Below are 47,794 nucleotides of genomic sequence, written 5' to 3'. Positions count from 1 at the left end.
GCGTGCGGTATCCCCAATTTTCGGGATACCGCACGAAGCGCTTCGATCGAACTACTTCTTCGGCTTGACGAACTTCAGCGTCATCCGGTCGGACTCGCCGATCGCGATGTATTTTTCGCGATCGACGTCCTTGAGTGTGAGCACCGGCGGCAAGGTCCACACGCCCTTCGGGTAGTCCTTCGTGTCCTTAGGATTGGCGTTGATCTCACTCTGTGCCTCGAGCTTGAAGCCCGCGTCGGTGGCGAGCTTGACCACGGCGTCGACCGGAAGATAGCCCGATTCCTTGTCCTGTTCGAGTGTCGTACCCGCCTTGGCGCGATGGTCGACGACGCCCAGCGTGCCGCCCGGCTTGAGCACCGCGAACATCGCCTTGAAAATCGGTTCGGCGACTCCGTCGTCGGTCATGTTGTGGACGTTGCGGAACGTCAACACGACATCCGCGCTCCCGGGCGGGCCGAGCACCGCCGTCTTCGGCACGAACTCGACGACCTGAGCCGCGGAATAACGCGCCGGGTCCGCCGCCAGCTTGGCCTTGATCCCGGTTTTGTTGAGCGCTTCCTCGCCGCCCGGCTTGTCCGGCTTGATGATGGCGGCGACGTAGTGGCCGTGCTCCTTGAGGTACGGCGCGAGAATTTCGGTATACCAGCCGCCGCCGGGATACAGTTCAATCACGCTCTGGTTGGGCGCGACGCCGAAGAACGCGAGCGTCTCCTTCGGGTGGCGGTATTTGTCGCGCGCCTTGTTCTTGTCCGAGCGCCAGTCGCCGGCCAGAACGGTGTCGATCGACGTTGCCTGCGCGAGTGCGCCCGGCGTGACCGGTGCCTTCGGCTGATCGGCGAACGCGGAATTTGCGGCCAACGCGGCCGCGAGCGCCAGGGTCAATGTTGCGATATTGCGCATGAAACTGCTCCCTCTTGTGGTGATGACCGGCCCTACAGACCGGCGTTTTGCGAAAAAGATTCCACCCCGATTCGAACTTGCCTCGGATATGGCGGCAGGTCAGCGACAAGGCCGCGGGCGAGGCGCTCCTGCAGCTCGCGCCACCAGCGCACACTGAAGATGTCGCCGTGCGCTTCGAGCAGGGCCGCGCGCTGCGCCGCATCCATGCCGAGGAAGCGTGGGAACTGTTCGGGAAAGACGTCGAACGGGCCGACGTAGAACGACTCGCCACGGTCGTCGTCCTCGGGCAATTCGCGGAAGCGGCACTCGCTGACCAAGCACAGCTCGTCGTAGTCGTAGAAGATCGCGCGGCCGGTGCCGGTGACACCGAAGTTCTTGAACAGCAGGTCGCCCGGGAAGATGTTGCTCGAAGCGAGATCGCGGATCGCCTGGCCGTAATCGACCACGGCGCGGATTCCGGCGTCGGGCTCGGCCTCGCGCACGTAGAGGTTGAGCGGGCGGACGCGGCGCTCGACGTAGCAGTGCGCGACGACGAGATCGTCGCCGTCGATCTTCACGGTTTCACTGCAGCTGGTCAGCAGCTCGTCGAGCAAATCCAAAGCGAACTGGTTGCGCGGAAAGCGCAGGAAGCGGAATTCCTGCGCATCGACGAGACGCCCGCAACGGTCGTGGCGGAACACGAGCGTGTACTTCTGCATCACCTCTGCGCGCACGCTCTCCTTCGGGAACGCGAACTTGTCGCGGATCAGCTTGAACACGAGTGGATACGAAGGCAGCGTGAACACGGCCATGACCATGCCGCGCTCGCCGTCGGCGTGCACGAACTGTTCGTCACGGTGCGCGGCGAGGTGGCGGAAGAAGTGGCGATAGCGCTCGGTCTTGCCCTGCTTGGCGCGGCCGAGCGCGGTGTACAGCTCGTCGATCGGCTTGAACGGCAGCAGCGTGCGCAGGAACACGACCGCGTCGCCCACGGTCGGCAGATCGGCCTGAAAATAGCTGCGCGTGTAGCCGAACACCTGGGCGACGTGCGCGCGTTCAGTCAGCACCGCATCGACGCGCAGACCCGCGTCCTCGTTGACCAGCGCGATGACGAGCGGTGCAATGCGCTCGGCGCCGAAGATGCGCCCGACGAGATAGGCGCGGCGCTCACGGTAGAACACCGTGTCGAGCAATTCGATCGCGCGGATCGGATTGGCGTTCGCCGCGTCCGTGGCGCCCCATTCCAGCAGCCGCTCGGTCAGCGTTTCGGCGATGCGCAGTGCGCACAGGCTCTGGTGCGCGTAGGGCACGTAGAACGCATAGTCCTCGAGCATGCGCTGGCAGACGCGCGGCAGTTGCCCCCACACCGCATAGCTGTGGCGTTCAACCGGGTGGGTGATACGGTCGGTCGGTTCGATGTCAAGCGCAACGAATTCGATCTGCGCATCGACACCCGAGGTGCCGAAGAAACGCCGTGTCAGCGTGTTGTAGAAAGTCTTGTTGAGTTCCTGGTCGAGCAGCGGCGCGATCAGCTCGGCGAAGCTGTTGCGGATGTCGATCCACAGAACGTGATCGCGCACGCGCTCGCGCAACAGGCGTTCCAGCTGCGACGTGGTCGCGCGCACGCAGATGTCGTAGAGATCCATGCGCTCGACGTTGTCCATCTGCGCCGAGATGAAGTCGCGCGCCTCGAAACGCTGCTTGGCGCGGCGCGTGACCGCGCGGAAGCGGTCGTTGTAGTCGGCAAAGCCGTTGCGGATATCGACGGCCGCAGCCGCGGCCAGCGCCGTGCGTTCGTCAGTCGGCGCGCTCGATTCGAGGATGGCGGCGTCTTCGGAACTCATCGCGCCCTACCATACCGGAAATCAGCGTTGTTTTGCCGCCTTCTCCGGCGCCGGTTCGAACGGGTTGCGATCAAGGGCGGCCAACGCCGCCCAAGCCGTCGCAGCGAGATGCGGACGGCGATAGTAGTAGAAGTCCGCCGAAGTGCTGTCGCCGCCGACGGCGAGGCCGGTCGTGATGCGCGGCTCGCGCGTGGCGTAGAGGAATCCGCCCGTCGAAGCCTGTTGCGCGATCGTTGCGAACAGCTTCGCGGCTTCGTCCCCACGGCCAAGCCTGCGATACACGAGCGCCGCCTGCGCCGTGCCTTCGGTCCACAGTCCATCGCGGTCGTCGTTGAAATCGAAGCCGCCGGCCACGCCATGCTTGCGCTCGACCCAGGCCAGCGCCTGTTGCCATCGCTTGTCCGCATTCGGCAGCAATTGCGCCCAGAGTTGTACGTCGAGTCCGGAGGTAGTTCGGTTCGGCGTCACGCCGTCCAGCAGCGTGCCGATCCAGAAATGCGCGCTCGCCGCGTCCCACTGCGTATCGACGAAGCCGCGTGCCTGCCGCTCGTGTCGCTTCCACTCGCCTTTCGCATCGAGGCGATCGAGCCAGGCGAACAGCGCGACGAGATCGATGTTGTGTTCGGTCGATTTCCACGAAATTTTTCCCGGCGTCGCATCGAAGCCTTCGATGCCGTCGCCAAAACCTCCGCCACCACGCGTGTCCGCGGCGCTCGCGACGATCCAGTTCGCCAGCTTCACCGCCGCATCGCGCCAGCAGACCTCGCCGGTGGCATCATGCATGGCGAGCAGGGCCAGCGCGGCCCACGCGACATTGCCGGTCGCCGTGCCATCCTGATACGCATCTTCGACCCAGCGGCTTGCTTTCCGGTCCCACCAGCCGTTCGGCAACGGCTTGCCTTCGACCGCGCCGGCGCGATAAGTGTTGCGCAGGTGTGCGTCGCCCATCGCGGCCACACGCAATGCCTCGCCGATACGCGCAGCTTGTTCGCGCTTGTCACAGGCGAGCAGCGCGATCACCGCCAGCGCGTTGTCGTAGGTGAACGCTGCCGTGCGCAGCGCCGGCTCGTCCGACTCACCCGTACCGCGCTCATGGTCGTAACTGCGCAGAAAAACCGGGGCGTTGCCCTGGGTGGCGTCGACACGCGATGCGAGCACATTGCAACTCATCGACGCAATGCTTTTTGCATCATCTGCCGCGTGAGTTGCATTCACGAAGAACAGCAACGCAAGAGCGAAAATACCGGAACGCACGCAGGCGTGCCTCACGCCGCGGTGCCGCCCACTGTCATCGCGTCGATGCGCAGCGTCGGCTGGCCGACGCCGACCGGCACGCTCTGCCCTTCCTTGCCGCAGACGCCGACACCTTCGTCGAGTTTCAGGTCGTTGCCGATCATCGACACGCGCGTGAGCACCTCGGGCCCCGAGCCGATCAGCGTCGCGCCCTTGACCGGCCGCGTCACCCTGCCGTTCTCGATCAGGTAGGCCTCGCTCGCCGAGAAGGTGAACTTGCCATTGGTGATGTCGACCTGGCCACCGCCGAAGTTGACGGCGTACAAACCGCGCTCGACCGAGGCGATGATCTCGCCCGGATCGTGCTGGCCCGCAAGCATGTAGGTGTTGCGCATGCGTGGCATCGGCAGGTGCGCGAATGATTCGCGCCGGCCGTTGCCGGTCGAACGCTGGCCCATCAGCTGCGCATTGAACTTGTCCTGCATGTAACCCTTGAGGATGCCGTCTTCGACCAGCACGGTGCGCTCGGTCGGCGTGCCTTCGTCGTCGACGCTGAGCGAGCCGCGCCGATTCGCGAGCGTGCCGTCGTCGACGACGGTGACGCCTTTCGCCGCGATACGATCGCCGTAGCGCCCCGCGAACGCGCTCGTGCCCTTGCGGATGAAATCGCCCTCGAAGCCGTGGCCGATCGCCTCGTGCAGCAGCACGCCAGGCCAGCCGGGACCGAGCACGACGGTCATGCTGCCCGCGGGCGCCGGCACCGATTCGAGATTGACCAGCGCCTGCCGTACCGCTTCGCGCGCGAACTCATGCGCGCGGCCGTTCGCGAGCAGTTCGCGATAGCCGTGACGGCCGCCGCCGCCGGAACTGGCCGATTCGCGCCGACCATTCTGTTCTGCGATCACGTTGACATTCATGCGCACGAGCGGGCGCACGTCGGCGGCGAGCGTGCCGTCCATTGCCGCGACAAGCACGGTGTCCAGCGTTGCCGACAGGCTCACGATCACCTGCGTCACGCGCGGATCGAGCGCGCGCGTGAACTTGTCCACTTCGCGCAGCAGCGCGATCTTCTCCTCGTTGGCGATGCTCTCAACCGGATCGATCGCCGGGTACAGCGACTGCGCATTGCGCGCGGTGAGCGCATGCGCGGCGCGATCGTTGCCCGATTGCGCGATCGCGCGCGCGCTCTTCGCCGCGGTCAGCAGTTCCGGCAGCACGATCTCGTCCGAATAGGCGAAGCCGGTCTTCTCGCCGCTCATCGCGCGCACGCCGACGCCCTGCTCGATCGAATGGTTGCCTTCCTTGACGATGCCGTCCTCGAGCATCCATGACTCGCTGCGCGAATGCTGGAAATACAGGTCGGCCGCGTCGATCGACGGCCCGACGAGCTGAGCAAACACCCGATCGAGGTCGGCGGCGGCGAGACCACCCGGTGCGAGCAGGCGCTGTTCGGCGAGAACAAGTACAGACATGAATTTTCCTTTAACGATCCGCCACTGGATTCATGGCGAAAATTTCAAAGCAGATCAAAGACCAAAGAGGTTCTTCTTACATGGGATCGACGCAGCGGGCTTGCAAGCTCGCTGTCCGTTCAGGTCATTGTGATATAAAAAAACCGGCGAATCATGTATCGATGCCGATTCACTTCACCATCATTCGAAGGAGAAGGATCATGCAGATGCGCAAACTCGCAGTCATGCTCGGTGCGGCGATCGCCGCCTCCAGCTTCGGACTGACCGGCTGCACGACCACGCCGGACAAGCCCAACTCCGCCGCCACCAATGCCTCCAAACGCATGTCGCTCGATGCCGACGTCGACGCCACGCTGTCGCGTGCGCATTCGGTCGTCCCCGGCTCGCGTGAACTGATGGCCAAGGCCGCCGGCGTGCTCGTATTCCCGAAGGTGATCCAGGCGGGCCTGGTCGTCGGCGGCGAACACGGCAACGGCGCGCTCCACATCGGCGGCAAGACCACCGGCTATTACAACACCACGTCACTGTCGGTCGGTCTGCAGGCCGGCGCGCAATCCAAGGCGGTCGTATTCCTGTTCATGACCAAGGATGCCCTGGACGGCTTCCGCAGATCGTCCGGCTGGTCGGCCGGCGCCGACGCTTCAGTGGCGATCGTCAAGGTCGGAGCAAACGGCTCGGTCGATACGACCACAGCCACCGCACCGGTCGAGGTCATCGTCCTGACCAATGCCGGCTTGATGGGCGACCTGTCCGTCGACGGCACGAAGGTCTCGAAGATCGACCTGTAAACCCATGCATCAGTCCAGGCAAGTCCCGGCAAAAGGGGCTTGCCTGGTCGCGCCAGCGCGGCGTCCGCGGACAGGATTTGCTTGCCCGGGTGCGACGCGCAAAGCTTGTGCCGCAGCGCAATTCAGGGCATCGTAGCGGAATTCAAACGACCGTTCGATTCTCGATGATCGCCGCTGCCACACCGAATCCGCACTACCCGCACCTGCTCGCCCCACTCGACCTCGGCTTCACGACGCTGCCGAACCGCGTGCTCATGGGTTCGATGCACACGGGTCTTGAGGACCATGCGCGCGACTTCGACAAGCTCGCGGCCTATTTCGCCGAGCGCGCGCGCGGTGGTGTCGGCCTGATGGTTACCGGTGGCATCGCACCGAACATCGAAGGCTGGCTGACGCCGTTCGGCGGGCGGCTGTCGCTGCCGTGGCACGTAGCACGCCATCGCAAGGTCACGGCCGCGGCGCACGGTGAAGGCGCCAAGATCTGCCTGCAGATCCTGCACGCCGGCCGCTACGGCTATCAGCCGCTGTCGGTCGCGCCGTCGAGGATCAAGTCGCCGATCACGCCGTTCACGCCTCGCGCGCTGTCGGCACGCGGCGTCGAGCGAACGATCAACGACTTCGCCAATTGTGCTCGCCTCGCCCAGGACGCCGGCTACGACGGCGTCGAGATCATGGGCAGCGAGGGTTATCTGATCAACCAGTTCCTCGCCGCGCGCACGAACACGCGCACGGACGACTGGGGCGGCAGCGCCGAGAAGCGCCAGCGGTTTGCCGCCGAGATCGTGCGCCGCACGCGCGCCGCGGTCGGACGCGAATTCATCATCGTCTATCGCCTGTCGATGCTCGATCTCGTCGACGACGCGCAGAGTTGGGCCGAGATCGTGCAGCTTGCGAAAAAGATCGAAGCCGCCGGCGCGACGCTCATCAACACCGGCATCGGCTGGCACGAGGCGCGCGTGCCGACGATCGTCACCAGCGTCCCGCGCGCGTCGTTCGCCTGGGTGACGAAGAAGCTGAAGCCCGAAGTTTCGATTCCGCTGATCACGACCAACCGCATCAACATGCCCGAGCTCGCCGAGCAGATCCTCGCGGAGGGCGGCGCCGACATGGTGTCGATGGCGCGCCCGTTGCTCGCCGATCCGGACTGGGTGAACAAGGCGCGCGCCGGGCGCAGCTCGCGCATCAACACCTGCATCGCCTGCAACCAGGCCTGCCTCGACCACATCTTCGCGGAAAAGCGCGCCTCGTGCCTGCTCAATCCGCGCGCTTGCGCCGAGACCGAACTCGTCATCGCGAAAACGACGGCGCCAAAGAAGATCGCCGTGATCGGTGCAGGGCCGGCCGGCCTAGCCTGCGCGACGACGCTGGCCGAGCGTGGCCACGCGGCGACTCTGATCGATGCCGCGAGCGAGATCGGCGGCCAGTTCAACCTCGCCAAACGCATCCCGGGCAAGGAAGAGTTCTCCGAGACGCTGCGCTACTTCGGCCATCGCATCGAGGACACGGGCGTCGAACTGCGCCTCGGCACGACGGCAACGGTGGAATCGCTGCGCGGATTCGATGCGGTGATCCTCGCCACCGGCATCGTGCCGCGCGCGCTCGACATCACCGGTGCCGACCATCCGATGGTGCTGAGCTACATCGACGTGCTGCGCCAGCGCAAGCCCGTAGGCCAGCGTATCGCCATCGTCGGCGCGGGCGGCATCGGCTTCGATGTCGCCGAGTTCCTCACTCAAGCCGCGCCTTCGCCGACCACGGACGTCGCGCGCTGGTCGCAGGAATGGGGCGTCGACATCGCCTACACGCACCGCGGCGGCCTGGCGAAGCCCGAACCCGAAGCCGCCGAACGCGCCGTCTGGCTGCTCCAGCGCACGCCGGGCACGCCGGGCAAGCGCCTCAACAAGACGACCGGCTGGGTGCATCGCGCGGCGCTGAAGATGAAGAACGTGAAGATGCTCGGCGGCGTGAACTACGAGCGCATCGACGACGCCGGCCTGCACGTCAGCATCGACGGCGTGGCGCAATGTATACAAGTGGACAATGTCGTCGTCTGCGCCGGTCAGGAGCCGCGCCGCGACCTGCATGCCGGCCTCGCCGCGGCCGGCATTACCGTGCACCTGATCGGCGGCGCGGATGTCGCCGCCGAACTCGATGCCAAGCGCGCGATCGCGCAGGGAACCCTGCTGGCCGCCGAACTCTGAATCAGGCGGGCTCAGCCACAAGCACTGTCCTCACTCGTCGCTCGAATCGTCGTCGCTGCTAGTCGCGCTACTCGCCACGACATCGATGCGTCCGTAGGCACCGTGCGCCTCGTCGCCCGGTCCGGCGGCGAAAAACAGCGTGTCGACCGGCTGGCTGGCAAATCCGTTGCCGAATGCGATGCCCCAGAGTCCGTCGATCTGCAACGGCACGTGCTGCGCATCGCGCAGAGTGCCGAGCGGCGTGCCGGACTTGAGGTCATAGGCGTTGATGCGGCCATCACCGAAATTGCCGACGAGCAGGCTGCTGCTGAAGCGGCCGAAGCCGGCCGGTGCGAGCGCCATGCCCCACGGCGCGTTGAGCTGGCCGCGCGAAGCAACGCGATGCAACAGCTTGCCGTTCGGATCATAGACGTCCACGTAACCGAGGCCGCGGCCATGGACGTCGTCGTGCCGATCGGCATCCTGCATCGCGTAAGTGACGAATATGTCGCCATTGATTGCCTGGATGCCGAACGGCGCGAAGCCGGATGGAATTTTCGCATCGACGAACGCGCCCGCAGGCAGGCTGACCGGGGCGAACTTGCTGTCGAAAACGTCGACCTTGCCGTTGTGGAAATCGGTGGCGTAGAGCAACTGCCCGCTGCCGCCCGCACTGAGCGCGAGGCCCTTGTAGATCGCGCCGCCGGCCGAGCTGTCGACCGCGCGCAGCGCATGCGTCGTGTCCACGTTCGGCGCCCAACCGGCGATCACGCCATCCTCGGTGGCGAAGAGGAAGCGGCTCGCGCCCGTCACCGTGCCGTTGCTGACGGTGAAGCCACTCGATCCGTTGTAGACGATGCCGGTGGGACTGCCGCCGGTTGCGTTGGTCGGGCTCGGGATTGCAACGACGAGCGACTGCGGATTGCCCATGCCGTCGTACAAGGTCGACGTGCCGCTGTGATTGTTCGCGACCCAGACGACACCGAACGGATTGAAGGCAACGCCCCAGGCGTTGACGAGGTTGGGATCGGTATGGTCGGCCGCGATCGAACCGTCGGAGACGAGTACGTGCTGTTGATAATCGCCGCCGTCCTTTGCCAGCGCGGGCGACGAGATACCGGTGATCGCCGCTCCCGCCGCGAAAAACGCAACGACCAGGCGATTGGGGGATTTTGAACCATGCATGGCAATCTCCACTTGATTGCCCCCTGATTGTCATCGCGGCGCGATCGCCACGGTGACAACAGGTCCATTCCACTTCGCCCGCCACCGGTTCAATCGGCGCACAATCCCGCGTCGGGATCGAAAGTGGACAGAGCAAGAATCGCGCCGATGCATGATCCGTCGCGCGGTCTACACCTCGCGTACCGCACCTGGCCGCGCGAGCTCCGCCGTCACGCCGAAGCGTTCGTGCAATTCAGTCGCGAGCGCTTCACGCGCGTCGTCCTCGCCATGCACGAGCGCGACTGATGGATGCCCGGCGATGCCGCCGTACCATTCGAGCAGGCCGTTCTGATCGGTGTGCGCAGACAAGCCACCGATCGTGTGACACTGCGCGTTGACCTGATATTCCTCACCGAACATGCGCACCGTTTTCGCGCCGTTGACGAGGCGTCGACCGAGCGTGCCGTCTGCCTGGTAGCCGACGAACACGATATGCGCCTCGCGTCGGCCGATGTTGTGGCGCAGGTGGTGCACGATGCGTCCGCCGCTGGCCATGCCGTTGCCTGCGATAATGATCGCGCCGCTACGGATCTGGTTGATCGCCATCGAATCCTGGATCGAGTCGGTCGTGTGCAGGTTCGGCAAGCGGAACGGGTTGGGCGTGCCCTTCCACACCTCGAGCGCGTCGTCGTCGAACAACTCGTGGTGGCGGTCGTAGATCTGGATAACCTTCGCTGCCATCGGACTGTCGATGAAAATTTTCCAACGTGACAGATTCCATTCGTCCCAGAAGCGCGCGAACCAGTACAGGAGTTCCTGCGTGCGGCCGACGGCGAAGGCCGGTATCAAGACGTTGCCTTGATTCTTCCACGCGTCGTCGAGGATGCCACCGAGTTCACGCACGGTCTCGGCACGATCCTTGTGGTTGCGGTTGCCGTAGGTCGATTCCATCAGCACGAGATCGGCCGCAGGCGGCGTTTCCGGATCGCGCAGGATAGGCGTGCCCTTGGGGCCGAGATCGCCCGAAAACACGAGCGTGCGGCCGTCGGCGAACAGTTCGATGATGGATGAGCCGAGGATATGGCCCGCGTCGCGCAGGTCCACTTCGATGTCGGGAAACAGCGTGGTGCGTTGGTGGTACGGCAGAGGACGCAACTGCGGCAACATCTTCTGCACGTCATCGCGCGTGTACAGCGGCACGACTTCGGGCGTGCCTGCCACACGCTTGCGACTCTGGCGCGCCGCATCGCTCTCCTGCAGCGAAGCCGAATCCATCAGCATCACAGGGATCAGATCGCAGGTGGCTTCCTGCGCATAGATCGGCCCCTGATAGCCGCGCGCTGCGAGCAGCGGCAACCGCCCGGTATGGTCGATATGCGCATGACTGACAACGACTGCGTCGATCGCGTTGACGTCGAACGGAAACGCCTCGGTGTTGCGCGCCTCCTCCGCGTCGCTGCCCTGGATCATGCCGCAGTCGAGCAGGATGCGTTTGCCCGCCGCGTCAACGAGGTGCATCGAGCCGGTGACCGTACCTGCCGCGCCAAAGAAATTCACTTTCATGCCGTTCGCCTCCATTGCATACCCGACGCAATCTACGCGAGTCCTGCGACGCTGAAAAGTTCGTTGCGTGTACACTGCGCGCAACCCTGCGGCAGGATCGATCCGATGCTTCGCCCGATATCCACGTCGTTCATCGCACTCATACTCGCGGCATGCCAGTCTGCAAGCCCGCAGCTTGCAGCTACGCCAGATGCTCTGGCATTTTTCCATATCGATCCCGTGCGGCCGGTGGCGGAACTGCTGCCGAGCGCGCTGGCGGCAACGCCGCCGACCGAGCCGGGCGAATTCCGCAAGACTGATCTCGTCGAACTCGTCACCCTCGATCCGACGATCAAGCTCGACATCCGCTACGCGACGACGCGCAACTTCCTCGGCACGCCGTTGTACAGTCAGGCGCGCGCATTTTTGCAACGCCCCGCGGCAGAGGCAGTCGTGCGCGTGAATCGCGCGCTCGCGAAGGAAGGCTACGGGCTGATGATCCACGACGCGTACCGGCCGTGGTACGTGACGAAAATCTTCTGGGACGCGACGCCGGCCGACAAACACCAGTTCGTGGCCGATCCGGCCAAGGGCTCGCGCCACAACCGCGGCTGCGCCGTCGACCTTACGCTGTATGACTTGAGAACCGGCAAGGCCGTGGAGATGCCGAGCCTGTACGACGAGATGAGCGAGCGCGCCTACCCGGGCTACGCGGGCGGCAGCGACACCTCACGCACGAAACGCGATCTGCTGCGTCATTACATGGAAGCCGAAGGTTTCAGCGTCTACGAATACGAATGGTGGCACTTCGATTATCGCGACTGGAAATCGTACGCGATCGGCAACGTGCGCTTCGAGGACATCGCGCCGGTCCGCTCCGCAGGCTGATCGAATCGACCTCCTCAGCAGCCCGGGCCGTTGGCGGCACCCACCAGCTTGTGAAGATTCCAGCTGAGATTGCTCGGAACGAACGTGGAGCCGGTCAGCGTTGCCGTGGCCAACTTGCAATCGAAAAAGACAATCTTGAGTGAACCCTGAGGCTCGGCCTGAGCAGGACCGACCTGGGTCGTCGGCGGATTCGGCGGAGCGAACACGTTGACGCTGAACGCCGTGCCGGGAAGAACTGTCTGCGGACCCACATCGGAAATAAGCCAATAGGGACTGCCCAACGGCACTCCTACCGGTTTGCCGTCGAACGAGACCGCCCAGAAGGTCACGCCCATGTAAGTGACGTACAGCCCTTGGTCGGCGAAAAGAAAATTGAAACCGCCGTCGTGCATTCCCGGCTGGTACCAAAGGCCCGTGATCGCGGCAGGATCGATGGGGCTCAAGCCTGAAACGAATGTTGCGGTGAATGTGCCGGTAATCGGCGGCGAGGGGCCAAAGACACTTTTCCAGGTTCCTGACAGCGACTGGCCAGCGATGCTGGCGGAGTCCGTCGTCGCCATCCAGCCGCCGCCGAAACTGATCCCTGCATTCGCGCAGGTCAAAGCAAAATGCGACGAGCTCGAATTCACCATCCCGCCCACGGTGATCCGTTCGTCGTTGGTCGGAGTACTGTGAAAATTGCAGGCGGTGTTGCCCTGACCATCGACGATGATCGTGACCGCTCCGTAGTCACCGCCTGGAGCGTCGCTCGAGTACGAGCCCTTGTAGATGCCGGGCCCTGTGCCGCCGGCCGCCGCGACATGCGCGCTTTGCACGCTCGCTACAAACAGCATGATCAGAAGGTGCAGAAAGCTGGGGTGCGAACGAATCTTCATCCACGTCTCCCTCGACTCCCAAGAATGCCCTCTGCATCCGCATTGACGAACGTCGGAAACGGAACGTCGCAGCCCAGGCAATATTTTATGTGCGCTTTGTCAGCGGTACGAACTTGAGGTCTTCCGGACCCACATAGTTCGCGCTCGGGCGGATGATCTTGCCGTCGATGCGCTGCTCGATCACATGCGCGCTCCAGCCCGAGGTGCGCGAGATCACGAACAGCGGCGTGAACATCGCCGTCGGCACGCCCATCATGTGGTAGCTCACCGCGCTGAACCAGTCGAGATTCGGGAACATCTTCTTGATCTCCCACATCGTCGATTCCAGGCGCTCGGCGATGTCGAACATCTTCGTGTTCTCGGCCTCTTTGGACAGGTCGCGCGCGACCTCCTTGATCACCTTGTTGCGCGGGTCGCTGACCGTATAGACCGGATGGCCGAAACCGATGACGACTTCCTTGTTCTCCACGCGCTTGCGGATGTCGGCTTCCGCCTCGTCCGGCGTGTTGTAGCGCTTCTGGATCTCGAATGCGACTTCGTTCGCGCCGCCGTGCTTGGGACCGCGCAGCGCGCCGATCGCGCCGGCGATGCACGAATACATGTCGCTGCCGGTACCGGCGATCACCCGCGCGGTGAACGTCGAGGCGTTGAACTCGTGCTCGGCGTAGAGGATCAGCGAGGTGTGCATCGCGCGCACCCATTCCTCGCTCGGCGCCTTGCCATGCAGCAGGTGGAGGAAGTGCCCGCCGATCGAGTCGTCGTCGGTTTCCACGTCGATGCGCTTGCCGTTGTGACTGTATTGGTACCAGTACAGCAGCATCGAACCAAGCGAAGCCATCAGCTTGTCGGCGATGTCGCGCGCGCCGGGGTGATTGTGGTCATCCTTTTCGGGCGAGACGCAGCCGAGTGCGGAGACGGCCGTGCGCATCACGTCCATCGGATGCGCCGAGGGCGGCAGTTGTTCGAGCGTGGCTTTCACGGATGCAGGAATGCCACGCAGCGCCTTGAGCTTGGCCTTGTAGGTGGCGAGTTCCGCCACCGTCGGCAGCTTGCCGTGCACGAGAAGATGCGCGATTTCCTCGAACTCGCAGGTCTCGGCCACATCGAGGATGTCGTAGCCGCGGTAGTGCAGGTCGTTGCCGCTGCGGCCGACCGTGCACAGCGCGGTGTTGCCCGCGAGCGTGCCGCTCAGGGCGACGGATTTCTTCGGCTTGAAGGGGGTAGCTGGGGCGTTGTCGCTCACTTCTGTCTCCTTGTTGCGATTGCTGCCTGCGCGCAGCGGCGTCGGGCCGCGGCCGCATCAATCTTTGAATTGCTGATCCGCCGGCCACGCCGGGCAGGCGTCTACCTGTGTGGTGTTCTGGTCACGCACCTTGCGATCGCGAATCCAGCATTCGCCAAGCGTCGAGCAATAACAGATGCTGATCTTCAGGCGCTTCTGCGCGGCCAGGCGGAAGCGCTCGTAGCTTGCATCATCGAGCATCTGGACCATCGCAACTTTCTCCCCCGCCGACAGCACATTGCCGCTGATCGTCGACTTGCCAAGATTGTCGTTGTCGAGGCCGAGCGCCTTCACCACGTCGCTCCAGCTCTGCTGCGGCTTGTCGTCGACCAGCACCTGCACGGCGCGCACCTGCGCCGGGCCGACGCCTTTGTTCAGGACGACAATCGAGCGATCGGGGTCGGCGTAGCCGATAAGCAGATAAGGCCACACCTGCGCACTCACCTGCTGATGCTGGATAAGCGCGGTATAGCCGGACACGAGCAAAGCCATGAAGCCGATCAACGCGGCGACGACCGCGGCGACACCACTCCAATCGCGCGCCTCACGCCGTTCGTCCACGGTCTGGGGGGGAAGTTCGCTCATCCGTTCTTCGGCGAAGCAGCAAACAGGTTGTCGAGCTTGTTCTCGTAGTCGTGGTAACCGATGCGCTCGTACAGCTCCTCGCGCGTCTGCATCGTCTCGAGCACGTTCTTCTGGTGGCCGTCGCGGCGGATCGCGTTGTAGACGTTTTCCGCCGCCTTGTTCATTGCGCGGAACGCGCTCAGCGGATAGAGCACGATACCGACACCGGTTGTGCGCAACTCGTCCACCGTGAACAGCGGCGTCTTGCCGAACTCGGTGATGTTGGCGAGCACCGGCACTTTCACCGCGTCGACGAATTTCCTGTAGGTCGGCAGGTCGTAGGCGGCCTCGGCAAAGATGCCGTCGGCGCCGGCCTCGACGCAGGCGAGCGCGCGTTCGATCGCGGCATCGACGCCTTCTATCTGGATCGCATCGGTGCGTGCGATCAGGAAGAACTCCGGATCCGTCTTCGCATCGGTCGCAGCCTTGACTCGATCGGCCATTTCCTGGCGGCTGACGATCTCCTTGCCCGGGCGATGGCCGCAGCGCTTGGCGCCGACCTGGTCCTCGATGTGACAGGCGGCCGCGCCGAACTTGATCAGCGACTTCACCGTGCGCTCGATGTTGAACGCGGACGGACCGAAGCCCGTGTCGATGTCGACGAGCAGCGGCAGGTCACAGACGTCGGTGATGCGGCGCACGTCGGTGAGCACGTCATCGAGCGTGTTGATGCCGAGGTCGGGCAGGCCGAGCGAACCCGCCGCGACGCCACCGCCGGACAGATAGATCGCTCGATAGCCTGCACGCTTCGCCAGCAGCGCATGGTTGGCGTTGATCGCGCCAATGACCTGCAACGGCGATTCGGCGGCGAGCGCGGCGCGGAAGCGCTTTCCGGCAGACGAAATACTCATGCGGATCTCCATGCTGGGCGGGCATTTTAGCATCAACCCCCTCGAGCACTGACTGCGTCCCGCGGACCCGACACGTGCCAAGCATCGGCGCCGGCATTACTAATCCCGAAATCGAGCCTGACGGGGATGAATTAAGCTCGGACAGTAGGCAGAATACCGTCGCGGGGGAAATCGCTGACTATTGAATCTCAAATGGAGCAGCCGACATGAAGAAGAAGCATCTCTTCGCCGATTTCCGCTTTCTTGCATGGATGTTTATTGCCTTGATCGCGCTGGCTGGTCGCGGCGTGCACGCCGGCCCGATCGGAGAAGGCACGTACACCGGCATCTATACGGGCGGCGACTATGGCACGGTAACGATCGTGGTCGACGCGCAGGGCAATGTCAGCTGCGATTTTTTCAGCTCGCCCAGTTTCACCCACCATCAAGGTACCGGTACGGTGAACACCAACTCGTCGTGGTATCTGGTCAACTGCGTGACGCCAGGCACTGCAACGTATTACTGGTCTGCCAGCAGCAACCCGAACAGCGCCGCGGGCGCCGCCATCATTGGCTTTTGGGGTGGAGGCACCGGCAGCACCCAGATCAATGGCGATTTCACCGCCTACTATTCATCTATCCTCACCGACTACGCCGGCTCGATCGCCACGGGTTCGTTCGCCGGACTCTGGTACGACCATACGTTCACCGGAACCGGCTTCAACATCCTGCCCTCTTCCGCCGTCGGCCTTATCGTCACCTACTATGGCGTCAACGCGAGCGGCGGCCCTCTGTGGCTAATTTCCGATTTCGGCCCGAAGACGATCACGCTTGGCAGCCCAATCACGCTGAACATGAGCTATTCGAACTCGGGCACGTTCCAGGCCCCGCTGCGCGTTCCCGTCACTTGGGGTCAACTCACCATCACGTTCACCAGTTGCACCACCGCGACGGCAACACTAACCGGAACCGACGGTCACGTATCCGAAAATCTCACCATGCTGACCGGCGTGATCGGCATGCCGGGCTGTACCTGATAGATACCCGATGGTCCAGGACCTGGGCAATCGAGCTCAGACCCCGTCGGCGCTTCGGCAGACCTCAGTTGCCCACATCCGGCCCGCGCCGCAGCGCATTGCGCACTTCCTCCAGCGAGTTCGGATCGTCGAGCGTCGACAGATCGCCCGGATCGCGGTCCTCGGCCAGTGCCTGCAGCGAGCGGCGCAGCAGCTTGCCCGAGCGTGTCTTCGGCAATGCGTTGACGATGTAGACGCGCGCAGGCTTGGCCACGCCGCCGAGCATGTCGACGACGCGCTGTTGCATGCCGCTCGCCGCTTCCTGTTTGTTCGCCGCATCGGCGGCGGCCGATTTCAGCGTCGCGAACACGATCGGCACCTGCCCTTTCAACTCATCCTTGACGCCGATGACTGCGGCCTCGGCGACGCTCGCGTAGCTCGACACCGACTCCTCGATTTCGCGAGTGCCGAGGCGGTGCCCGGCGACGTTGATCACATCATCGGTGCGGCCGAGGATATAGGTGTAGCCGTCCTCGTCGCGGATCGCCCAGTCGAGCGAGGAGTACAGCAGCTCCTTGAAGTGCGAAAAATAGCTCTGCACGAAGCGCGCGTCGTCGTGCCAGATCGTCGTCATGCAGCCCGGCGGCAGTGGCGGCACGGCGACGAGAACCCCCTTTTCGTTCGGCGCGCAGTCCAGGCCCGTGGTCTCGTTGATCACGCGGTAGCGGTAGCCGAAGTTCGGCAGACCCGGCGAGCCGAACTTGATCGACTTCAGGTCAAGTCCCGGATGCAGGCACAGCGCGGGCCAACCGGTTTCGGTCTGCCAGTAGTTGTCGATGATCGGCTTGCCGAGACCTTCGGATATCCATTTCGCCGTCGGTTCATCGAGCGGCTCGCCGGCGAGAAACAGATACTTCAACGATGACAGGTCGTACTTCTTCAGGAGTGCCGCATCATGCTTCTTCAGCACGCGGATCGCAGTCGGTGAGGAGAACATGGTGCGCACGCGATACTTCTCGCACAGCTGCCACCAGATGCCCGCGTCGGGGCTGATCGGCAGGCCTTCGTAAAGCAGCGACGTTGCACCGGCGATCAGCGGGCCGTAGATGTTGTAGCTGTGACCGACTGCCCAGCCGACATCGGACGTGGAGAACATCGTTTGCCCTGGGCCGACGTCGAAGATCGCACGCATCGACAGCGCGAGCGCGACGAGATGGCCGCCGACATCGCGCTGCACGCCCTTGGGTTTGCCGGTCGTGCCCGAGGTGTAGAGGATGTAGCTCGGCTCGTTCGCCTCGCACCAGGTTACCGGCACTTCGGCGCCTTCGTGCTGCTTGCGCAGCTCGGCGTAGTCGAGGTCGCGGCCGGGGACGCGCGCCATGTCCTTGTCGATGCCGCGCGATACGATCAGCACATGCGGCGGCGGACTCTTCGCCTGTGCCAGTGCTGCGTCGACGAGCGGCTTGTAGGGAATCGCCTTGCCGCCACGCATGCCAGCATCGGCCATGATCAACAGCTTGGGCTCGGCATCGTCTATGCGCACGGCGAGATTGTGCGAGGCGAAGCCGCCGAACACGACCGAATGGATCGCACCGAGCCGCGCGCAGGCGAGCACGGCGAACACCGCCTCGGCGATGTTCGGCATGTAGATGACGACGCGCTCGCCCTTCTTCACGCCCAGCGAAGCGAGCACCGCGGTGAACGTGTTCACCTCGCGATACAGTTCGCGATAAGTGATCTCGCGCGTGATGCCGGTTTCAGTCGACACAGCGATCAGTGCAAGTTGATCGCCGCGTGCATCGAGATGACGATCGATCGCGTTGTAGCAGGCATTGGTCTCGCCGCCGACGAACCATTTGCGAAACGGCGGAGTCGTGTATTCGAGGATCTTCTGCGGCGGCTTGCGCCAATGGATCAGCTTGGCCTGTTCGGCCCAGAATTCCTCAGGTTGTTCGACGGAACGACGGTATTCGGATTCGTAGCTCATGCGCGTGCCTCCCATCCTTTGTTTGCAATGTAGCGGGCTTCGCGGGATCCAGCCATGCGACTTTAGCTGAATGTCTGCTGCATGTACTGCCGCCGACCGTAAACGCGCGTTGCCGTGGTTCGTTTTTATCAGTGAAGTCCACCACTTCGGGTATCGCCATGAAAACGATCCGCCGCTTTTGCCTCATCGCTCTCACGCTGATCGGCGCCGGTGTTGCCAGCGGCTGCGTCTACTATCCGACGCGGCCCTACTATCGCGCCGAGTTCTACCCCGACGGCTACACGCCCTACTACACCGACTACTACGCGCGCCCCTACGTCGGCGCGGTGTGGATCGGCGGCTACTACCATCACGACCATTGGGTGCGCCCACACTGGCGCTGAACGCAGAGTCTGATTCGAATCCGGCCGGACAAAATCCGGCCGGTTTTCTTTGTGCGGGAGGCACAAAAAAGATCATTCATTCTCGTGCTTGACATATTCAACCTTTTAGTTGAATATAAATCCATGTCCAGACTCGACCTCGCCTTCGCCGCCCTCGCCGATCCCACGCGCCGCCGCATCGTCGCGCGCCTTTCGCGCGGACGCACGCGCGTGACCGACCTCGCCCTGCCGTTCGAGATGTCACTCAACGCCGTGTCCAAGCACATCAAGGTGCTCGAGCGCTCCGGCATCGTGAAGCGCGAACGGCTCGGCCGCGAACACTACCTGCAGCTGCGCGGCTCGCCGCTGCGCGAAGTCGTGCAATGGGTGTCGCGCTACGAGCGCTTCTGGAACGAGAAGCTCGACGCACTCGAAGAATTTCTTGCCAATCAAACCGACGAGGAGCAGCCGTCATGAACACCGCAATGAAAAGTCCGCTGATGCAGGGCCGCAACGCCAAGGTGATGGGCCCGCACTCTGTCCGCCTCACGCGCACCTACGATGCCAAGCCGGAGAAAGTGTTCAAGGCATGGACCGATGCGGCCAGCATCGGCGCCTGGCTCGCCAAGGGCGAATACTTCAGCGCCGACGTGCGCATCGGCGGCCTGTTCTATATCGAGATGCGCGCGCTGGAGAAAATCAATCCGCACTACGGCCGCTACCTGCGCATCGATGGCCCGCGCGCGCTCGAATTCACCTGGGTCAGCGAATGGACGACGGGCAAGGAATCGGTCGTGCTGATCGAACTCGCCGAGCGCAACGGCAAGACCGAATTGACGCTGACCCACGACGGCCTGCCGAATGAAATCCTCGCCAATGCACATCAGGGCGGCTGGACCCAGTTCCTCGAAGAACTCGAGCCGCGCCTGTAGCGCCATCACGCCGGCAAACAGAGACGCCATCATGAAAATCGAATTGCTGTTGACCGCCGTCCTCGCCTCCGTGATCGGCTTCACCGCGACACCGGCCTGGTCAGCCGGATCGGCACTGGAACCGATGCCCGCAGAGCTCGAAACCCGGTATGCGCTGAGCGCGTTGCCGCCGGCCCTGCGCGCCGATGCCGCGGTCTATCTGCTCGACACGAAAAAGGGATATGTGTTGTCGAAGCCAGGCACGAGCGGTCTGGTTTGTCTGGTCGAGCGCACGCAATGGCAGGACGCCGAGTTCCGTGACGATGTCTTCGTTCCGCTGTGCTACGACGACGCCGGCTCGAAGACCCACTTCAAGGTCAGCATAGACGTGGCCGCCCTGCGCGCGCAGGGCACGAGCGCGACCGCGGTGAAGGCCGAAGTCGAGAAGCGCTATCGCGACAAGACCTACACGGCGCCGGTGCGGCCGGGGCTGTCCTACATGGTCATGCCGGTGTTCCGCGCGCCGGGGCCGCCCGACATGAAAGTGCGCACGCTGGCAATGCCGCACCTGATGTTCTACGCACCGGGCATGAGCAACGAAGACATCGGCGCGCGGCCCAACCTTGCCGACCACGCCAGCCTGCAATGGCCGTTCATCGACAAGCAGGGCAACGCCGAGCACAGCTACATGATCCAGATGGCCGGCGAAACCGAGAAGGCCAGGATCCTCGCCGACGAGAAGCCGTTGCTCGACGACCTGTGCGCCTGGCGCGACATGCTCTGTCTTGCACCAATGCATCACTGACCGTATCCCAACAGGAGAAATCCCGTGAGCAGACAATCCTTCAACAGCCATTTCCTGGTCGATCGAAGCCCCGAAGAAGTATTCGACGCGATCAACGACGTGCGCGCGTGGTGGTCGGGAGACATCGAAGGCGACACCGACAAGCTCGGCGCCACGTTCCGCTATCGCTACGAAAACATGCACGACTCGACGCAGACGGTGACCGAACTCGTCCCCGGCAAGAAAGTCGCCTGGCACGTGACCGACGGCCATCTCGCTTTTGTAGAAGACCAGCGCGGTTGGAAAGACACGGATATCGTGTTCGAGATCGTGCGCAAGGGCCGCAAGACCGAACTGCGTTTCACCCACGTCGGCCTCGAACCGGGCTGCGAATGCTACGCCGCCTGCGCGGAAGGCTGGGATGCCGTCATCAACGGCAATCTGCGCCAGCGCATCGTCACCGGCGCGGCGCAGCCGAATCCGTTCGACGAAGCTGCCTGAAGCTTCGGCACTCGCCGGGTGTATATGCCTCGGCCATTTGATTCCCTGCCGTGGACATTGCAATGCGCAAGATGATTGCCGCGATGAAGATTTCGGCGGACGGAAAGTTCGGCAATGCGGACGGCTATGCCGACTGGGTGGACGCGTGGTCCGAAGACTACGGCCTGACTGCGCAAATCGACGCCTGCATGCTCGGCGGACACATGTATCCCGGCTATGAGCAGTACTGGACCGCGACCCAGAACGCCCCCGACCAGCCCCTGCCGATGACGGGCAGATTGGCGACGCCGGCCGAGATCGAATGGGCGCGTTTCGCCGCGAAGACCACGCACTACGTGTTGTCGAACACACTCGCGTCCGCCCTGTGGCCGAAGACGCGCATCCTGCGCGGAGTCGAGGAAATCGCCGCGCTCAAGCAGCAGCCCGGCAAGGACATCTACCTGATGGGCGGTGGCCGGATTACCTCCAGCCTGATCGATGCCGGGCTCGTGGACGAACTGCGCCTGATCGTGCATCCGCTGATCGCGGGCAATGGCAGGCCGTTGTTCACGATGAGCGAACGCCGCGCGCTGGAATTGCGCCATGCGCAACCGCTGTCGCAGGGACAACTGAGCTTGGTCTACGCAATCCACTGAGCGGCCGAGCGGGCCAGCCGCTCCCGCAACGCGCACAACCCGTATCAACCAGCCTGCGAAACGACAAGGCCGCCATGCAGGCGGCCTTGTCACGTACGTCATCTGCGCGCGTTCGCGCGCGATGCATCATTTCTTCGCGAACAAGTGCTCGACGCCGGCGCGCTCCTCGCGCAGTTCCTTGTCGGTCGCGTCCATGCGTGCACGCGAGAAATCGTTGATCGCCAAACCCTGCACGATCGCGTACTTGCCGTCCTTCACCGTCACCGGGTAACCGTAGATCACGCCAGGGGCGATGCTGTAGCTGCCATCGGACGGAATGCCCATCGACACCCAATCGCCTTCGTCCGTGCCGAGCGCCCAGGAGCGCATGTGGTCGACCGCGGCCGAGGCCGCCGACGCCGCCGACGACGCGCCGCGCGCCTTGATGATCGCCGCGCCGCGCTGCTGCACGGTCGGGATGAAATCTTTTTCGTACCAGGTCTGGTCGACGAGGCTCAGCGCGGCCTTGCCCTGCACGGTCGCGTGGTGCAGGTCGGGATACTGGGTCGAGGAATGGTTGCCCCAGATCGTGACCTTCTTGATGTCGGTCGTGTGCGCGCCGGTCTTCTCGGCGAGCTGCGACAGCGCGCGATTGTGGTCGAGGCGCACCATCGCGGTGAACTGGCCCGGATCGAGGTCGGGCGCGTTCTGCTGCGCGATCAGCGAATTCGTGTTCGCCGGATTGCCGACGACGAGCACCTTGACCGTACGCTTGGCGTGGTCGTTGAGCGCCTTGCCCTGCGGGCCGAAGATCGCGCCATTGGCTTCGAGCAGATCCTTGCGCTCCATGCCCGGGCCGCGCGGGCGCGCGCCGACGAGCAGCGCGTAGTCGACGTCCTTGAACGCGACGTCGAGCTTGTCGGTGGCGACGATGCCGGCGAGCGTCGGGAACGCACAGTCGTTGAGTTCCATGACCACGCCCTGCAACGCCGGCAGCGCAGGCGTGATTTCGAGCAGGTGCAGAATGACCGGCTGGTCCTTGCCAAGCATGTCGCCCGAGGCGATGCGGAACAGCAGGGCATAACCGATCTGGCCGGCGGCGCCGGTGACTACTACACGGACGGGAGCTTTCATCGATTTCTCCGGGAGAGGACTGGGGGATGTTGTCGGGGTTCGATTTGTCGAACCCGGCCCTTGCTCATCAAACACGCGCAAGAAAAGGCCGGGCGCGATAAATCGCGCCGCTACGATCAGGTGAGTTCCGAGAAAAATTCCTTGATGCGCTTCATGCCCTCGTCGAGCTGCGCGTCGGAACAGGTATAGGAAATGCGCAAGGCGCGCGGCTCGCCGAACGCCGAACCCGGCACGCAGGCGACGCCCTTGGCCTCGAGCAATGCGTTGCACAGGTCGACGTCGTTGGCAATCACGGTCGAACCGTGCTTCCTGCCGAACGCGACCGAGATGTCCGGGAACACATAGAACGCGCCCTGCGGACGTGGACACTTCACGCCGGGAATCGAAGCGAGCACGGCGAGCACGCGGTCGCGCTTGGCGGCGAATTCGACCGCCTTGCGTGCGGGAATGTCCTGCGGCCCCGACAATGCCGCCACCGCGGCCGCAGTGACGACTTCGGGCAGGTTCGTGATGTGATTCGAATTCAGCGTGACCAGCGCCTGCGCGACCTTCTCCGGCGCGGCGATCAGGCCGACACGCCAGCCCGGCATGCCATAGGTCTTCGAGATCGAATCGACCACGATCGTGCGCTCGCGCAACTCGGGCCGCACATGCAGGAAATTGTGGTAGCCGACGCCGTCGAAGACGAGACGGTTATAGATGTCGTCGCAGATGATCCAGGTGTCCGCATGCGCGGCAAGCACATCGGCAAGCGCGGCGATCTCGTCCTTCGAATAGACCATGCCGGTCGGGTTCGACGGATTGTTGAACAGGAATACCTTGGGCTTGCTCGCCAGCGCCTTCGCCAGCTGCTCGGGCTTGAGCTTGTAGTTCTGCTCGGGCGGGCACGGCAGCAGCGTGGTCTTCGCGCCGACGATGTCGGCGATGTCGGCGTAGCTCGTCCAGTACGGCGTCGGGAAGACGACTTCGTCGCCCGGATTCAACAGCGCCTCGGCCAGGTTGTACAACACCTGCTTGGCGCCGATGCCGACGACGAGGTTCTTGCGCTCGTAGCCGTTGAAGCCGCTGTCTTGCAGATGCTTGAGGAACGCATCGAGCAGCGCTTCGCTGCCGCGGTTGGAGCCGTATTGCCCGCTGTCGTGCGCGAGTGCCTCGCGCGCGGCGGCGTAGACATGCTCGCCCGGCAGGAAATTCGGCACGCCGATCGAGAAGCTGATGATGTCCTTGCCCGCCGCCTTGAGCTGCTTTGCCTTCTCCGCCACAACCATGATGGCGCTGGGCTTAGCGCGGCTCATGCGTTCAGCCAGCAAAGGCATTTCAGTCTCCTCGATCGCGGATGAAAACAGCTTCTCAGTCTAGCATATTTGCTGCAGCGCAGCGGCGTGCGCAGCTGCGGCGAAGGCTTCTGCATAGCCAAATCGGGGCTGTTTTTAAGCTTTTGCGAACGAGCGGATTTGCTACACTCGAACTGCCCTGCCTGCGGCATTTTTCGGCAGAACCGCTGTTTCCGGACACGTCCCAAGGAGATCGCATGCTGCACATCATCTGGTCCATCATCATCGGTTTCATCGTTGGCCTGCTTGCGCGTTGGTTCTATCCGGGTGCCATGCACCTGGGGTTCATCCTGACCGTGCTCCTCGGCATCGGTGGCTCGATCCTCGGCGGCCTGATCGGCAGTCTGTTCAAGAAGCCCGCTGACGGTCAGATGTTCCACCCCGCCGGCTTCATCATGTCCATCATCGGCTCGGTCATCATCCTGTTCATCGTCAAGCAGCTCGGCTACATGTAACCGGCGCTTCACGCAAACAAAAAGGCCGCCCTCGGGCGGCCTTTTTTATGCTCTGTTTCCCGCGTCAGCGCGAAGCGAGCGTCTTGTTCCACTGCTCGAGCAGCGGCGCGACCTTGGCATTGGCGAACAGCGGCGCGGTGTCACCGACGATCGTGATCGACTCGATCTGGTCGCCCTGCTTGATGCTGTCGACGACCTTCTGGTCATCCGCGCTCAGCACTTCACCGAACACCGTGTGCTTGCCGTCGAGCCACGGCGTGACCACATGGGTGATGAAGAACTGCGAGCCGTTCGTGCCCGGCCCCGCATTCGCCATCGACAGCACGCCCGGCTTGTTGTGCTTCAGGTGCGCGACGAACTCGTCGCCGAAGCGATAGCCCGGACCGCCGCGCCCCGAACCCTCCGGGCAGCCGCCCTGGATCATGAAGTCCGGGATCACGCGGTGGAAATTCAGCCCGTCGTAGAACTTGTGCTGGGCCAGGTTGACGAAATTCGCCACGGTCACCGGCGTGTGTTCGGGCGTCAGGCGGATATGGATCGTGCCGCGCGAGGTCTTGATGTGGGCTTGCAGGTCTTGGCTCATGAGGGTCTCCGATTGGGGCGCGCATGATAGCTCCTGGCCGTCATTCCCGCGAAGGCGCGAATGACGCAGGGAGGATGCTGCGCCGCAGTATTCAGCCAAAATCGGGTATAATCGCGCCATCCTTTTCTAAATCAGCCTGCCGTCAGGGCGGGCTTATCGCCATGTCCATCGAAAATCTGCGCAATATCGCCATCGTCGCCCATGTCGACCATGGCAAGACCACCCTCGTCGACTGCTTGCTCAAGCAGTCCGGCACGTTCAGCGAACGCACCGTGCTCGCCGAGCGCGTGATGGACTCGAACGACCAGGAAAAGGAACGCGGCATCACGATTCTGGCCAAGAACACGGCGATCACCTGGCAGGGCAACCGCATCAACATCGTCGACACGCCCGGACACGCCGACTTCGGCGGAGAGGTCGAGCGCGTGCTGTCGATGGTCGACTCGGTGCTGCTGCTGGTCGACGCAATGGACGGGCCGATGCCGCAGACGCGCTTCGTCACCCAGAAGGCGTTCCAGATGGGTTTCAAGCCCATCGTCGTGATCAACAAGGTCGACCGCCCCGGCGCGCGCCCGGACTGGGTGCTCGACCAGACCTTCGACCTGTTCGACCGCCTCGGTGCGACCAACGAGCAGCTCGACTTCCCCGTCGTCTACGCCTCGGCCCTGCACGGCTACGCCGGCCTGACGCCCGACGTGCGCGAAGGCGACATGACGCCGCTGTACGAGGCGATCATGAAGCACGTGCACGCGCCGAAGGTCGATCCCGAGGGCCCGTTCCAGATGCGCATCTCGCAGCTCGACTACAACTCTTACGTCGGCCTGATCGGCATCGGCCGCATCCAGCGTGGCAAGGTGCGCACCAACATGCCGGTCGCCGTGGTTGACCGCGAAGGCAAGAAGCGCAACGGCCGCGTCCTGCAGGTGCTCGGCTTCATGGGCCTGGAGCGCCGCGAAGTCGCCGAGGCGGAAGCAGGCGACATCATCGCCATCAACGGCGTCGAAGACCTGGGCATTTCCGACACGATCTGCGCGCCCGATGCGCCGGAACAGTTGCCCGTGCTGACAGTGGACGAACCGACCATCAGCATGACTTTCCAGGTCAACAACTCGCCGTTCGCCGGCAACAAGGAGCTGTCCGGCGGCAAGTTCTTGACCAGCCGCCAGCTGCGCGAGCGCCTCGACCGCGAGCGCGTGCACAACGTTGCGCTGCGCGTCGAGGAAGGTTCCGATGCGGACAAATTCCTCGTCTCCGGCCGCGGCGAGCTGCATCTGTCGGTGCTGATCGAGAACATGCGCCGCGAAGGCTATGAACTGGCCGTGTCGCGCCCGGAAGTCATCATCAAGGAAATCGACGGCCAGTTGATGGAGCCGATCGAGCAGCTCGTCGTCGACGTGGAAGAAATCCACCAGGGCGGCGTGATGGAAAAACTCGGCGCGCGCAAGGCGCAGTTGAAGAACATGGAGCCGGATGGAAAAGGTCGGGTGCGCCTCGAGTATCAAATCCCGGCGCGCGGCTTGATCGGTTTCCAGAACGAATTCCGCACTCTCACCCAGGGTTCGGGCCTGCTGTTCCACGTCTTCGACCATTACGGCCCGAAGGAACAGGGCACGATCGCCAAGCGCCTCAATGGCGTGATGATCGCCAACGCGCCGGGCGCCACCCCGGCCTACGCGCTGGGGCCGCTCGAAGAGCGCGGCAAGCTGTTCGCCGCCGAAGGCGACAATGTGTACGAAGGCCAGTTGGTCGGCATCCACTCTAAGGACAACGACCTCACCGTCAACGCGATCAAGACCAAGCCGCTGACCAACATGCGTGCCTCGGGCAAGGACGACGCGATCAAGCTGACCCCGGCGATCAAGTACTCGCTGGAGCAGGCTCTCGACTTCATCGAGGACGACGAACTGGTCGAAGTCACGCCGAAGGAAATCCGCCTGCGCAAGAAACACCTGACCGAGAACGATCGCAAGCGCGCTTCGCGCCAGGCGGCGTAAGAGCTTCGATCCATGGCTTCATCCCGCACGCCGCAATGGCGTGCGGTGGCTGCGATCTTCCGCGGCCGTTCTGCGGCAAATACCCGCGTCGCGTCAGCCGACTTCCATTCCGGCTATCCTTGCGGCGACGCGTGCCCGACAATCGCGGCGGCCTCCCCGCTCGACCGCATTGAAGCATCCGGCTCAAAGGGATACCGATGAACGCAACCCCGAATATTCTCGGCGCCTATCTCCATGTGCGCGAGGGCGGCAGGACCGATGCGATTCCTCCGTCGGAATCGTTCTGGCAGGACCTGGCCGGCGGCGCCTATCCGCAGCTGGACCAGGGCCGACTGATGTCGGCGTTCACGTTCTCCGAGCCATGGGCCACCTGGGAGCGGCATCCTGCCGGCGAGGAGGTGGTCATGCTGCTCTCCGGTACGGCGACTCTTGTCATCGAGCAATCGGGTAGTGAATGTGAGGTACACCTGGACTCGCCGGGCGACTATGTTCTCGTGCCGCAAGGCGCGTGGCACACGGCGAAGACCGATGTTGCCACGACGATGCTGTTCCTGACTCCGGGCAAGGACACCGAGCATCGGCCTGTCGGATCCCGCGTCGGCTGACGCCTGCCATGCGCCCGCTCCTGCACATAGTCAGTGTTCTCTGTCTGCTGCCCAGCGTGCTGTTCGCATCTGCCTTCCTCGCGCTGGGACATGCCATAGCGGCCGGCACGTTGCTCGGTTTTTTCGAGCAGTTGCTGGTCATGGCAACCTTGCTGATTCCCTGGGGAGCACTTGTGAGCTTTGCGATCTTCTTTGCGTTGCTGTTCGCCGGTTTCTCGCAGCGCCTGCGCTGGCTGGCAGGGTTATGCGTGGCCGGCTTCGCGATCGGAAGCGCCACCGTGGTCCTTGCGCTTGGCAGCCAACCGATTTCCTGGGATCAACTCCCGTTTTTCCTGCCGGCGCTGCTCTCCGCGTCAATCGGACTCTGGCTCGCTGTCAACGAATATCCGCGCGGCAAGGCCACCCAATCAATTCGCAACCCGGAGTCGCCATGATCGATCTCGCCAAGCCACGGCTGCTCGCCTTTCTGTTCGCGGTCTTGCTCCCGGCAACGGTGCCCGCTGCGCAACCGGAATCGCCACCTGCGCTTGAAGAGTACTCGATTCGCGACCTCGCGCAGAAATTGCAGCGCAAGGAATTGAACGCGCATGCGCTTGCGCAACAGCATCTCGACCGCATCGCCGCGATCGACAAGGCTGGTCCCGCGATCAACGCGGTGATCGAACTCAATCCCGATGCGCTCGCGATCGCCGACCGGCTCGACGCCGCGCGCAAAAGTGGAAAAGTATACTCGCCACTGCACGGCATCCCGGTGCTGATCAAGGACAACATCGACACGGCCGATCGTATGCACACGACAGCCGGCTCGCTCGCGCTGGCCGATTCGATCGCAGCGCAAGACGCCACCGTCGTTGCCAAGCTGCGCGCGGCGGGCGCAGTGATCCTCGGCAAGACCAACCTGTCGGAATGGGCGAACTTTCGCTCGAATCACTCCACCAGCGGCTGGAGCGGGCGCGGCGGTCTGACGAAAAATCCCTATGCACTCGACCGCAACGCCTGCGGCTCAAGTTCGGGCACGGGTGCGGCGATCGCGGCGAATCTCGCCGTGGCCGGCATCGGCACCGAGACCGACGGCTCGATTGTCTGCCCCGCGTCGGCGAACGGGATCGTCGGGATCAAGCCGACACTCGGCCTCGTCAGCCGCGCCGGCATCGTGCCGATCGCGCACAGCCAGGACACCGCAGGACCTATGGCGCGCAGCGTCGCCGACGCAGCCATCCTGCTCGGCGCGATCGCGGGCAGCGATTCGCGTGATGCGGCGACGAAGGACGCCGACAAACATCGCACCGACTACACGAAAGCTCTCGACGCGAAAAGCCTCCACGGCGCGCGCATAGGCGTCGTGCGCCAGTTTACCGGCTTCGATCCCGCGACCGAAAAGCTGTTCGATGCCGCGATCGCGCGCCTGAAGGCGGCCGGCGCCATCGTGGTCGATCCGGTCGAGCTGCCGAACCTGGGCAAGTACGATGACGACGAAGGCATCGTGCTGCAATACGAGTTCAAGGCGGACATCAACGCTTATCTCGCGCAATTGGCGCCTGGAGCAAAAGCGCGCAGCCTCGCCGACCTCATCGCATTCAACGAGGCGCACGCCGACGGCGAGATGTCATGGTTCGGCCAGGAGACTTTCGAGAAATCACAGAAGCGCGGCACGCTGCAGGACAAGGAATACCTCGACGCGCTGGCCAGGTCGAAACGCCTCGCCGGGCCGGAGGGCATCGATGCGGCCTTGGCGAAGGATCATCTCGATGCGTTGATCGCGCCGACCAGCGGGCCGGCCTGGACCACCGATCTCGTCAACGGCGACCACTTCAGCGGCAGCAGTTCCACGCCCGCCGCGGTGGCTGGTTATCCCGCAGTCACGCTGCCGATGGGTTTCGTGCACCATCTGCCTGTCGGCATCAGCTTCTTCGGCACAGCGTGGAGCGATGCGAAGCTGATCGGTTACGCCTACGCGTTCGAGCAGGCCACGCTCGCGCGCAGGCCACCGCGATTTCTGCCGCACATCGAGAATGCCGACTGAATGCCCGCGCAGCGGCGATCATCGACGGCGCGAAGGGCGCCCCGAAAAACCGCAGCGAGCGAAAAGAATTCGCGCGACGCCGGAGCGCAGGAACCGGAATGTACGTTGATGTACATGAGGATTCCGAGCACCGCCGGCGCGCGAATTATCGAGCGCAGTAGGTTTTTCGAGGTACCCGAAGAAATTTTTCGTTGACATCGGCATCGGCGAAGCCTACCCTGCGCCGCGCTTCGGGCCACCCGAAGCATTTCCCCAGCCAACCATCGACATCCATGGACAGCTATCCGAGTACCAACGCAGCGCCTGGCCCTTGTGGTTCACGGACTGCCTTGGCCGCACAAACCCTGCCGCTCCGCGCGGATACGGGCCGTCTCGCGATCTAGCCGATAGCTGGTCGTGATTCACCCGTTCCGTCGCGGAATCGAGGTGAATCATGAAAATGCAGTTCCTGTTCTCCCTGTTCCCGCACGATCGTCGTTTCGGCGTGCGCGACGCCTATTGCGCGACCTCGCGCGCCCTGCCCTATGTTGCCGCGAACGATGCGTCGTTCGCACGCAGCAAGCTCGTCTGCCGCTGGCGGCGCAATCCCGCAAACGGCAAGCCCGAAGCGCGCTGGACGACACAAGACTGAAACACGGCCCACCCATGCTGCGCGTTTGCTGCGCGCAGCATGGGTGGGTTCCCCGCTGCCGCGCGCCCTGTCACGGGAAATCAAAACCATGAATCTCGAATCCATCCGTCCTGTGGTTCTCGGCATCTTCGCGCTCGCCAGCCTGCCCACTCTCGCGCACGGCGCCGACACGCCCGCGGATTTCGTGCCGCAACTGCTCGGCGCGCAATACACTTTCATCGACCAGCATCAGGATGCGCTGCGCTCACCCTATTCCGGACCGTTGAGCCTGCGCGCGAATGGCGACACACGCGCCTCGCACACGTTCGGCGCCTATTTCGGCGTGCAGCTACCGTGGCACTTTCAGTTCTATCTCGATGCGGAGATGTTCAAGGGCGCCGGTGTCAGCAACGCGACCGGCATGGCCGGCCTGCCGAACGGCGACGTGATCCGCTCGGGCACGGCCAACCTCGGCAAGCGTCCGTACATCGCGCGGCGCGTGCTGCGCTACACGCTGCCGCTGGGCGACGAGACCGAGGACGTTGAAGCATCGCAAGGCCAGCTCGCGGGCAAGGAATACGCGAGCCGCATCGAGATCAAGCTCGGCAAGCTCGCGGCCAGCGACGACTTCGACAGGAACCGCTACGCGAACTCGACGCGCACGCAGTTCATGAACTGGGCGCTGTTCAACAATGCCGCCTGGGATTTCGCTGCCGATACACGCGGCTATACCAACGGCATCATGCTTGCCCTCGCACAACCGGGATGGACGCTGCGCTACGGCGTCTACCAGATGCCGCGCGAAGCGAACGGGCAAACGCTGGAAGGGCCGCTGTCGCGCGCGCGCGGCGAGCAGGTCGAGCTGACCTGGCAGCCGCAGAAGGATGGTTACGCGGTGCGCGTGCTCGCGTTCCGCAACATCGCGCGCATGGGCGTGTATCGCGATGCGATCGCACTTGCCGAGGAAACTGGCAGCGTACCCGACATCCGCGCGGATGATCGCGACGGCCGGCGCAAACACGGCTATGCGCTGAACGCCGAACTGCCGCTCGCCGATGGCGGCGACACGGGCCTGTTCGTGCGCCTGGGCTGGAACGACGGCCGCAACGAATCGTTCGCGTTCACCGAGGCCGACCGCTCCGCCAGCGTCGGTGCGCAGCTGTCCGGCGTGCACTGGGGTCGAGCGCAGGATCGTCTCGCCATTGCGGTCGCCGCGAACGGCATCTCGCACGATCATCGCGACTATCTGGCCGCCGGCGGCAGCGGCTTTCTCGTCGGCGACGGACGCATCGATTACGCGCGCGAACAGATCGCGGAAGTATACTATGCGGCAAAAGCGAACAAATACATCACGCTGAGCCCCGACTTCCAGTTCGTGCGCCATCCCGGCTACAACGCTGATCGCGGACCGGCGAGGTTCTACGGCATCCGCGCCCACGTGGAGCTTTAGCGCCCGTATCCTTCAGGCGCGATTCTGGCCGCCGCGCTTGCGCACGATCAGCATCGCGATCTCGAGCGACTGTTCGTAGTTGAGGCGTGGATCGACGCTCGACTTGTAGGCACGAGCAAGGTCGGCTTCGGTCAGGTCGCGTGCGCCGCCGAGGCATTCGGTGACGTTCTCTCCGGTCAGTTCCAGATGCACGCCGCCGAGGCGCGTGCCGCAGGCGGCATGGATGTCGAAGGCGTAATCGAGCTCGGCGCGGATGTTCTCGAAGCGCCGCGTCTTCACCCCGGATGGCAGCGTCTCACCATTGCCGTGCATCGGATCGCAGCACCAGAGCACGCGCTTGCCCTCGGCCTTGACCACCTGCAGATGCTGCGGCAGTTCTGCTTCGACCTTGGCCGCGCCCATGCGTGTGATCAGCGTCAGCCGGCCAGACTCGTTGTGCGGGTTGAGCGCGTCGATCGTGCGCAGCAATTGATCCGGCTTCACGCCGGGACCGAGCTTGAGGCCCATCGGGTTCTCGATACCGCGGCAGTACTCGACATGAGCGCCGTCCAGCTGCGCCGTGCGCATGCCGATCCACGGGAAATGCGTGGACAGGTTGAACCAGCCCGGGTTGCGTGGCACCTCGCGCGTCACCGCGCCCTCGTAGTTGAGCAGCAGTGCTTCGTGCGAAGTATAGAAATCCACTTTCTGGTACGACGGCGACTCGCCGGCCAGCGTTTCCATGAAGCGCACCGCCTCGCCGATCGCCTCGACCATGCGCTGGTACTCTTCCTGCAGCGGCGAGTGCTTGACCCACTCCAGGTCCCAGTATTCGGGATGGTGCAGGTCGGCGAAGCCGCCATCGATCAGCGCGCGCACGAAGTTCATCGTCAGTGCCGAGCGCGAATGCGCCTCGATCAGGCGCTGCGGATCCGGCTCGCGCGCGACCGCGGTGAATTCGGGAGCGTTGACGATGTCGCCGCGGTAGCAAGGCAAGGTCACGCCGTTGCGCGTTTCGGTGTCGGCCGAACGTGGCTTGGCGTACTGCCCGGCGAAGCGGCCGACGCGCACGACCGGAAGCTTCAATCCGTGCACGAGCACGAGGCTCATCTGCAGCAGTACCTTGAGCCGGTTGGAGATGATCGGCGAAGTGCAATCGGCGAAGCTCTCGGCGCAATCGCCACCTTGCAGCAGGAAGCAGCGTCCCTCCTGCGCCTCGGCCAGCTTGCGCTTGAGCGCGAGCACCTCCCATGAGGTGACCAGCGGCGGCAATTCGTGCAATTGCGCAACGGCGCGATCGAGTGCGGCCGCGTCCGCATAGGCCGGCTGCTGCACGGCCGTGCGCGACTGCCACGACGCGGGCGTCCATGCGGATGCCGTGCGCTTCGTTGCTTCTGGATTAGCCGCTGCCATGGTGGTATCAACGCCGATCGGGAAAGGGGGCGTCATCATGCCAGATCGCCGCACAAAACTTCAGCGCATGCGGGCAGAAGGATGTTCAGCGATACACCCAATAGCGGGATGCCAGGAAGCTGCTCAACGCCAGCATGCCGTCGACCGCGGGTTTCGCCAGCCATGCGCCATGCAGGCCGAAGACGTTGCCGATCGCCACCAGCGAAAGGGTGCTCAAAGCGGCGTTCGCCAGCCAAAGAATCAAATAGCGCGCGAAGTGCCGGCCGTTCGGCCGGCTGCCATCACGCGCAAACGTGATGCTGCCGTTAAGCCAGAATCCAAGCAAGGCGCCACTTACGCGACCCGCGACGTTGGCGAATGGCAATCCCAGGCCGGCATGGCTGAGCGATACCATGACCGCCCAATCCAGCAGCCATTGCAACACGCCGATCGCAACGAAATAGCGGCCTTGCCGCAACCAACTCATGGTGACGGATGCCGCTGGGCCGGGATCTTCCACGCCCATAATTCGGCGTTGTCGATCGCGCGCACGCGCTCGGCATCGGGAGCCGCCAGCGCCGCGCGTTGCGCGGGACTGAGGCGGTTCGCATGCAGCAGCAGCCACCTCGCACCGCTGTCGTCAATCAACCGCCGCCACGCTGCGCCGCCAGGATCGGCATCGGCAGCGCTCGCGGCTGCATCCAACGACGGCGCATACCACGACACCGTGCGGCCGCAGCCTGCCAACTCGGCGACGAACGGTGCCTGTCGATCCAGCGACAAAATGATCGAATCCGATGGGTCGCGTTTGCGCAACTCGGCAATGAGCAGCCGCTCGGGTGCAAAGCGCTGCAGCACGACCTCGGTGTCACCTAAATTGGTCAACAGACGCTTGCGTGCTACCGTATCCAGCGGCCAAGGTCCGTTGGCCTGGAACGCGAGATTCAACACGCACAGGACGTAGGCGAGGATGGAAAAGTGCGACGGCCCCACGGCTGCACTTCCGGCGACCGTCAGCACGGGCAACAGCAATACGAGTCCCGGAAAGGCATAACGCGCGTATTGCATCGGTAGCAGCGGCAACAGCATGACCGCGCTGGCTGTCAACGCGTAGGCGCGCGTCTCGCGACGGTACAGCGCCCACAGCCAGGCGCCGGCATACGCGACCAGCACGAAACCATACCCTCCCGGATCGCCGTCGGCGTAGCGAGGCGTGTCGAACGTAATCAACCACGGCAACAGCGCGCTGAACCCCGCGTGCCAGCGCGCGTCGTGGAGCTGATGCGCCGGCATCACCGCCGACTGGAACACATTGTTGAACAACGGCAGCATCGGATTGCCGCTGACGTGCCAGGCATGGAAATAGCTCGAGCCGGCGACGAGCAGAAAAATGCCGACACCGGCTAGCGCGGTCTTCGCGCCGACTCCGGCGTGGATGCGAGCACCCGCCCAGATCAGCATCGCCAGCGCCGATATCGCTTGGCCGAATTTCAATCCGAAGAGACCGCCGATCAATATCGCGCCCAAGTAGAAGCTGCGGTCGTCGTTGCACTCATCGCGCAAAACCAGCAGCACAAATGCCGCCATCAACGCGATCGCCGGCAACTCAGTCTGCATGCCTGCGGCGAGACCGGCAAGCAGCGGCATGCTCGCGAATACGGCGACAACCTGCCAGCCCAGACGCGCATCGGCACGCAATGCCATCGTGAGACGGCCGAGCAACGCGGCAGCAGCCAACAGCCACAGCGAATCGACTGCTCCGCGGGCTTCACGCCCGGCGAGCACTTGGGCGATGCCTTGTATGACATCGCCCAACCACGGCGCGAGTGCCCAAATCTGCAGCGTGGGATCCATCGCATAGAAACCGTTCCGTTGCAGCTGCGTCGGCAAGCCGAGATGATAGGCCAGGTCATCCGATTGCATCGTCGGCAACCATGCCCCGGTCAATGCGATCCCCACGACCAATACCGCCACTGCGGAATGCAGCGGAGCAGCGTCCACTGCCTCCCTCCAGGCGCGACGCAGCGTCGTTGCCATCACGAGGAGGACTCGCCAGCGCCAGACACAAACGGCGATGGTCGTCGTCAGATAGACGACACGAGTATGCACGCCAAGCGGCAAGAACCAGCCAAGGCAGCCCCCGATCAAGGCAAGCCCCGTAGGTAGCGCGATCAACGTTGCCCCAAGGCCGCGCGACGCGACAAACAAACTGCCCACCGCGAATGCCGTCGCCGCGAGAAGCAGGCTCGCGGCGACCGGCGCAACTCCGGTGAAAAAAACCAGCGCCGCGCCCCAAAAGACGGCATAGCCGTTTGCCCAGCGCCAACGAAACAACCGGCCCAGCGCGGTAGCCACTACGGTCGAAACCAGCGCTAGCTCCAAGGTTTCGACAAACCGACCTGCAGGAAACGCTTCCCACATCCTGTGCGTGAGCAATCCGATCGCGCAAGCAACCGGCCCTGACCAGACCAGTATCTTCGGAATGACGGGACGAACCCTTTCGAACAGCACGACGGATTCCTTCCAACTGCCGGGAACCGATGCGCCGATGGCATCGTCCGGTTATTCAAATCCAGCGACGAAAAATGCGCCTCAGCGTTTGTGAAAGCCCGCCCAAACTGCGCCCGCGCCGAGAGCGGCGAAGGAGACCAGCGTCCAGAACGGCATCGACAGGCTGAGGAAGGTCCAGTTGACGACCGAACAATCGGCGTCCCCTCTGAAGATCATCTTCAGCGTCTTGCTGATTGGGAAGTTCTCAATCATGTAGTTCCAGCCCGGCGTACAACCCGCGAGGGGATCGGGTGGCTGGTGCTGCACCCAAAGATGGAATCCCGCGACGCCGATGCCAATGCAAGCCACCAGCAACAACAGCAGCGTGAAAATTTTTCGGCCCAACGAGCCCGGATTAACCAAGGAGCCGGCAAGAAACACGATTCCCAACGTGACGAAGACGACGCGCTGCGCGCCGCAAAGCGGACAGGGTTCTATTCCGAGCTGGAACTGCACAAAGAATGCGTAGGCGAGCAACGCAGTGCATGCCAGAAAACCAGTGAAGAACTGGGCGCGAAAAGACCACCGGAATGGATTGAATGTCATTGCTGTGTTGTCTCAACTCGAATATGGATGATTGAGGTTTGACTACGACCAATCTTTGAGCAGTGTCCTACAAGCTGAAATACCCGGTGATCTGGCCCAGACATGCACTGACCGCAAGCACCGCCCAAAGTGCCGTGGTCGCCGTTTCGATTTTTTCGTTCTGCCGCTCGCGGAAGACGAGCCAAAAAGCGATCGGCGCGAGGGCATAGCGGTGCTCGACCATCCACGAACTGAGCAAGGCGACCAGGGTCAACGGATACAACATCCATGCCGAAGGCGGGTGCAGACGGGTGCCGGCGAGTCCACAGCCTGCAGCCACGACAAGCAGGCCGAACGCGGCCTTCCATTGCCACGCCGATTGCGCCAGCAGGATGACACGGTTGTGCAGCATCCACGGCTCGAGAGCCTGGTTGAACGGGTGATCGACCCGAAACAGTTGCCAGAACAAGGCGAACACCACGAGCGGAATCGCGATGAGCCAGGGACGCGCGCGTACGCGGGTTGCGAACTCTTTCAGCCCGATACCGACATGCAGCGGGAACAACACCACACACAGGAACAGGGTGAAATACACGTTGCCGACATGGATCGAAAAATCGGGATGCATCGTCGCCTGCTCTTTCGAGAGCGAGATGCTGCCGTTGCATGCCCAGTAGACGAGGAACAGGCCGATGCCGACTGCGTACGGCCACGTCCGCGCGAGCATCGGGCGCAGCGGCGGCAACGGGAAAGCGCGATCGGCGGACAGCGCGATCCACGCGTACAGCGGCAGCCAGATGACATTGGTCTGGCGGATGCAGAGCGCGAGGATCATCAAGGCTCCGGAAATCACATGGCGCCCGCTCAGCGTTATCGCCCCCGCCGCGAGCACGACAGCAAGCGAAAGCACGTCGGTGTAGACCATGAAATCGTAGGGGAACAGGATCGGCAGCAGCGCGAACTGCAGCGTCGCGGCCGCCTCTTCTTTGCCAGTGGCGTTGCGCCGCATCCAGTGGAACGCGCCGATCGCGAGCAGGCCGTACGCAGCGTTGAGCCAGCGCGCCGCGGCCAGCGTGCGCAAATCGGTCACCCAGAGTATCGCCGCCGAGATCGCGTGGTATCCGGGGAGTACGGTCAGGATATCCCAGGCGACTTTGAACTTGCCGTGATCGAACCAGTTGATGTGGGAGTAATGCGCGATCTCGTCGGGAGTCGGCTTTGCGTCCGCGGCCAACAATCCGATCGCGATATACAGAAACGCAAATCCGGCCCATGCGGGCCGGATTCGGTGGAGCTGCGACAACAGGGTTAGCATCAACCCAACCCGTCGCGAGCAACGGCGTGCCGCATGAGGCGGACGCGCCTTATTCTTCCGTAGCCGCTTCCGTGCGCGGACGATCGACAAGTTCGACGTAGGCCATCGGCGCATTGTCGCCGACGCGGTTGCCGCACTTGAGGATACGCGTGTAGCCGCCCTTGCGCTCGCGGTAACGCGGGCCGAGTTCGACGAACAGCTTGCCGACGGCGACCTTGTCGCGCAGGCGCGCGAACGCGAGACGGCGGTTGGCGACGCTGTCGACCTTGGCCAGCGTGATCAGCGGCTCGGCGACGCGGCGCAGTTCCTTCGCCTTCGGCAGCGTGGTCTTGATCAGCTCGTGCTTGATGATCGACGCGGCCATGTTCTTGAACATCGCTTCGCGATGCGAGCTGGTACGGTTGAGCTTGCGACCGGATTTCATGTGACGCATAAATAATTCCCAGTTTGTATAACTTTATAATTGTGGACTTCGGCGCGGAATTGCGCGGAAGTTGAACTCTTGGTTCATGGCCGTCCGAATGGCCCTGCAGCTTCCCTTTCTTCACCCCGACCATGGCCGGGGCGAGGAATGACAACTCAGTTCATCTGCATGCCGTGCTGCAGGCCCGACGGCGGCCAGTTCTCGAGCTTCATGCCGAGCGAGAGGCCGCGCGAGAACAGCACGTCCTTGATCTCGGTCAGCGACTTCTTGCCGAGGTTCGGCGTCTTCAGCAGCTCGACTTCGGTGCGCTGCACGAGGTCACCGATGTAGTAGATGCTCTCGGCCTTCAGGCAGTTCGCCGAACGCACGGTGAGCTCGAGATCGTCGATCGGACGCAGCAGCACCGGGTCGACACCGGCCTTGTCGGTCTTCGCCTCCGAGGTCTCGCGGCGGGTGAAGTCACCGAAGATCGTGAGCTGGTCGAGCAGCGTTTCCGCGGCCTTGCGCACGGCTTCTTCCGCTTCCACGGTGCCGTTGGTCTCGATGTCGAACACGAGCTTGTCGAGGTCGGTGCGCTGTTCGACGCGCGCGCTGTCGACTTCGTACGCCACGCGGCGCACCGGGCAGAACGAGGCGTCGAGCTGCAGGCGGCCGATCGGACGGCTTTCGTCGTCCGGGCGGCGACGCGAGGTGGCCGGCTGGTAGCCGATACCGCGCGCGACCTTCAAGCGCATGTTCAGCGCGATGTCCTTGGTCAGGTGGCAGATCACGTGTTCGGGATTGACGATCTCGACATTGTGGTCGACCTTGATGTCCGCGGCCGTGACCACGCCCTTGCCCTTCTTCGACAGGGTCAGGGTGGTTTCGTCGAGGTTATGCAGGCGCAGGGCGACGTCCTTGAGGTTGAGCAGGACTTCGATCACGTCTTCCTGCAGGCCTTCGAGGGTCGTGTACTCGTGCAGCACGCCATCGATCTCGACTTCGATGATCGCAGCGCCCGGGATCGAGGACAGCAGCACGCGACGCAGCGCGTTGCCGAGCGTGTGGCCGAAGCCGCGCTCCAGGGGTTCAACCGAAACTTTCGCGCGGTTCGCACCGAGCTGTTCTACATGCAGGCCGCGCGGACGCAGGATGGTAGTAGGCGAGTTTGCCATGAACTACGCTCTCCGATTAGAGATAAAGGAAATCAGATTGAGAAGATCGATGCCGAGCATCCAACTTCACTTTTTAACCCCCTTAAGTTAAGGGGGCGATCGAATTCCGGCAGCGCCGGAATTCGATGGGGTTGTGGTAGATACGTGCGCCCGGCAGAAAATTCAAGCCGGAAACCCGGATCAAGCTTACTTACTGTACAACTCGACGATCAGCGACTCGTTGATGTCGCTCGGCAGGTCCGAGCGCTCCGGCAGCGCCTTGAGCGTGCCGGCAAACTTGTTCGCATCGACTTCGAGCCAGCCCGGGGCCAGATCCATTTCCTGCGACAGGGTCAGCGCTTCCTTGATGCGCAGTTGGTTGCGCGACTTCTCGGCGACGGAGATCTGATCGCCGGCCTGGACCGCATACGACGGCAGGTTGACCTTCTTGCCGTTGACCTCGATCGCCTTGTGCGCGACGAGCTGGCGGGCCTGAGCGCGGGTCACCGCGAAACCCATGCGGTAAACGATGTTGTCCAGACGCGACTCGAGCAGACGCAGCAGGTTCTCACCCGTGTTGCCGCGCGTCTTCGACGCCTTGACGTAGTAGTTGCTGAACTGGCGCTCGAGCAGGCCGTAGATGCGCTTGACCTTCTGCTTCTCGCGCAGCTGCACCGCGTAGTCCGACAGGCGCGATTTCTTCCCCGCGCCGCCGCCGGCGCCATGCTGGCCGGGCTTGTTCTCGAGCTTGCACTTCGAGTCGAGCGCGCGAGCCGGGCTCTTGAGGCTGAGGTCGGCGCCTTCGCGGCGCGCAAGCTTGCAGGTGGGACCGATGTACCGTGCCATGTGATCTTCTCTTCGTTGCGAGTCCGGCCACGCGTGGCCGATTCCTTGAATTTAGTGATCAACCGATCACATCAGACTCTGTGTATTTAAGATTTCTATTGAAAAGTGCGGCCACGGATGGCCGCTTCTTGATTCTCGCGATCAGGGATGATCGCAATTACACCCGGCGCTTCTTCGGAGGACGGCAGCCGTTGTGCGGGATCGGGGTGACGTCGATGATGTTGGTCACCTTCACGCCGATGTTGTTGAGCGAACGCACCGCCGACTCGCGGCCCGGGCCCGGGCCCTTGATGCGCACTTCGGCGGTCTTCACGCCGTATTCCTGCGCGACGCGGCCGGCTTTCTCCGCCGCAACCTGGGCTGCGAACGGGGTCGACTTGCGCGAACCGCGGAAACCCGCGCCGCCCGCGGTCGCCCACGACAGCGCATTGCCCTGGCGATCGGTGATCGTCACGACGGTGTTGTTGAACGAAGCCTGCACGTGAACGATCGCATCGGTGACGACGCGCTTGGCTTTCTTCTTGGTCTTGGCAGCGACCGGCTTATTCATGAGTCAAGGTTTCCTGAATTAGTTCTTCTTGATGGCACGGCGCGGACCCTTGCGCGTGCGCGCATTGGTGCGCGTGCGCTGGCCGCGTATCGGCAGGCCGCGACGGTGGCGCATGCCGCGATAGGTGCCGAGGTCCATCAGGCGCTTGATGCTGATGCCGACTTCGCGGCGCAGGTCGCCCTCGACCACGAACTTCGCGACTTCGGCACGAAGCTTCTCGACTTCGGACTCGGTCAGCGACTTGATCTTGGTCGCCGGATTGACGCCCGCGGCGTCACAGACCAGCTTCGACCGCGTGCGGCCGATACCGTAAATGCTTTGCAGTCCGATCACGACGTGTTTCTGGACCGGCAGGTTGACACCCGCAATACGCGCCATCTTTCTATCTCCGAGAGGATCAAAGCGCTTGGAAGCGCAGTGAACTGTAAATTATAACTGGTTTTTCACGTTTCCGGAAGCCCAAGGGCCTGCCGGATATGGGTTTTTTCCAACCGGACCGGAACCTTGGCGCGGTATCGAAACGCCCCGCCATCGGCCCGGTCCGGTTTCGGGCCTATCGCGCCGGGCTTCCGCCGCGGCCGTAGCCCTTCAAATTCGCCTTCTTCAGCAGGCTTTCGTACTGGTGCGAGACCAGGTGCGCCTGCACCTGCGCGGTGAAGTCCATGACCACCACAACCACGATCAGCAGCGAAGTGCCGCCGAAATAGAACGGCACATGGAAATACTGCTGCAGGAACGTCGGCACCACGCAGACCAGCACGAGGTACAGAGCACCGGCTCCGGTCAGGCGCGTCAGCACGCCGTCGATGTATTCGGCCGTCGCCTTGCCCGGACGAATGCCCGGAATCAGCGCGCCCGACTTCTTCAGATTCTCCGCGGTCTCGTTCGAGTTGAACACGAGCGCGGTGTAGAAGAATGCAAACACGATGATCAGCATCGCGTACAGGATCTCGTACAGCGGCTCGCCCGGCGCGATCGCCGCAGTCAACTGCTGCAGCCAGCGGATGTTCGTGCTGCCGCTGAACCACGACGATGCCGTCGCCGGGAACATGATCAGCGACGAGGCGAAGATCGCCGGAATCACGCCCGACATGTTGAGCTTGAGCGGCAGGTGCGAACTCTGGTTCATGTACGCCTGGCCGCCACCCTGGCGCCGCGCATAATTGACCGTGATGCGACGCTGGCCGCGCTCGACGAAGACGACGAACGCCGTCACCGCGACCACGATCAGCAGCACGAGCAGGACCTTGATGAAGTTCAGTTCGCCGTTCTGCGCCATCTGCAGGGTGTGATAGGTCGCACCCGGCAAACCGGCGACGATGCCGGCGAAGATCAGCATCGAGATGCCGTTGCCGATGCCACGCTCGGTGATCTGCTCACCGAGCCACATCAGGAACAGCGTGCCCGAGGTCAACGCGATCATCGAAGTCATGATGAAGCCGAAGCCCGGCGCATAGACGACCGGCTGACCGCTCGCGCTCTGGTGCATGAGCCAGCTCGAGATGCCGAACGACTGCACTGCGGCCAGGACCACCGTGAAGTAACGCGTCCACTGGGTCAGCTTGCGCCGGCCGGACTCGCCTTCCTTGCGCAGCGACTGCAGCGAGGGCACGACCTGGGCGACCATCTGCACGATGATCGACGCCGAGATGTACGGCACCACGCCGAGCGCGAAGATCGAGAAGCGCGCGAGCGCGCCGCCCGAGAACATGTTGGCCAGATCGATCAACCCGCCGCCACCGCCGAGCAGCGAGGTCATCGCCGCGGACTTGACGCCCGGCACCGGGATGAACGAGCCGAGGCGGTAGACGACGAGCGCACCGATCAGGAACAGGATGCGCTGCTTGAGCTCGGTCAATTTGCCGAGGCCTGCGAGCATGCTGGCTTGGGAAGCCGCCATGAGGTCGGTCCGTTACTCTACGCTGCCGCCGGCCGCGAGGATCGCCGCCTTGGCACCCGCAGTGACCGCCACGCCCTTCAGCTTCACCGCGCGCTTGAGCTCGCCCTTCTTGACGACCTTCGCGCGCTCGGCGCGAGTATCGACCAGACCGGCGGCCTTAAGTGCGTCGAAGTCGACCACGTCGGCCTTGACCGTCTCGAGCTTGTACAGCAGCACTTCGGACACCTTGTGCGCGAGCTTCGAGCGGAAGCCGACCTTCGGCAGACGACGCTGCATCGGCATCTGGCCGCCTTCGAAGCCCGGCTTGACCTTGCCCTTGCCGGTGCGCGCGAACTGACCCTTGTGGCCGCGGCCCGCGGTCTTGCCGAGGCCCGAACCGATGCCGCGACCGACGCGAACGCGCTTCGTGCGCGCACCCTTGGCAGGTTTGAGATTATTGAGACGCATTGTTCGATGCTCCGATATCTTGCTTTGCTCAGGCGCTCTCTTCGATGCGCACGAGATAGTTGACCTTGTTGACCAGACCGCGCACCTGCGGCGAGTCTTTCAGCTCGCGCACGTCGTTGAGCTTGTTCAGACCGAGCGCCTTCACGCTCAGGCGATGCACCCACTTGCAGCTGTTCATGCTCTTGTACAGGCGCACCTTGATCGTGCCGCCTTCCGTCTTCTTAGCCTTGGCCATAACCGCCCACCTCTTCGACTTTCTTGCCGCGCTTGGCAGCGATGCGCTCTGGAGTCGCCATCGCTTCCAGGCCCTTAATCGTGGCGCGCACGAGATTGATCGGGTTGCGCGAACCCTGCGCCTTGGCCAGCACGTTCTTCACGCCGACCACTTCGAGCACGGCGCGCATCGCGCCGCCGGCGATCACGCCGGTACCTTCGGACGCCGGCTGCATGTAGACCTTGGCCGCGCCGTGGTTGGCCTTGACCGCGTGCCAGAGCGTGCCGTTGTTGAGCTTGACCTGGGTCATGCCGCGACGCGCACGTTCCATCGCCTTCGAGATCGCGACCGGCACTTCGCGTGCCTTGCCGTAACCGAAGCCGACCTTGCCGTCGCCGTCGCCGACCACGGTCAGCGCGGTGAAGCTCATCTGCCGACCGCCCTTGACCGTCTTGGACACGCGGTTGACGGCAATGAGCTTCTCGAGCATGCCGTCGCTGTTTTCACGTTCATTCGTTGACATTACTTTTCACCTTGTGCCGCCCGTATCGCAGCGGACTTTTGCTTGCGGCGAAGCCGCTTAGAATTGTAAAGAAGTATATTTTTTCAATCAGAACTTGAGACCGGCCTCACGCGCCGCATCCGCCAGCGCTGCGATGCGACCGTGATAACGGAAACCCGAGCGGTCGAACGCGACGCTTTCGATGCCGGCAGCCTTCGCCTTCTCGGCGATCGCCTTGCCGACGGCCGCCGCCGCGGTCTTGTTCTTGGTGCCCTTGACCTCGCCCTTGATGGCCTTCTGCACGGTCGACGCGGCCGCAATCACCTTGCCGCCGTCGGCCGAAATGACCTGGGCGTAGATGTGCTGGTCGCTGCGATGCACGGTCAGGCGCGGCACGGCAAGCTTCTTGATGTGCATGCGCGTTGACTTGGCACGGCGCAGGCGGGATTCGTTCTTTTCGTTCGACATGGTTTCGTCTCCGGATAGCTGAAGGCCAAAAAATTAGGCCTTCTTGGCTTCCTTGATGGTGATCTTCTCGCCGGCGTAACGCACGCCCTTGCCCTTGTAGGGCTCGGGCGGACGGAACGCGCGGATCTTCGCCGCCGTCTCGCCGACGCGCTGCTTGTCGGCACCGGCGATCAATACTTCAGTCTGCGTCGGCGCGGTGATCGTGATGCCTTCCGGCGCCTTGAACAGGATCGGGTGCGAGAAGCCGAGCGAAAGGTTCAGGTCCTTGCCCTGCAGCGCGGCGCGATAGCCGACGCCGACGAGCTCGAGCTTGCGCTCGTAGCCTTCGCTGACGCCCTTGACCATGTTCGCCAGCACGGCGCGCGCGGTACCCGCGAACTTCGTCGTCTCGGTGTCCTTCGAGGCGAGCAGCACTTCGCTGCCGTTGACGTTGACTTCGACGCCTGCGGGCAGGGCGAACGACAACGTGCCCTTCGGGCCCTTCACCGTCACCGCTTCACCGGCGACCTTCAGTTCGACGCCCTTCGGCAGCGCGATCGGTTTTTTAGCAACTCGTGACATTTGTATTCTCCAGTCGGGCCGCGATCAGACCACGGTGCCGATGACTTCGCCGCCGACGCCCTGCGCACGCGCCTGCGCGTCGGTCATGATGCCGGCCGGCGTGGTGACGATGGCAATGCCGAGGCCGCCCATCACTTTCGGCAGCGCGTCCTTGCCGCGGTACACGCGCAGGCCCGAACGGCTGACGCGGCTGATCGATTCGATCGCCGGCTTGCCTTCGAAATACTTCAGCGCGATCTCGAGCTCGGCCTTGTTGTTGGCCAGCTTGTTGACCTGGAAGTCGCGCACATAGCCTTCGTCCTTCAACACCTTGGCGATGGCTTGCTTGGTCTTGGATGCCGGCATGCGCACCGTCGGCTTCGCGGTCGCTTGCGCGTTGCGAATGCGGGTGAACATATCGGCGATGGGATCAGTCATGCTCATTGTTTCATTTCCTTAGCATCGATATCCGGAATGGATTTCGGTTGTATTTCTAAAAAAAGTCGAGAGTCCGAAAACGGACTTTCGGCTGTTACCAGGAAGCCTTGCGCAGGCCCGGCACGTCGCCGCGCATCGTCGCTTCGCGCAGCTTGTGGCGACCGAGCGAGAACTTGCGGTAGACGCCGCGCGGACGACCGGTCAGCTCGCAGCGGTTGCGCTGGCGCGAGGGGCTCGCGTCGCGCGGCAGCTTCTGCAGCTTGGTCTGCGCTTCTATCTTCTCTTCGTACGAAGACTTGGGGCTGAGCACGATCGCCTTCAGCTCCGCGCGCTTCGTCGCGTACTTCTTCACGATCTTCGCGCGCTTCTTCTCGCGCTCCACCATGCTGGTCTTTGCCATTGTCGTATCTCTTTGAGAATTAGTTGCGGAACGGGAAGCTGAAGGCCTCGAGCAGCGCCTTGGCTTCGGCATCCGTCTTCGCCGTCGTCGTGATCGCGATGTCCATGCCGCGCATCGCGTCAACCTGGTCGAAATCGATTTCCGGGAAGATGATCTGTTCCTTGATGCCCATGTTGTAGTTACCACGGCCGTCGAAGGCGCGGCCGGACACGCCGCGGAAGTCGCGCACGCGCGGCAGGGCGACGGTGATCAGGCGATCGAGGAACTCGAACATTTTCGCGCGGCGCAGCGTGACCTTGCAGCCGATCGGCCAGCCATCGCGGATCTTGAAGGTCGCGATCGACTTCTTCGACAGCGTCGCCACGGCCTTCTGGCCGGCGATCTTGTTCATGTCGGCGAGCGCGTTCTCGAGCACCTTCTTGTTCGCCGCGGCTTCGCCCACGCCCATGTTGAGCGTGATCTTCACCAGGCGCGGCACTTCCATCACGTTCTTGTAGCCGAACTTCTCGGTCAGCTTCGGAACGACGGTTTCTTTGTAATGTTTTTCCAAACGGGTCATGGCCATGGCTCCTTATACGTCCGCCTGCTCACCGGTCTTGAACACGCGCACCTTGCGGCCGTCGCCCAGCGTCTTGAAGCCGACGCGGCCGCCCTTGCCCGTAGCGCCGTTGAACAGGGCCACGTTCGACACGTGCATGGGGGCTTCGCGCTCGACGATGCCGCCCGGCTGGTTCGCCTGCGGGTTCGGCTTGGTGTGGCGCTTGACCAGGTTGATGTTCTGCACGACGACACGGTCGGCAGCGACGCGCAGCACTTCGCCGCGTTGGCCCTTGTATTTGCCGGTGATCACGATGACTTGATCACCTTTGCGAATCTTGTTCATGGCAATTTCCGAAAAGTATATTTTTGAAGCTCAGCGCTTACAGCACTTCCGGCGCGAGCGAAACGATCTTCATGAAGCGTTCGCTGCGCAGTTCGCGCGTGACCGGCCCGAAGATGCGCGTGCCGATCGGCTCGAGTTTGTTGTTCAGCAGCACAGCGGCGTTGCCGTCGAAGCGGATCAGCGAACCGTCGGCGCGACGCACGCCCTTGCGCGTACGCACGACGACCGCGTCGTAGACCTCGCCCTTCTTGACCTTGCCGCGCGGGATCGCATCACGGATCGACACCTTGATGATGTCGCCGATACCGGCGTAACGGCGCTTGGAGCCGCCGAGCACCTTGATGCAGAACAGCAGCTTGGCGCCGCTGTTGTCGGCTGCGGACAACGTGGATTGCATCTGGATCATGTTCTACTCCTCAACGTCCCACGTTGTTACTGGGCAGCGCGCGTCAGCACCTGCACGACGCGCCAGTTCTTGGTCTTCGACAGCGGGCGCGTCTCGACGATGCGCACCACGTCGCCTTCCTTGCACTCGCCGTTCTCGTCGTGCGCGTGCACCTTGGTCGAACGGCGCACGATCTTGCCGTACAGCGGATGCTGCACCTGGCGCTCGAGCAGCACGGTGACCGTCTTCTGCATCTTGTTGCTGACCACACGACCTTCGATCGTGCGCTGGGCCTTCTCGGCCTTGTTCGTCTGTTCGCTCATGGCCTGCCCTTACTTCGCCGCAGCCGACTTTTCAGTCAGCAACGTCTTGATTTGCGCGATTTCGTTACGCACGCGCTTGAAGTGATGCGTCTGGGTCTGCTGACCGGCGCTCTTCTGCATGCGCAGATTGAATTGCTCGCGGCGCAGCTCGAGGAGCTGGCTGTTGAGTTCTTGCGCGGATTGCTTGCGGAGGTCCTGGATATCCATCACATCACCGTACGATTCACGAATTGGGTCTGCACCGACAGCTTGGCCGCGGCCAGGCGGAACGCCTCGCGCGCCTCGGTCTCGCTGATGCCCTCGATTTCATAGAGCATGCGGCCGGGCTGCACGACGGCGACCCAGTACTCGACGCTGCCCTTGCCGGCGCCCATGCGGACTTCGATCGGCTTCTTGGTGATCGGCTTGTCGGGGAACACGCGGATCCAGAGCTTGCCGCCGCGCTTGACGAAACGCGTCACGCAGCGGCGCGCGGCTTCGATCTGGCGCGCGGTCAGATGACCGTGCGTCGTCGCCTTCAAGCCGTACTCGCCGAAGCTGACCTTGGTGGCAACGGTGGAGACGCCGCGGTTGCGGCCCTTCATCACCTTGCGGTATTTGGTATTTTTGGGTTGCA

At 63.4% G+C, this 47,794-nt stretch carries 55 protein-coding genes; 17 read left to right on the top strand and 38 right to left on the bottom strand.

Going from position 1 to position 47,794, the window contains the following annotated elements:
• Positions 1-51: 51 nt before the first annotated feature.
• From VF497_RS10410 to tldD, 4 genes are all read right to left on the bottom strand, one after another.
• Positions 52-900: a methyltransferase gene (locus VF497_RS10410; protein ID WP_330888377.1), complete on the bottom strand. Its 849-nt coding sequence runs from the start codon at positions 898-900 to the stop codon at positions 52-54.
• Positions 901-932: 32 nt separating this feature from the next.
• Positions 933-2,723 carry a bifunctional isocitrate dehydrogenase kinase/phosphatase gene (gene aceK, locus VF497_RS10405; RefSeq protein WP_330888375.1) on the bottom strand — a complete coding sequence of 597 codons (1,791 nt, stop codon included), beginning with the start codon at positions 2,721-2,723 and terminating at the stop codon, positions 933-935.
• A 21-nt stretch (positions 2,724-2,744) separates the two neighbouring features.
• Positions 2,745-3,881: a hypothetical protein gene (locus VF497_RS10400; protein ID WP_330888373.1), complete on the bottom strand. Its 1,137-nt coding sequence runs from the start codon at positions 3,879-3,881 to the stop codon at positions 2,745-2,747.
• Positions 3,882-3,988: 107 nt separating this feature from the next.
• Entirely contained in the window at positions 3,989-5,428 is a 1,440-nt protein-coding gene (gene tldD, locus VF497_RS10395) for a metalloprotease TldD (RefSeq protein ID WP_330888371.1), read from the bottom strand.
• Positions 5,429-5,628: 200 nt separating this feature from the next.
• Here tldD and VF497_RS10390 point away from each other — a divergent pair, with 200 nt between their 5' ends.
• Both VF497_RS10390 and VF497_RS10385 read left to right on the top strand, forming a co-directional pair.
• The gene (locus tag VF497_RS10390) at positions 5,629-6,216 is read left to right on the top strand and encodes a BPSL1445 family SYLF domain-containing lipoprotein (protein WP_330888369.1); all 588 of its coding nucleotides are present in this window, start codon (positions 5,629-5,631) and stop codon (positions 6,214-6,216) included.
• Positions 6,217-6,380: 164 nt separating this feature from the next.
• Positions 6,381-8,417 (top strand): NADPH-dependent 2,4-dienoyl-CoA reductase, encoded by a 2,037-nt coding sequence (locus VF497_RS10385; protein ID WP_330888367.1) that lies wholly within the window; start codon positions 6,381-6,383, stop codon positions 8,415-8,417.
• A 30-nt stretch (positions 8,418-8,447) separates the two neighbouring features.
• Here VF497_RS10385 and VF497_RS10380 read toward each other — a convergent pair whose 3' ends face one another.
• Positions 8,448-9,581, bottom strand: coding sequence for a TIGR03118 family protein (locus tag VF497_RS10380; RefSeq protein WP_330888365.1), 1,134 nt, complete (start codon positions 9,579-9,581; stop codon positions 8,448-8,450).
• A gap of 168 nt (positions 9,582-9,749) precedes the next feature.
• Positions 9,750-11,123: an MBL fold metallo-hydrolase gene (locus VF497_RS10375; RefSeq protein WP_330888363.1), complete on the bottom strand. Its 1,374-nt coding sequence runs from the start codon at positions 11,121-11,123 to the stop codon at positions 9,750-9,752.
• Between the two features lie 219 nt (positions 11,124-11,342).
• On the opposite strand from VF497_RS10375, the gene VF497_RS10370 reads away from it, so the two are divergent.
• On the top strand, positions 11,343-11,990 hold the full coding sequence (locus VF497_RS10370; protein WP_330888362.1) for a M15 family metallopeptidase: 648 nt from the start codon (positions 11,343-11,345) through the stop codon (positions 11,988-11,990).
• Positions 11,991-12,004: 14 nt separating this feature from the next.
• Here the strand turns inward: VF497_RS10370 and VF497_RS10365 are convergent, their stop codons facing one another.
• The 4 genes from VF497_RS10365 to prpB form a co-directional block, all read right to left on the bottom strand.
• Positions 12,005-12,865, bottom strand: coding sequence for a hypothetical protein (locus tag VF497_RS10365; protein ID WP_330888360.1), 861 nt, complete (start codon positions 12,863-12,865; stop codon positions 12,005-12,007).
• 85 nt (positions 12,866-12,950) lie between these two features.
• Positions 12,951-14,108: a bifunctional 2-methylcitrate synthase/citrate synthase gene (gene prpC / locus VF497_RS10360; protein WP_330888358.1), complete on the bottom strand. Its 1,158-nt coding sequence runs from the start codon at positions 14,106-14,108 to the stop codon at positions 12,951-12,953.
• 57 nt (positions 14,109-14,165) lie between these two features.
• Positions 14,166-14,732, bottom strand: coding sequence for a hypothetical protein (locus tag VF497_RS10355; RefSeq protein ID WP_330888356.1), 567 nt, complete (start codon positions 14,730-14,732; stop codon positions 14,166-14,168).
• Entirely contained in the window at positions 14,729-15,622 is an 894-nt protein-coding gene (gene prpB, locus VF497_RS10350; protein ID WP_330888354.1) for a methylisocitrate lyase, read from the bottom strand. Before prpB ends, VF497_RS10355 begins: the two co-directional genes overlap by 4 nt.
• A gap of 206 nt (positions 15,623-15,828) precedes the next feature.
• Between prpB and VF497_RS10345 the strand changes: the two genes are divergently transcribed.
• Positions 15,829-16,638, top strand: coding sequence for a hypothetical protein (locus tag VF497_RS10345; protein WP_330888352.1), 810 nt, complete (start codon positions 15,829-15,831; stop codon positions 16,636-16,638).
• A 64-nt stretch (positions 16,639-16,702) separates the two neighbouring features.
• On the opposite strand, the gene prpE is transcribed toward VF497_RS10345, so the two are convergent.
• On the bottom strand, positions 16,703-18,619 hold the full coding sequence (prpE, locus tag VF497_RS10340) for a propionate--CoA ligase (RefSeq protein ID WP_330888350.1): 1,917 nt from the start codon (positions 18,617-18,619) through the stop codon (positions 16,703-16,705).
• Positions 18,620-18,762: 143 nt separating this feature from the next.
• On the opposite strand from prpE, the gene VF497_RS10335 reads away from it, so the two are divergent.
• The 6 genes from VF497_RS10335 to VF497_RS10310 all read left to right on the top strand — a co-directional run bounded on the left by VF497_RS10335 (position 18,763) and on the right by VF497_RS10310 (position 21,797).
• Positions 18,763-18,987 (top strand): hypothetical protein, encoded by a 225-nt coding sequence (locus VF497_RS10335; protein ID WP_330888348.1) that lies wholly within the window; start codon positions 18,763-18,765, stop codon positions 18,985-18,987.
• Between the two features lie 123 nt (positions 18,988-19,110).
• Complete coding sequence (locus tag VF497_RS10330; RefSeq protein ID WP_330888346.1) at positions 19,111-19,443, top strand: metalloregulator ArsR/SmtB family transcription factor; 333 nt, start codon at positions 19,111-19,113, stop codon at positions 19,441-19,443.
• The gene (locus VF497_RS10325) at positions 19,440-19,898 is read left to right on the top strand and encodes an SRPBCC domain-containing protein (RefSeq protein ID WP_330888344.1); all 459 of its coding nucleotides are present in this window, start codon (positions 19,440-19,442) and stop codon (positions 19,896-19,898) included. The genes VF497_RS10330 and VF497_RS10325 overlap by 4 nt, the downstream gene beginning before the upstream one ends.
• Before the next feature lie 31 nt (positions 19,899-19,929).
• Positions 19,930-20,682, top strand: a complete 753-nt coding sequence (locus tag VF497_RS10320) for a hypothetical protein (protein WP_330888342.1) — start codon at positions 19,930-19,932, stop codon at positions 20,680-20,682.
• A 24-nt stretch (positions 20,683-20,706) separates the two neighbouring features.
• On the top strand, positions 20,707-21,162 hold the full coding sequence (locus VF497_RS10315; protein WP_330888339.1) for an SRPBCC domain-containing protein: 456 nt from the start codon (positions 20,707-20,709) through the stop codon (positions 21,160-21,162).
• A 62-nt stretch (positions 21,163-21,224) separates the two neighbouring features.
• Positions 21,225-21,797 carry a dihydrofolate reductase family protein gene (locus VF497_RS10310; protein WP_330888338.1) on the top strand — a complete coding sequence of 191 codons (573 nt, stop codon included), beginning with the start codon at positions 21,225-21,227 and terminating at the stop codon, positions 21,795-21,797.
• Positions 21,798-21,923: 126 nt separating this feature from the next.
• Here the strand turns inward: VF497_RS10310 and VF497_RS10305 are convergent, their stop codons facing one another.
• Positions 21,924-22,910 carry a malate dehydrogenase gene (locus tag VF497_RS10305; RefSeq protein WP_330888336.1) on the bottom strand — a complete coding sequence of 329 codons (987 nt, stop codon included), beginning with the start codon at positions 22,908-22,910 and terminating at the stop codon, positions 21,924-21,926.
• Positions 22,911-23,026: 116 nt separating this feature from the next.
• Positions 23,027-24,226 carry a pyridoxal phosphate-dependent aminotransferase gene (locus tag VF497_RS10300; RefSeq protein ID WP_330888334.1) on the bottom strand — a complete coding sequence of 400 codons (1,200 nt, stop codon included), beginning with the start codon at positions 24,224-24,226 and terminating at the stop codon, positions 23,027-23,029.
• 215 nt (positions 24,227-24,441) lie between these two features.
• Between VF497_RS10300 and VF497_RS10295 the strand changes: the two genes are divergently transcribed.
• The gene (locus VF497_RS10295) at positions 24,442-24,699 is read left to right on the top strand and encodes a GlsB/YeaQ/YmgE family stress response membrane protein (RefSeq protein ID WP_330888332.1); all 258 of its coding nucleotides are present in this window, start codon (positions 24,442-24,444) and stop codon (positions 24,697-24,699) included.
• A gap of 64 nt (positions 24,700-24,763) precedes the next feature.
• Here VF497_RS10295 and VF497_RS10290 read toward each other — a convergent pair whose 3' ends face one another.
• Positions 24,764-25,282 carry a peptidylprolyl isomerase gene (locus VF497_RS10290; protein WP_330888330.1) on the bottom strand — a complete coding sequence of 173 codons (519 nt, stop codon included), beginning with the start codon at positions 25,280-25,282 and terminating at the stop codon, positions 24,764-24,766.
• Between the two features lie 161 nt (positions 25,283-25,443).
• Here VF497_RS10290 and typA point away from each other — a divergent pair, with 161 nt between their 5' ends.
• The 6 genes from typA to VF497_RS10260 all read left to right on the top strand — a co-directional run bounded on the left by typA (position 25,444) and on the right by VF497_RS10260 (position 31,964).
• Complete coding sequence (gene typA / locus VF497_RS10285) at positions 25,444-27,276, top strand: translational GTPase TypA (protein ID WP_330888328.1); 1,833 nt, start codon at positions 25,444-25,446, stop codon at positions 27,274-27,276.
• Between the two features lie 197 nt (positions 27,277-27,473).
• The gene (locus VF497_RS10280; protein WP_330888326.1) at positions 27,474-27,881 is read left to right on the top strand and encodes a cupin domain-containing protein; all 408 of its coding nucleotides are present in this window, start codon (positions 27,474-27,476) and stop codon (positions 27,879-27,881) included.
• 8 nt (positions 27,882-27,889) lie between these two features.
• Positions 27,890-28,315: a hypothetical protein gene (locus VF497_RS10275; RefSeq protein WP_330888324.1), complete on the top strand. Its 426-nt coding sequence runs from the start codon at positions 27,890-27,892 to the stop codon at positions 28,313-28,315.
• On the top strand, positions 28,312-29,904 hold the full coding sequence (locus tag VF497_RS10270; protein ID WP_330888322.1) for an amidase: 1,593 nt from the start codon (positions 28,312-28,314) through the stop codon (positions 29,902-29,904). The genes VF497_RS10275 and VF497_RS10270 overlap by 4 nt, the downstream gene beginning before the upstream one ends.
• Positions 29,905-30,337: 433 nt before the next feature.
• A complete protein-coding gene (locus VF497_RS10265) occupies positions 30,338-30,535 on the top strand; it encodes a hypothetical protein (RefSeq protein ID WP_330888320.1) in 198 nt (65 codons plus the stop codon).
• Between the two features lie 88 nt (positions 30,536-30,623).
• Entirely contained in the window at positions 30,624-31,964 is a 1,341-nt protein-coding gene (locus VF497_RS10260; RefSeq protein ID WP_330888318.1) for a carbohydrate porin, read from the top strand.
• A 12-nt stretch (positions 31,965-31,976) separates the two neighbouring features.
• Here the strand turns inward: VF497_RS10260 and VF497_RS10255 are convergent, their stop codons facing one another.
• The 24 genes from VF497_RS10255 to rplP all read right to left on the bottom strand — a co-directional run.
• The gene (locus VF497_RS10255) at positions 31,977-33,356 is read right to left on the bottom strand and encodes a class II 3-deoxy-7-phosphoheptulonate synthase (protein WP_330888316.1); all 1,380 of its coding nucleotides are present in this window, start codon (positions 33,354-33,356) and stop codon (positions 31,977-31,979) included.
• A gap of 85 nt (positions 33,357-33,441) precedes the next feature.
• On the bottom strand, positions 33,442-33,855 hold the full coding sequence (locus VF497_RS10250) for a GtrA family protein (protein WP_330888314.1): 414 nt from the start codon (positions 33,853-33,855) through the stop codon (positions 33,442-33,444).
• Complete coding sequence (locus VF497_RS10245) at positions 33,819-35,846, bottom strand: hypothetical protein (protein WP_330888312.1); 2,028 nt, start codon at positions 35,844-35,846, stop codon at positions 33,819-33,821. Before VF497_RS10245 ends, VF497_RS10250 begins: the two co-directional genes overlap by 37 nt.
• Positions 35,847-35,927: 81 nt before the next feature.
• Positions 35,928-36,431 carry a disulfide bond formation protein B gene (locus VF497_RS10240; protein ID WP_330888310.1) on the bottom strand — a complete coding sequence of 168 codons (504 nt, stop codon included), beginning with the start codon at positions 36,429-36,431 and terminating at the stop codon, positions 35,928-35,930.
• Between the two features lie 67 nt (positions 36,432-36,498).
• Entirely contained in the window at positions 36,499-37,644 is a 1,146-nt protein-coding gene (locus VF497_RS10235) for a hypothetical protein (RefSeq protein ID WP_330888308.1), read from the bottom strand.
• A gap of 130 nt (positions 37,645-37,774) precedes the next feature.
• Positions 37,775-38,158, bottom strand: coding sequence for a 50S ribosomal protein L17 (rplQ, locus tag VF497_RS10230; RefSeq protein WP_330888306.1), 384 nt, complete (start codon positions 38,156-38,158; stop codon positions 37,775-37,777).
• A gap of 146 nt (positions 38,159-38,304) precedes the next feature.
• Positions 38,305-39,303: a DNA-directed RNA polymerase subunit alpha gene (locus tag VF497_RS10225; RefSeq protein WP_330888304.1), complete on the bottom strand. Its 999-nt coding sequence runs from the start codon at positions 39,301-39,303 to the stop codon at positions 38,305-38,307.
• A gap of 186 nt (positions 39,304-39,489) precedes the next feature.
• Positions 39,490-40,128, bottom strand: coding sequence for a 30S ribosomal protein S4 (rpsD, locus tag VF497_RS10220; protein WP_330888302.1), 639 nt, complete (start codon positions 40,126-40,128; stop codon positions 39,490-39,492).
• Between the two features lie 157 nt (positions 40,129-40,285).
• Positions 40,286-40,678: a 30S ribosomal protein S11 gene (rpsK, locus tag VF497_RS10215; RefSeq protein WP_018974003.1), complete on the bottom strand. Its 393-nt coding sequence runs from the start codon at positions 40,676-40,678 to the stop codon at positions 40,286-40,288.
• Between the two features lie 18 nt (positions 40,679-40,696).
• On the bottom strand, positions 40,697-41,056 hold the full coding sequence (gene rpsM, locus VF497_RS10210) for a 30S ribosomal protein S13 (protein WP_330888299.1): 360 nt from the start codon (positions 41,054-41,056) through the stop codon (positions 40,697-40,699).
• 175 nt (positions 41,057-41,231) lie between these two features.
• Positions 41,232-42,578: a preprotein translocase subunit SecY gene (gene secY, locus VF497_RS10205; protein ID WP_330888297.1), complete on the bottom strand. Its 1,347-nt coding sequence runs from the start codon at positions 42,576-42,578 to the stop codon at positions 41,232-41,234.
• 12 nt (positions 42,579-42,590) lie between these two features.
• Positions 42,591-43,025, bottom strand: a complete 435-nt coding sequence (gene rplO, locus VF497_RS10200; protein WP_330888295.1) for a 50S ribosomal protein L15 — start codon at positions 43,023-43,025, stop codon at positions 42,591-42,593.
• Positions 43,026-43,053: 28 nt separating this feature from the next.
• Positions 43,054-43,260 (bottom strand): 50S ribosomal protein L30, encoded by a 207-nt coding sequence (rpmD, locus tag VF497_RS10195; RefSeq protein ID WP_330888293.1) that lies wholly within the window; start codon positions 43,258-43,260, stop codon positions 43,054-43,056.
• On the bottom strand, positions 43,247-43,762 hold the full coding sequence (rpsE, locus tag VF497_RS10190; protein ID WP_018974008.1) for a 30S ribosomal protein S5: 516 nt from the start codon (positions 43,760-43,762) through the stop codon (positions 43,247-43,249). Before rpsE ends, rpmD begins: the two co-directional genes overlap by 14 nt.
• Before the next feature lie 87 nt (positions 43,763-43,849).
• Positions 43,850-44,209 carry a 50S ribosomal protein L18 gene (gene rplR / locus VF497_RS10185; protein ID WP_330888289.1) on the bottom strand — a complete coding sequence of 120 codons (360 nt, stop codon included), beginning with the start codon at positions 44,207-44,209 and terminating at the stop codon, positions 43,850-43,852.
• 33 nt (positions 44,210-44,242) lie between these two features.
• The gene (gene rplF / locus VF497_RS10180; RefSeq protein WP_330888287.1) at positions 44,243-44,770 is read right to left on the bottom strand and encodes a 50S ribosomal protein L6; all 528 of its coding nucleotides are present in this window, start codon (positions 44,768-44,770) and stop codon (positions 44,243-44,245) included.
• A gap of 24 nt (positions 44,771-44,794) precedes the next feature.
• On the bottom strand, positions 44,795-45,193 hold the full coding sequence (gene rpsH / locus VF497_RS10175) for a 30S ribosomal protein S8 (RefSeq protein ID WP_330888285.1): 399 nt from the start codon (positions 45,191-45,193) through the stop codon (positions 44,795-44,797).
• An 88-nt stretch (positions 45,194-45,281) separates the two neighbouring features.
• Positions 45,282-45,587 (bottom strand): 30S ribosomal protein S14, encoded by a 306-nt coding sequence (rpsN, locus tag VF497_RS10170; RefSeq protein ID WP_330888283.1) that lies wholly within the window; start codon positions 45,585-45,587, stop codon positions 45,282-45,284.
• A gap of 19 nt (positions 45,588-45,606) precedes the next feature.
• Complete coding sequence (gene rplE, locus VF497_RS10165; protein WP_026293391.1) at positions 45,607-46,146, bottom strand: 50S ribosomal protein L5; 540 nt, start codon at positions 46,144-46,146, stop codon at positions 45,607-45,609.
• 12 nt (positions 46,147-46,158) lie between these two features.
• Positions 46,159-46,470, bottom strand: a complete 312-nt coding sequence (rplX, locus tag VF497_RS10160) for a 50S ribosomal protein L24 (RefSeq protein ID WP_330888278.1) — start codon at positions 46,468-46,470, stop codon at positions 46,159-46,161.
• 37 nt (positions 46,471-46,507) lie between these two features.
• Positions 46,508-46,876, bottom strand: coding sequence for a 50S ribosomal protein L14 (gene rplN, locus VF497_RS10155; protein ID WP_018974015.1), 369 nt, complete (start codon positions 46,874-46,876; stop codon positions 46,508-46,510).
• Positions 46,877-46,902: 26 nt separating this feature from the next.
• Entirely contained in the window at positions 46,903-47,178 is a 276-nt protein-coding gene (gene rpsQ / locus VF497_RS10150) for a 30S ribosomal protein S17 (RefSeq protein WP_018974016.1), read from the bottom strand.
• 9 nt (positions 47,179-47,187) lie between these two features.
• Positions 47,188-47,385: a 50S ribosomal protein L29 gene (rpmC, locus tag VF497_RS10145; protein ID WP_018974017.1), complete on the bottom strand. Its 198-nt coding sequence runs from the start codon at positions 47,383-47,385 to the stop codon at positions 47,188-47,190.
• A partial coding sequence (gene rplP, locus VF497_RS10140) for a 50S ribosomal protein L16 (RefSeq protein ID WP_330888272.1) occupies positions 47,385-47,794 on the bottom strand: 410 nt, incomplete at its 5' end. The genes rplP and rpmC, both read right to left, overlap by 1 nt.

This window comes from Rudaea sp. (assembly GCF_036383415.1).
GTDB lineage: Bacteria > Pseudomonadota > Gammaproteobacteria > Xanthomonadales > Rhodanobacteraceae > Rudaea.
The sequence above is the reverse complement of the archived record's forward strand: the minus strand, read 5'-3'. Positions and strand labels throughout refer to the sequence as shown.

Bases quoted from the DNA above. Each gene is read 5' to 3' on its own strand.
- VF497_RS10410 (WP_330888377.1), bottom strand. From the start codon at position 900: ATGCGCAATATCGCAACATTGACCCTGGCGCTCGCGGCCGCGTTGGCC.
- aceK (WP_330888375.1), bottom strand. From the start codon at position 2,723: ATGAGTTCCGAAGACGCCGCCATCCTCGAATCGAGCGCGCCGACTGAC.
- tldD (WP_330888371.1), bottom strand. From the start codon at position 5,428: ATGTCTGTACTTGTTCTCGCCGAACAGCGCCTGCTCGCACCGGGTGGT.
- VF497_RS10390 (WP_330888369.1), top strand. From the start codon at position 5,629: ATGCAGATGCGCAAACTCGCAGTCATGCTCGGTGCGGCGATCGCCGCC.
- VF497_RS10385 (WP_330888367.1), top strand. From the start codon at position 6,381: ATGATCGCCGCTGCCACACCGAATCCGCACTACCCGCACCTGCTCGCC.
- VF497_RS10380 (WP_330888365.1), bottom strand. From the start codon at position 9,581: ATGCATGGTTCAAAATCCCCCAATCGCCTGGTCGTTGCGTTTTTCGCG.
- VF497_RS10375 (WP_330888363.1), bottom strand. From the start codon at position 11,123: ATGAAAGTGAATTTCTTTGGCGCGGCAGGTACGGTCACCGGCTCGATG.
- VF497_RS10365 (WP_330888360.1), bottom strand. From the start codon at position 12,865: ATGAAGATTCGTTCGCACCCCAGCTTTCTGCACCTTCTGATCATGCTG.
- VF497_RS10355 (WP_330888356.1), bottom strand. From the start codon at position 14,732: ATGAGCGAACTTCCCCCCCAGACCGTGGACGAACGGCGTGAGGCGCGC.
- prpB (WP_330888354.1), bottom strand. From the start codon at position 15,622: ATGAGTATTTCGTCTGCCGGAAAGCGCTTCCGCGCCGCGCTCGCCGCC.
- VF497_RS10345 (WP_330888352.1), top strand. From the start codon at position 15,829: ATGAAGAAGAAGCATCTCTTCGCCGATTTCCGCTTTCTTGCATGGATG.
- prpE (WP_330888350.1), bottom strand. From the start codon at position 18,619: ATGGGAGGCACGCGCATGAGCTACGAATCCGAATACCGTCGTTCCGTC.
- VF497_RS10335 (WP_330888348.1), top strand. From the start codon at position 18,763: ATGAAAACGATCCGCCGCTTTTGCCTCATCGCTCTCACGCTGATCGGC.
- VF497_RS10330 (WP_330888346.1), top strand. From the start codon at position 19,111: ATGTCCAGACTCGACCTCGCCTTCGCCGCCCTCGCCGATCCCACGCGC.
- VF497_RS10325 (WP_330888344.1), top strand. From the start codon at position 19,440: ATGAACACCGCAATGAAAAGTCCGCTGATGCAGGGCCGCAACGCCAAG.
- VF497_RS10320 (WP_330888342.1), top strand. From the start codon at position 19,930: ATGAAAATCGAATTGCTGTTGACCGCCGTCCTCGCCTCCGTGATCGGC.
- VF497_RS10310 (WP_330888338.1), top strand. From the start codon at position 21,225: ATGCGCAAGATGATTGCCGCGATGAAGATTTCGGCGGACGGAAAGTTC.
- VF497_RS10305 (WP_330888336.1), bottom strand. From the start codon at position 22,910: ATGAAAGCTCCCGTCCGTGTAGTAGTCACCGGCGCCGCCGGCCAGATC.
- VF497_RS10300 (WP_330888334.1), bottom strand. From the start codon at position 24,226: ATGCCTTTGCTGGCTGAACGCATGAGCCGCGCTAAGCCCAGCGCCATC.
- VF497_RS10295 (WP_330888332.1), top strand. From the start codon at position 24,442: ATGCTGCACATCATCTGGTCCATCATCATCGGTTTCATCGTTGGCCTG.
- VF497_RS10290 (WP_330888330.1), bottom strand. From the start codon at position 25,282: ATGAGCCAAGACCTGCAAGCCCACATCAAGACCTCGCGCGGCACGATC.
- typA (WP_330888328.1), top strand. From the start codon at position 25,444: ATGTCCATCGAAAATCTGCGCAATATCGCCATCGTCGCCCATGTCGAC.
- VF497_RS10280 (WP_330888326.1), top strand. From the start codon at position 27,474: ATGAACGCAACCCCGAATATTCTCGGCGCCTATCTCCATGTGCGCGAG.
- VF497_RS10275 (WP_330888324.1), top strand. From the start codon at position 27,890: ATGCGCCCGCTCCTGCACATAGTCAGTGTTCTCTGTCTGCTGCCCAGC.
- VF497_RS10270 (WP_330888322.1), top strand. From the start codon at position 28,312: ATGATCGATCTCGCCAAGCCACGGCTGCTCGCCTTTCTGTTCGCGGTC.
- VF497_RS10265 (WP_330888320.1), top strand. From the start codon at position 30,338: ATGAAAATGCAGTTCCTGTTCTCCCTGTTCCCGCACGATCGTCGTTTC.
- VF497_RS10260 (WP_330888318.1), top strand. From the start codon at position 30,624: ATGAATCTCGAATCCATCCGTCCTGTGGTTCTCGGCATCTTCGCGCTC.
- VF497_RS10255 (WP_330888316.1), bottom strand. From the start codon at position 33,356: ATGGCAGCGGCTAATCCAGAAGCAACGAAGCGCACGGCATCCGCATGG.
- VF497_RS10240 (WP_330888310.1), bottom strand. From the start codon at position 36,431: ATGACATTCAATCCATTCCGGTGGTCTTTTCGCGCCCAGTTCTTCACT.
- rplQ (WP_330888306.1), bottom strand. From the start codon at position 38,158: ATGCGTCACATGAAATCCGGTCGCAAGCTCAACCGTACCAGCTCGCAT.
- VF497_RS10225 (WP_330888304.1), bottom strand. From the start codon at position 39,303: ATGGCAAACTCGCCTACTACCATCCTGCGTCCGCGCGGCCTGCATGTA.
- rpsD (WP_330888302.1), bottom strand. From the start codon at position 40,128: ATGGCACGGTACATCGGTCCCACCTGCAAGCTTGCGCGCCGCGAAGGC.
- rpsK (WP_018974003.1), bottom strand. From the start codon at position 40,678: ATGAATAAGCCGGTCGCTGCCAAGACCAAGAAGAAAGCCAAGCGCGTC.
- rpsM (WP_330888299.1), bottom strand. From the start codon at position 41,056: ATGGCGCGTATTGCGGGTGTCAACCTGCCGGTCCAGAAACACGTCGTG.
- secY (WP_330888297.1), bottom strand. From the start codon at position 42,578: ATGGCGGCTTCCCAAGCCAGCATGCTCGCAGGCCTCGGCAAATTGACC.
- rplO (WP_330888295.1), bottom strand. From the start codon at position 43,025: ATGCGTCTCAATAATCTCAAACCTGCCAAGGGTGCGCGCACGAAGCGC.
- rpmD (WP_330888293.1), bottom strand. From the start codon at position 43,260: ATGGCCAAGGCTAAGAAGACGGAAGGCGGCACGATCAAGGTGCGCCTG.
- rpsE (WP_018974008.1), bottom strand. From the start codon at position 43,762: ATGTCAACGAATGAACGTGAAAACAGCGACGGCATGCTCGAGAAGCTC.
- rplR (WP_330888289.1), bottom strand. From the start codon at position 44,209: ATGTCGAACGAAAAGAACGAATCCCGCCTGCGCCGTGCCAAGTCAACG.
- rplF (WP_330888287.1), bottom strand. From the start codon at position 44,770: ATGTCACGAGTTGCTAAAAAACCGATCGCGCTGCCGAAGGGCGTCGAA.
- rpsH (WP_330888285.1), bottom strand. From the start codon at position 45,193: ATGAGCATGACTGATCCCATCGCCGATATGTTCACCCGCATTCGCAAC.
- rpsN (WP_330888283.1), bottom strand. From the start codon at position 45,587: ATGGCAAAGACCAGCATGGTGGAGCGCGAGAAGAAGCGCGCGAAGATC.
- rplE (WP_026293391.1), bottom strand. From the start codon at position 46,146: ATGACCCGTTTGGAAAAACATTACAAAGAAACCGTCGTTCCGAAGCTG.
- rplX (WP_330888278.1), bottom strand. From the start codon at position 46,470: ATGAACAAGATTCGCAAAGGTGATCAAGTCATCGTGATCACCGGCAAA.
- rplN (WP_018974015.1), bottom strand. From the start codon at position 46,876: ATGATCCAGATGCAATCCACGTTGTCCGCAGCCGACAACAGCGGCGCC.
- rpsQ (WP_018974016.1), bottom strand. From the start codon at position 47,178: ATGAGCGAACAGACGAACAAGGCCGAGAAGGCCCAGCGCACGATCGAA.
- rpmC (WP_018974017.1), bottom strand. From the start codon at position 47,385: ATGGATATCCAGGACCTCCGCAAGCAATCCGCGCAAGAACTCAACAGC.